The organism is Bacteroides sp. 519 (assembly GCF_010500955.1).
In the GTDB taxonomy this organism is placed as follows: Bacteria; Bacteroidota; Bacteroidia; order Bacteroidales; family Bacteroidaceae; genus Bacteroides.
In genome coordinates, this window is sequence record NZ_QVMJ01000004.1 from 173,015 (window position 1) to 230,685 (window position 57,671).

The 57,671-nt window shown below is 40.0% G+C and carries 41 protein-coding genes, 2 tRNA genes and 1 pseudogene (2 of these 44 running past the window's edge); 18 read left to right on the top strand and 26 right to left on the bottom strand.

Annotated features, from left to right (window positions below; genetic code table 11):
• The 4 genes in view from D0T85_RS05570 to D0T85_RS05585 are tightly spaced (at most 19 nt apart) and all read left to right on the top strand, a layout consistent with a single transcriptional unit that may run on beyond the window.
• Positions 1-855: the 3' portion of a rhomboid family intramembrane serine protease gene (locus D0T85_RS05570; protein WP_163211385.1), read on the top strand. Its footprint begins 45 nt before the window's first position; 855 of the gene's 900 nt are visible here — the last part of the coding sequence; its start codon lies off the left edge, out of view; its stop codon occupies positions 853-855.
• Positions 856-857: 2 nt separating this feature from the next.
• A complete protein-coding gene (locus tag D0T85_RS05575) occupies positions 858-1,952 on the top strand; it encodes an endonuclease/exonuclease/phosphatase family protein (RefSeq protein WP_163211069.1) in 1,095 nt (364 codons plus the stop codon).
• A gap of 19 nt (positions 1,953-1,971) precedes the next feature.
• A complete protein-coding gene (locus D0T85_RS05580) occupies positions 1,972-4,047 on the top strand; it encodes a M3 family metallopeptidase (RefSeq protein WP_239060648.1) in 2,076 nt (691 codons plus the stop codon).
• A 10-nt stretch (positions 4,048-4,057) separates the two neighbouring features.
• On the top strand, positions 4,058-6,118 hold the full coding sequence (locus D0T85_RS05585; RefSeq protein ID WP_163211071.1) for an acetate--CoA ligase family protein: 2,061 nt from the start codon (positions 4,058-4,060) through the stop codon (positions 6,116-6,118).
• A gap of 19 nt (positions 6,119-6,137) precedes the next feature.
• Here D0T85_RS05585 and D0T85_RS05590 read toward each other — a convergent pair.
• The 3 genes and pseudogenes from D0T85_RS05590 to D0T85_RS05600 all read right to left on the bottom strand — a co-directional run.
• Positions 6,138-6,791 (bottom strand): annotated as a pseudogene (locus D0T85_RS05590) (metal ABC transporter ATP-binding protein); the annotation flags it as partial.
• Positions 6,784-7,650, bottom strand: coding sequence for a metal ABC transporter solute-binding protein, Zn/Mn family (locus D0T85_RS05595; protein ID WP_163211075.1), 867 nt, complete (start codon positions 7,648-7,650; stop codon positions 6,784-6,786). The pseudogene D0T85_RS05590 and the gene D0T85_RS05595, both read right to left, overlap by 8 nt.
• Before the next feature lie 146 nt (positions 7,651-7,796).
• The gene (locus D0T85_RS05600; RefSeq protein WP_163211077.1) at positions 7,797-8,432 is read right to left on the bottom strand and encodes a phosphatase PAP2 family protein; all 636 of its coding nucleotides are present in this window, start codon (positions 8,430-8,432) and stop codon (positions 7,797-7,799) included.
• Positions 8,433-8,540: 108 nt separating this feature from the next.
• Between D0T85_RS05600 and D0T85_RS05605 the strand changes: the two genes are divergently transcribed.
• The 8 genes from D0T85_RS05605 to D0T85_RS05640 all read left to right on the top strand — a co-directional run bounded on the left by D0T85_RS05605 (position 8,541) and on the right by D0T85_RS05640 (position 21,256).
• Positions 8,541-9,419 (top strand): helix-turn-helix transcriptional regulator, encoded by an 879-nt coding sequence (locus D0T85_RS05605; RefSeq protein ID WP_163211079.1) that lies wholly within the window; start codon positions 8,541-8,543, stop codon positions 9,417-9,419.
• A gap of 112 nt (positions 9,420-9,531) precedes the next feature.
• On the top strand, positions 9,532-10,479 hold the full coding sequence (gene cysK / locus D0T85_RS05610) for a cysteine synthase A (protein ID WP_163211081.1): 948 nt from the start codon (positions 9,532-9,534) through the stop codon (positions 10,477-10,479).
• A gap of 60 nt (positions 10,480-10,539) precedes the next feature.
• The gene (locus D0T85_RS05615) at positions 10,540-11,142 is read left to right on the top strand and encodes an RNA polymerase sigma factor (RefSeq protein WP_370459931.1); all 603 of its coding nucleotides are present in this window, start codon (positions 10,540-10,542) and stop codon (positions 11,140-11,142) included.
• Positions 11,143-12,078: 936 nt separating this feature from the next.
• Positions 12,079-13,290, top strand: coding sequence for a FecR family protein (locus D0T85_RS05620; protein ID WP_163211083.1), 1,212 nt, complete (start codon positions 12,079-12,081; stop codon positions 13,288-13,290).
• A 102-nt stretch (positions 13,291-13,392) separates the two neighbouring features.
• On the top strand, positions 13,393-16,674 hold the full coding sequence (locus D0T85_RS05625; protein WP_163211085.1) for a TonB-dependent receptor: 3,282 nt from the start codon (positions 13,393-13,395) through the stop codon (positions 16,672-16,674).
• A gap of 18 nt (positions 16,675-16,692) precedes the next feature.
• The gene (locus D0T85_RS05630) at positions 16,693-18,357 is read left to right on the top strand and encodes a RagB/SusD family nutrient uptake outer membrane protein (RefSeq protein WP_163211087.1); all 1,665 of its coding nucleotides are present in this window, start codon (positions 16,693-16,695) and stop codon (positions 18,355-18,357) included.
• A gap of 12 nt (positions 18,358-18,369) precedes the next feature.
• The gene (locus tag D0T85_RS05635) at positions 18,370-19,143 is read left to right on the top strand and encodes a discoidin domain-containing protein (protein WP_163211089.1); all 774 of its coding nucleotides are present in this window, start codon (positions 18,370-18,372) and stop codon (positions 19,141-19,143) included.
• A gap of 112 nt (positions 19,144-19,255) precedes the next feature.
• The gene (locus D0T85_RS05640) at positions 19,256-21,256 is read left to right on the top strand and encodes a DUF3472 domain-containing protein (RefSeq protein ID WP_163211091.1); all 2,001 of its coding nucleotides are present in this window, start codon (positions 19,256-19,258) and stop codon (positions 21,254-21,256) included.
• A gap of 79 nt (positions 21,257-21,335) precedes the next feature.
• On the opposite strand, the gene D0T85_RS05645 is transcribed toward D0T85_RS05640, so the two are convergent.
• The 3 genes from D0T85_RS05645 to D0T85_RS05655 are packed head-to-tail and all read right to left on the bottom strand — an operon-like array spanning position 21,336 to position 23,372.
• Entirely contained in the window at positions 21,336-22,406 is a 1,071-nt protein-coding gene (locus tag D0T85_RS05645) for a TIGR04133 family radical SAM/SPASM protein (RefSeq protein ID WP_163211092.1), read from the bottom strand.
• Positions 22,396-22,869: a radical SAM-associated putative lipoprotein gene (locus tag D0T85_RS05650; RefSeq protein WP_163211094.1), complete on the bottom strand. Its 474-nt coding sequence runs from the start codon at positions 22,867-22,869 to the stop codon at positions 22,396-22,398. Before D0T85_RS05650 ends, D0T85_RS05645 begins: the two co-directional genes overlap by 11 nt.
• A gap of 20 nt (positions 22,870-22,889) precedes the next feature.
• Entirely contained in the window at positions 22,890-23,372 is a 483-nt protein-coding gene (locus tag D0T85_RS05655; RefSeq protein ID WP_163211096.1) for a radical SAM-associated putative lipoprotein, read from the bottom strand.
• Positions 23,373-23,575: 203 nt separating this feature from the next.
• Between D0T85_RS05655 and secDF the strand changes: the two genes are divergently transcribed.
• On the top strand, positions 23,576-26,545 hold the full coding sequence (gene secDF / locus D0T85_RS05660; RefSeq protein WP_163211098.1) for a protein translocase subunit SecDF: 2,970 nt from the start codon (positions 23,576-23,578) through the stop codon (positions 26,543-26,545).
• 245 nt (positions 26,546-26,790) lie between these two features.
• Here secDF and D0T85_RS05665 read toward each other — a convergent pair whose 3' ends face one another.
• The 4 genes from D0T85_RS05665 to D0T85_RS05680 all read right to left on the bottom strand — a co-directional run bounded on the left by D0T85_RS05665 (position 26,791) and on the right by D0T85_RS05680 (position 31,055).
• Positions 26,791-29,274 (bottom strand): YfhO family protein, encoded by a 2,484-nt coding sequence (locus D0T85_RS05665; protein ID WP_163211100.1) that lies wholly within the window; start codon positions 29,272-29,274, stop codon positions 26,791-26,793.
• A gap of 98 nt (positions 29,275-29,372) precedes the next feature.
• On the bottom strand, positions 29,373-30,788 hold the full coding sequence (gene ahcY, locus D0T85_RS05670; protein ID WP_163211102.1) for an adenosylhomocysteinase: 1,416 nt from the start codon (positions 30,786-30,788) through the stop codon (positions 29,373-29,375).
• 99 nt (positions 30,789-30,887) lie between these two features.
• A tRNA-Asn gene (locus D0T85_RS05675) sits at positions 30,888-30,961 on the bottom strand.
• A gap of 20 nt (positions 30,962-30,981) precedes the next feature.
• Positions 30,982-31,055 (bottom strand) — tRNA-Asn (locus D0T85_RS05680).
• A gap of 80 nt (positions 31,056-31,135) precedes the next feature.
• Between D0T85_RS05680 and D0T85_RS05685 the strand changes: the two genes are divergently transcribed.
• The 4 genes from D0T85_RS05685 (at position 31,136) to D0T85_RS05700 (ending at position 37,972) form a co-directional block, all read left to right on the top strand.
• Positions 31,136-32,125 (top strand): adenosine kinase, encoded by a 990-nt coding sequence (locus D0T85_RS05685; RefSeq protein WP_163211104.1) that lies wholly within the window; start codon positions 31,136-31,138, stop codon positions 32,123-32,125.
• A 33-nt stretch (positions 32,126-32,158) separates the two neighbouring features.
• Positions 32,159-33,853, top strand: a complete 1,695-nt coding sequence (locus D0T85_RS05690; protein ID WP_163211106.1) for a S41 family peptidase — start codon at positions 32,159-32,161, stop codon at positions 33,851-33,853.
• Positions 33,854-33,909: 56 nt separating this feature from the next.
• A complete protein-coding gene (locus tag D0T85_RS05695; protein WP_163211108.1) occupies positions 33,910-37,230 on the top strand; it encodes a protein O-mannosyl-transferase family in 3,321 nt (1,106 codons plus the stop codon).
• Positions 37,231-37,363: 133 nt separating this feature from the next.
• Entirely contained in the window at positions 37,364-37,972 is a 609-nt protein-coding gene (locus D0T85_RS05700) for a polysaccharide deacetylase family protein (protein WP_163211110.1), read from the top strand.
• A gap of 112 nt (positions 37,973-38,084) precedes the next feature.
• On the opposite strand, the gene D0T85_RS05705 is transcribed toward D0T85_RS05700, so the two are convergent.
• The 5 genes from D0T85_RS05705 to rbr form a co-directional block, all read right to left on the bottom strand.
• Entirely contained in the window at positions 38,085-39,320 is a 1,236-nt protein-coding gene (locus tag D0T85_RS05705) for a DUF4861 domain-containing protein (protein WP_163211112.1), read from the bottom strand.
• A 107-nt stretch (positions 39,321-39,427) separates the two neighbouring features.
• Positions 39,428-40,222 carry a gluconate 5-dehydrogenase gene (locus tag D0T85_RS05710; RefSeq protein WP_163211114.1) on the bottom strand — a complete coding sequence of 265 codons (795 nt, stop codon included), beginning with the start codon at positions 40,220-40,222 and terminating at the stop codon, positions 39,428-39,430.
• A gap of 160 nt (positions 40,223-40,382) precedes the next feature.
• Positions 40,383-41,225, bottom strand: a complete 843-nt coding sequence (gene kduI / locus D0T85_RS05715) for a 5-dehydro-4-deoxy-D-glucuronate isomerase (RefSeq protein ID WP_163211116.1) — start codon at positions 41,223-41,225, stop codon at positions 40,383-40,385.
• 585 nt (positions 41,226-41,810) lie between these two features.
• Positions 41,811-42,812: a tRNA dihydrouridine synthase DusB gene (gene dusB / locus D0T85_RS05720; protein WP_163211118.1), complete on the bottom strand. Its 1,002-nt coding sequence runs from the start codon at positions 42,810-42,812 to the stop codon at positions 41,811-41,813.
• An 89-nt stretch (positions 42,813-42,901) separates the two neighbouring features.
• Positions 42,902-43,480 carry a rubrerythrin gene (gene rbr / locus D0T85_RS05725; protein WP_163211120.1) on the bottom strand — a complete coding sequence of 193 codons (579 nt, stop codon included), beginning with the start codon at positions 43,478-43,480 and terminating at the stop codon, positions 42,902-42,904.
• 260 nt (positions 43,481-43,740) lie between these two features.
• On the opposite strand from rbr, the gene D0T85_RS05730 reads away from it, so the two are divergent.
• Entirely contained in the window at positions 43,741-45,420 is a 1,680-nt protein-coding gene (locus D0T85_RS05730; RefSeq protein WP_163211122.1) for a SulP family inorganic anion transporter, read from the top strand.
• 100 nt (positions 45,421-45,520) lie between these two features.
• On the opposite strand, the gene D0T85_RS05735 is transcribed toward D0T85_RS05730, so the two are convergent.
• The 11 genes from D0T85_RS05735 to D0T85_RS05785 all read right to left on the bottom strand — a co-directional run.
• Positions 45,521-46,297 carry a radical SAM protein gene (locus D0T85_RS05735; RefSeq protein ID WP_163211124.1) on the bottom strand — a complete coding sequence of 259 codons (777 nt, stop codon included), beginning with the start codon at positions 46,295-46,297 and terminating at the stop codon, positions 45,521-45,523.
• Between the two features lie 12 nt (positions 46,298-46,309).
• Positions 46,310-47,302 carry an ATP/GTP-binding protein gene (locus D0T85_RS05740; protein WP_163211127.1) on the bottom strand — a complete coding sequence of 331 codons (993 nt, stop codon included), beginning with the start codon at positions 47,300-47,302 and terminating at the stop codon, positions 46,310-46,312.
• Between the two features lie 76 nt (positions 47,303-47,378).
• Positions 47,379-49,430 carry a helix-hairpin-helix domain-containing protein gene (locus D0T85_RS05745; RefSeq protein ID WP_163211130.1) on the bottom strand — a complete coding sequence of 684 codons (2,052 nt, stop codon included), beginning with the start codon at positions 49,428-49,430 and terminating at the stop codon, positions 47,379-47,381.
• Entirely contained in the window at positions 49,427-49,864 is a 438-nt protein-coding gene (locus D0T85_RS05750) for a hypothetical protein (RefSeq protein ID WP_163211132.1), read from the bottom strand. Before D0T85_RS05750 ends, D0T85_RS05745 begins: the two co-directional genes overlap by 4 nt.
• Positions 49,848-50,408 carry a LemA family protein gene (locus D0T85_RS05755; RefSeq protein ID WP_163211134.1) on the bottom strand — a complete coding sequence of 187 codons (561 nt, stop codon included), beginning with the start codon at positions 50,406-50,408 and terminating at the stop codon, positions 49,848-49,850. Before D0T85_RS05755 ends, D0T85_RS05750 begins: the two co-directional genes overlap by 17 nt.
• 11 nt (positions 50,409-50,419) lie before the next feature.
• Positions 50,420-51,493, bottom strand: coding sequence for a hypothetical protein (locus D0T85_RS05760; protein WP_163211136.1), 1,074 nt, complete (start codon positions 51,491-51,493; stop codon positions 50,420-50,422).
• Between the two features lie 23 nt (positions 51,494-51,516).
• Complete coding sequence (locus D0T85_RS05765; RefSeq protein WP_163211138.1) at positions 51,517-53,055, bottom strand: YifB family Mg chelatase-like AAA ATPase; 1,539 nt, start codon at positions 53,053-53,055, stop codon at positions 51,517-51,519.
• Positions 53,056-53,194: 139 nt separating this feature from the next.
• Complete coding sequence (locus tag D0T85_RS05770) at positions 53,195-54,244, bottom strand: TlpA disulfide reductase family protein (protein WP_163211140.1); 1,050 nt, start codon at positions 54,242-54,244, stop codon at positions 53,195-53,197.
• A 9-nt stretch (positions 54,245-54,253) separates the two neighbouring features.
• Complete coding sequence (locus D0T85_RS05775) at positions 54,254-55,849, bottom strand: S41 family peptidase (RefSeq protein WP_163211391.1); 1,596 nt, start codon at positions 55,847-55,849, stop codon at positions 54,254-54,256.
• A 20-nt stretch (positions 55,850-55,869) separates the two neighbouring features.
• Entirely contained in the window at positions 55,870-56,325 is a 456-nt protein-coding gene (coaD, locus tag D0T85_RS05780; RefSeq protein WP_163211142.1) for a pantetheine-phosphate adenylyltransferase, read from the bottom strand.
• 117 nt (positions 56,326-56,442) lie between these two features.
• Positions 56,443-57,671, bottom strand: the 3' portion of a protein-coding gene (locus D0T85_RS05785) for a DNA topoisomerase IV subunit B (protein WP_163211144.1). 622 nt of this gene lie beyond the right edge of the window; only the last 1,229 of its 1,851 coding nucleotides appear in the window; its start codon lies off the right edge, out of view; its stop codon occupies positions 56,443-56,445.

A 57,671-nucleotide genomic window follows, 5' to 3' on the forward strand; every position in this document is an offset into this window, starting at 1 on the left:
ACTATATACATACAGCTCATTTATATAAATGTGGCTGTGTTTCTTTTTACATCTTTATTATCAATCTTCTTTCGGCTCTTTAACCGGAGCTTTGACCCAATACTGGGATGGTTTGAGTTACCAGCTTCGGTAGAACGGTTTATACACCAACCCTGGTCACTGATTACGTATATGTTTATGCATGCCAATATATTCCATGTATTGTTCAATATGTTATGGCTATATTGGTTCGGTTCTATTTTTATGAACATTTTCTCGAGTAAGCATTTACGGGGAATATACATTCTGGGAGGAATTTGTGGTGGCTTACTCTACATATTGTCTTATAACATATTTCCCTATTTTGCCAATGTGGTTCATTTGTCGGTTATGGTAGGTGCTTCTGCCTCGATACTGGCCATAGTTGCTGCTGCAGCCTACCGAGAGCCCAACTATCCTATCCGTCTGTTGTTTTTCGGAGCTATCCCACTAAAGTATCTGGCAATTGTTGTTGTTTTATCCGATTTATTGCTGATGACATCTGGTAACGCAGGCGGGCACATTGCTCATATTGGTGGTGCACTTGCCGGGGTAGGATTTGCGGCAGGATTAAATAAAGGCTTGGATATAACAGCTTGGATAAATGGCACTTTAGACTGGTTCTCTTCCCTGTTTAGCAAAAAACAGCGGGCCGACAGGAAGAGGGCTAAAATGAAAGTAAGCAAAACCAGCCGGGATAAAGATTATGACTATAATGCAAACAAAAAGGCTCAATCCGATGAGATTGACCGCATATTAGATAAATTAAAAAGATCGGGCTACAACAGTTTAACTGCCGAAGAAAAAAAGAGCTTGTTCGACGCAAGCAAGAAATAAAAATGAAACGCATAGGAAAACTGGCAGTAGCAACACTGCTTGTTATAAACCTTGTATTTATGGGCTTGATGCTGTTCTCGGCATACAGTCCACATTTCAATCCGGAAGATCATCCCATTCGTGCATGTTTCGGAATGGTGTTTCCTGTATTCCTTTTTATTAATTTTTGCTTTCTTATAGCTTGGTTGGTTATTTCTTACAAACTCGCTATTATTCCTTTTATAGCATTTCTGCTTTGCATACCTCAAATAGGCACATCTTTTCCTATAAACTTTAAAACAAAGAAAAAAAACATTCCGCCCAACCACATTAAATTCCTTTCGTATAACGTAATGGGCATGGCTACCAAAAAGAAGGTAGATGGAAAAAATGCCATCTTACAGTACATTAAAAACAGTGGGGCCGATATTGTTTGTATGCAAGAGTACATTCATACTAACAGCAAATATGTTACTCAAAAAGATATCGATACCGAACTTGCCATGTATCCCCATAAAAACATTCATCAGGTTGGTAACAAATTTAGCGGTAATTACATCGCCTGTTATTCAAAATATCCTATTCTATCGGCACAAAGGCTGAATTACGAAAGCAACCATAACGGCTCGGTTGTTTACAATATTAAGATTGGAAATGATACGGTAACTGTAATCAACAACCATCTGGAATCGAACAAACTCACGCTCGAAGATAAGAAAGTGTACGAAGGTATGCTTAAATCGCCCGAGGTAGATAAGGTGAAAAGCGGAGCCATTCACTTGGTAAGAAAGCTTGGCGAAGCACAGGCTTTAAGGGCTCCACAGGCAAAAGCCGTAGCGCAGGCTGTAAAAAATTCGGGCAACAAACACATCGTTGTATGTGGCGACTTTAACGATACGCCTGTATCATACACCCATCGGATTATATCAAATGGGTTAGTAGATGCTTTTGTTGCATCCGGTTGCGGACTGGGAATATCTTATAACCAAAATAAATTCTATTTCCGGATCGATAATATACTTACCAGCAAAAACATGAAAACCTACAATTGTACGGTAGACAGGTCTATTAAAGATTCCGACCACTATCCGATATGGTGCTATATCAGCAAAAAGTAAAACAATTAATTTATATTATATGAACAAAATTTATTCACTCTTAGTTGTATGTTGCATTATGATATGTGCTTGTACTACCCCTACCGAAAACAATCCTTTTTTAACCGAGTTTCAAACAAAGCATGGTGTTCCGCCTTATGCAGAAATAAAGCTAGAACATTATAAACCTGCTTTCGAAGCCGGGATTAAGGAACAAAACACAAACATTCAGGCTATTATTAACAGTCAGGAAGAGCCGGGATTCGAGAATGTTATTGTAGCCCTCGACAATAGTGCACCTATATTAGATCGTGTTGGTTTGGTTTTCTTCAATATTATTGAGGCAGAAACAACAAAAGAACTAACCGATTTATCTATGGAACTAGCCCCGATGCTGTCCGAACATGAAGACAACATCTATCTTAACCGGGCTTTATTTGATAAAGTGAATGCCGTTTACCAAAAGCTGAACTCACTGAACCTATCGACCGAGCAGAAAAGACTGTTGGATAAAAAGTATAAGAACTTTGTTCGCTCCGGTGCCAACTTACCCGAAGAGAAACAAGCCCGCCTGCGCGAGATAAACAAAGAAATGTCTACACTAGGTCTTACTTTCAGCAACAATGTATTGAAAGAAAATAATGCATATCAGCTTATTGTAGACAAAGAAGAAGACTTGGCCGGTTTACCCGATTGGTTTAAAGCCAGCGCCGCTGCCGAAGCCAAAGCTGCCGAACAAGATGGCAAATGGTTATTTACTTTGCATAACGCAAGCCGTTTACCTTTTCTGCAATATGCCGAAAACCGCAACCTGAGGGAACAGATTTACAAAGCCTACATCAACCGTGGAAACAATAATAACGAAAACGACAACAAGAATATTATCACCTCAATCATAAAACTGCGTCAGGAAAAAGCTACATTGTTAGGATACGATTGTTTTTCGAACTTCGTACTCAATGAGTGTATGGCCCAAAATGCTGAAACAGTAATGAGCTTCCTCAATAACTTGTGGCAATATGCGCTACCCAAAGCCAAAGCCGAAGCTGCCGACCTGCAAAAGCTAATGGGCAACAACGAAAAGTTGGAAGCATGGGACTGGTGGTACTATACCGAACAGCTTCGTAAAACAAAATACAACTTGGATGAAGACGAACTGAAGCCATACTTCAAATTAGAAAACGTACGCGATGGCGCTTTTGATGTAGCTAAGAAACTTTATGGTATCAACTTTACCAAACTAAATGATATCCCTGTTTATCATCCGGATGTAGTAGTATTTGAAGTTACCGATGAAGATGGTAGCCACCTGGGTCTGTTCTATGTCGACTATTTCCCACGCAGTGGTAAAAGTGGTGGTGCCTGGATGAGTAATTTCAGGGAACAAAGAAAAGACATCCGCCCATTGGTATGTAACGTTTCCAGTTATACTAAACCTGTTGGCGACATGCCTTCGCTCCTTACATTGGACGAAGTAGAAACCCTGTTCCATGAGTTTGGTCACGGTTTGCACGGATTATTAACCAAGTGTAACTATACAGGCGTGTCGGGAACAAACGTAGTGCGCGATTTTGTTGAACTGCCTTCTCAGATAATGGAACATTGGGCTACTCAACCCGAGGTGCTGAAAGCTTATGCCAAACATTACCAAACCGGCGAAGTAATTCCGGATGCATTGATTGAAAAGATACTGAATCAAAAAACATTCAACCAGGGATTCATGACTACCGAACTTCTGGCTGCTGCCCTGCTGGATATGGAGTTGCACAACCTTACTTCAACCAACAACTTCGACCCGGTAGCTTTCGAAAAAGAAACCATGGATAAGCTGGGACTTATTCCGGAAATAGCTCCCCGTTACCGCGTTACTTACTTCAACCACATCATTGGTGGCTATGCTGCCGGATACTATAGCTATTTATGGGCAAACGTTTTAGATGCCGATGCATTTGAAGCATTCAAAGAAAATGGTATCTTTGATAAAAATACAGCTAAGAAGTTCCGTAGCAATGTACTTGAAAAAGGCGATAGCGAAGACCCAATGACACTCTACATAAACTTCCGCGGTGCAGAACCACAGCTGGATGCGATGTTAAAAAACAGAGGAATGAAATAAGTCATGAGTTATGATAACACAAGAATTACTTTGTCCTGAAAGCATTGTTGTAGTAGGAGCTTCCAATAATGTTCATAAGCCGGGTGGCGCAATCTTGCGCAATCTTATTGCCGGAGGATATGCAGGCGAACTGTGTGCAGTTAATCCGAAAGAGAAAGAAGTTCAAGGAGTAAAAGCATATACCGATGTAGCCCAAGTGCCCGATACCGACCTGGCTATACTGGCTATACCAGCCCCCATGTGTCCGGAAGTGGTAGAGATACTTGCTTCGAAAAAACATACGCGGGCATTTATAATACTCTCTGCCGGGTTTGGTGAAGAAACAAAGGAAGGAGCAATTCTTGAAGATAAAATACTTAAAACGGCCAATCAGTATGGAGCCTCATTGATAGGCCCCAACTGCATTGGCCTGTTAAACACCTGTCATCATAGCGTATTTACCCAACCCATCCCCAATTTAAATCCGCAGGGAGTAGATTTAATCTCCAGTTCGGGTGCTACTGCTGTATATGTGCTCGAATCGGCTGTGATGAAAGGACTACAATTCAATTCAGTGTGGTCGGTAGGTAATGCCCGCCAAATAGGGGTAGAAGATGTATTACAATACATGGACGAGCACTTTGATCCGGAAAAAGATTCCGATATAAAGTTACTGTACATGGAAAGCATCAAAGACCCGGATAGGTTATTGCTGCATGCTTCGTCGCTAATACGCAAAGGCTGTAAGATAGCCGGAATTAAAGCCGGCAGTTCCGAAAGCGGTATGAGGGCAGCCTCATCGCATACGGGAGCAATAGCCAGTTCCGACTCGGCTGTAGAAGCGTTATTCAGAAAAGCAGGTATTATCCGCTGTTTCTCGCGCGAGGAGTTGGCAACAGTAGGTTGTATTTTTACCTTACCTCAATTAAAAGGAAAGAACTTTGCCATTATCACCCATGCCGGTGGACCCGGAGTTATGCTTACCGATGCACTATCGAAAGGTGGACTAAATGTTCCTAAGTTAGAAGGCCCACTTGCCGAAGAGTTGAAAAGCAAACTGTTTCCGGGTGCTTCTGTAGGTAATCCTATTGATATTCTGGCAACCGGAACCCCCGAACATTTAAGTATCACCATCGACTATTGCGAAAACAAATTCGATAATATTGATGCTATACTTGCCATCTTCGGAACCCCGGGACTGGTAACAATGTTCGAAACATACGAAGTTTTGCATCAAAAGATGCTTACCTCAAAGAAACCCTTATTTCCAGTACTCCCTTCTATTCATACAGCCGGTAAAGAGGTCGACGAGTTCCTGAAGAAAGGACATGTAAACTTTGCCGACGAGGTTACTCTGGGTACTGCGCTTTCGCGTATCATGAATGCTCCACAGCCGGCAGCCAACGAAATCGAACTATTTGGTGTAGATGTTCCTAAAATACGCCGCATTATCGACTCTATTCCGGAAGATGGATATATAGCACCTAATTATGTTCAGGAACTGCTTAGTGCAGCAGGCATACCTATGGTAAGCGAAGTTGTATCCGGTTCGAAGGACGAAATCCTATCTGCTGCCAAACGTTTAGGCTTCCCTCTTGTGGCTAAAGTGGTTGGTCCGGTTCATAAATCGGATGTAGGGGGTGTGGTATTGAACATTAAGTCGAAAGAGCACCTTGCCTTAGAGTTTGACCGGATGATGGCCATTGCCGATGCAAAAGCAGTAATGATTCAACCCATGCTACAAGGTACAGAATTGTTTATTGGTGCTAAATACGAAGAAAAGTTTGGGCATGTTGTATTGTGTGGTCTTGGCGGTATATTTGTAGAAGTGCTAAAAGACATCTCATCGGGCTTGGCTCCGCTTACTTATGCCGAGGCATATTCAATGATACGCTCACTACGGGCTTATAAGATTATTCAGGGAACACGCGGACAAGCTGGTGTGAACGAAACAATATTTGCTGAGATTATTGTGCGCTTGTCTACCCTGCTGCGTTTTGCTACCGAGATAAAAGAAATGGATATAAATCCGTTGTTGGGTACTCCTAAATCGGTAGTGGCGGTTGATGCACGTATAAGGATAGAAAAGTAAATCGAATTATCTAACCTTTATATAAACTCACTGTTTCATTAACACTAACAATAGATTTTGCATGCTGCAATATCGTACCAATGTCGTGGCTAACCAAAATAATGGCACACTCTTTATTAATTTCTTCCAGTAGTTCGTAAAGGCGTGCCTCAAATAACTGATCAATATATGTGCTAGGTTCGTCCAAAATAACCACTTGTGGGCCAGAGATAATAGCTCTGCCCAACAAGGCGCGTTGCAACTGTCCGCCACTAAGCTGACCAATTGAGCGTTTGGCAAGACCTTCCAACCCCATCTGTACTATAACTTCGTCAACCTTTTCCTTATGCTGTTTAGTGAAACGACTGGCCAATGTTTTACGGGCGCTTAAACCCGAAAGGATTACCTCTTCTACCGAAATAGGAAACTTGCGGTCGATACTGTTGTACTGAGGCAAATAACCCATTATAAGACGATCCGTTTGTGTACCATCCTCATAAAAGCGTATCCGGCCCGATGCCTGTTTCATTAATCCCAGAATAATCTTGATAAGCGTAGTTTTGCCACCACCATTAGGACCAATTATCCCCAGAAAATCACGTTCGTAAACCGTAAGGTTCACATCGTATAAAACGGTATTCTTTTCGTAAGCAGCCGATATTCCTTCCAGTTCAATGATGGGTTTCTTACTCATGTTTCAGGCTTTGTGCTATGTGGATCATTTCTTTTTCCCAATCGTAAGAAAGCGGATTAATAGGTATAATCTTAGTGTCCGTTTGCTGTGCAATCATTTCGGCATTACGTTCATCAAACTCCGGCTGAACAAAAATAACCCGTACATGCTCGAATTTGCTTATTTCAATCAGATTTTTTAAATGCGCAGCCGATGGCTCTTTACCATCCTCTTCAATACAAATTTGGTGCAAACTGTATTCGTGTGCAAAATAAGTAAGGGCAGGATGATAAATCATAAAGGCTGTATCGGCATTCTCTTTCAAAATGCACTGAACAGTTTGATCTGTTTCGTCAATCTTCTTGATTAGCTCTTCGTAACGTTGCACATAATACGCCTCATTATTCCTGTCTATTTTAATTAAAGCCGTTAAAATATTCCGGGCAATAATGCGTGCATTTACTGCCGAATTCCAGATATGTGGCTCTACACCACCGGCATGGTAATGGTCGCCGTGGTGATGCCCGGTACCACGTATCAGGTTGACCCCTTTCGACATATCAAATACCAATAAATGAGGATTGTTTTGGAGTAGTCTGTCCATCCAGCTAACCTCAAAACCAATATGTCCGATACGGAAGTACACTTCGCTTTTGCCCAAATCAACCAATTGGCGCGGTGTGGGATCGTATGTTTCAGGGCTAACCCCTTTAGGAACCATGCTGATAACGCTGAATTTATCTCCAACAATAGCTTCGGTAAAATAGCGTAATGGTTCTATGGTAACGGTTATAGTGCGCTCGTCCGATTCTTTTTTTGCTCTGCTGCCACATGCCGTAAATAAAGCAATTAGTGTAACAAAAAGTAATAGTTTCTTCATGCTGCAAAGGTAATAAACATATTCAAGAATGTTAGTAGTTAGTAGCTAGTAGTTAGTAGCTGGTAGTTATAACTCTAAGATACTTCAGAGCATCTAAAGCTTTAACTCCTTTAACTCCTAGCGAAGCGATAACTCCTTCCATTCTGTTAATACATACTTAATACAGTATTGGCTGCTGCTTTCCTGGGTTTCGGAAGCAGCCATTTTTCCAGCCATCGGTTTACATAAATATTGGCCACAGCACATCCCGAGCCAATAATTGCTCCTGCAATAACATCCGAAGGATAATGAACCCCCTCGTTCATTCTGGCAAAACCAACCGAACAAGCCCATACAGCCGAGGGGGCAATAACATACCACTTTGGATATTTAATACTTAACGAGGTGGCCAAAGCAAAGGCACTGGCCGTATGAGCTGAGGGAAACGAAGAGCTAGACTCTCTGCTCGAAGGATGTATTTTTTCCGGATATTTGTCATAAGGACGTTTGCGGTCGGCGGCGAATTTTATACCATAAGTTAACACTGCAGCCTCGGCAACACTAGAGCCAATGTAGACGGCATCTTTTAACAAAGGTATATTCTTGCTAATTCCCGCATATACAGCCAATGCAATAGGACCACCAACTGCTATATATGGCGTTGTTTTAGAAATGATTTTGCTATAGCTTCTAACAAAACCCCGGTCCCAACTATTAATTTTTTCAAGGGTATTTATGTCCCAATTCTGGGAATAAAGGCAGGAAAAAGGTAATAGAAAAAACAAAACAAAGTATTTTTTCATTGCATATTGGAAATTAAATTAAGTACAAATATATATAAAAAATGGGGCCTTTTTTGGAAAAAAACTTATCTTTGTTGCTATAAACACAAAATTCGCATAAAATAACTAATGGCAAGTGGAAAAGAAAAAAAATGTAGTAGGCTCATAGATTGCTCACAATGCCCTCATGCGTCCGAAGATTCGCTCTTTCACATAAAGAGGCGAAGAAGTGCGCATGTACCTTCCGAAAAATGCACCCAGAACTGTATTATATTTATGCTTAAAGGCGAATTGCTGATTAACAGCAACGAATATCCGGGTACTATTTTACGGGATGGACAATTTATTTTGCAGGCAATAGGTTCTAAATTAGAGCTACTGGCATTAACAGATGTAGAATATGTTATTTATTGGTTTTCGGATCTGCCGCAGATTTGTGAAGCCCGTTATCGCAAAATACTTGAAGTTGCCGAAGCACCATTAACATATACCCCTTTGGTTACAATACCTAAGCTATCCGAACTTCTTTATAATATATGTGAGTATCTGGACGAAGATGCTTCACCTTGTAGTAAGTTTGTAGAAATTAAATGCCAGGAATTAGTATATGTTTTAACGTGCTATTACCCATTACCGCAATTAAGTATATTCTTCTACCCAATAAGTCAATACCGGCAAACGTTTCATTACTTTATTATGCAGAATTATGATAAAGTAAAAAACGTAGAAGAATTTGCTGCTTTGGGCGGATATGCAACCACTACTTTCCGTCGGCTTTTTAAAAATGTATATGGCGAACCTGTATACGAGTGGATACTAAACAAGAAGCGCGAAGGAATATTAAACGATCTGCAATTTACAACATTGAAGATTACCGAAATAAGTCAGAAATACGGATTCGATTCACTTTCTCACTTTGCACATTTCTGCCGATCATCTTTTGGAGACTCTCCCCGGTCGCTCCGTACCCGTGCAACAAAGGGAGAAGTGATTTATAATAAAAAGTAGTTATAAACACAGAGGGCACAGTGATCAACATATAATCTGTGTAATTTGTTATAAGGGTGTCAAAAGTCAAATCGATCTTTTTGACACCCTCATAATATTAATATAATTAAGTATGGAAACAATCGCTAAAAACCTTCCCAGCCTGATTGGGAACACTCCCCTTCTTGAATTAAGCAACTACAATAAAAATAAAGCGTTAAATGCCCGGGTGGTAGCAAAATTAGAATACTTCAACCCGCTAGGGAGTGTTAAAGACCGTGTTGCATTATCAATGATCGAAGCTGCCGAGGCGAAAGGCTTATTAACCACCGAAAGCGTTATTATTGAACCCACAAGTGGCAATACAGGTGTTGGACTTGCCTTTGTTTCTTCATCAAAAGGATACCGTTTGATACTAACCATGCCCGAAACCATGAGTCTGGAACGACGCAACTTGTTAAAAGCCCTTGGAGCAGAGCTGGTTCTTACTCCGGGAGCCGAAGGTATGAAAGGCGCCATAGCCAAAGCACAGCAACTAAATAACGAGATTCCGAATTCAATAATACTTCAGCAATTTGAAAATCCGGCTAACCCTGCCATTCATGTACAAACCACAGGACAGGAAATATGGAACGATACCGAAGGGAAAGTAGATATATTTGTAGCCGGAGTAGGTACAGGAGGCACCATCAGCGGAGTTGGTGCTGCATTAAAAGCGCATAATCCCAACGTTAAAATAGTAGCCGTTGAACCTACCGAATCGCCTGTTCTATCCGGAGGCACGCCCGGACCGCATAAAATACAAGGAATTGGTGCCGGTTTTATTCCCCAAAACTATAATCCGGAAGTGGTAGATCAAGTAATTCAGGTAAGTGGCGACGATGCCATCCGCACCAGTCGCGAACTGGCAAAACAAGAAGGCTTACTTGTTGGCATATCATCGGGTGCTGCAGTATATGCTGCTACACAATTGGCCCTTAAACCCGAAAACAAAGGAAAGTTAATTGTGACCCTCTTACCCGATAGTGGAGAAAGATATCTTTCTACCCTTCTTTATGCATTTGAAGAGTATCCGCTATAAGTATGGATTTGCACAGGAACAAAAAATAATTTAGCTTTGTAAAAACCTAGCTAAAGCAAAGTGAATAAAGAGACAGCCATTGATAACACAGACTATACTAAGGTATGGGAAGATTTTAAAAAAGGAGATAGAAAAGCTTTTTCTGTTCTATATGAAACGTACTTTGATGTTTTATACCGTTATGGAATGAAATTTATATCAAACGAAGAAGTAGTAAAAGATTGCATTCAAGACCTCTTTGTGAAACTCTATAATAGCAAAGAAAACATAGCCCTTACAACAACTCCTAAATTCTATTTATTATTTTCTCTAAAGAATCTTATTATTGATTATTCATCGCGCTATAACCGCATTACTTACATCTCGCCCGAAGAGCTACCATTTATTGCCACTTACCAATTTGAAACCCAAGACGATTCGCTTGAAATAGACGACGAAACAAAAAAGAAATTCGAAAAAGTGATGAGCTTGCTAAACCCGCGACAAAAAGAAGCTTTGTACCTTCGTTTTCAACTGGAATTATCTTACGAAGAGGTTTCGCAATTATTAAACGTTAACTATCAATCTGCCCGTAACCTTATCCATCGCGCCATAATGAAGGTTAGAGAAAATATGGAATTCTCCATGTTTATAGTTTTATTCCTGGAAGTTTGCAGGGGTTGATTAACTGATTATTCATACTCGTTTGGGGCTTTTTTGAAACGCGGAGTTACGCTAAGTTACGCGGAGTTTTAGTTTTCCTGCGGCATCGAAATAAAAACTCCGCGTAACTTAGCGTTTCAATTCCCATCTGATTTGAACCAAAATGAAATACCTAAAAACTACAGCGAATGAACCATGGTTGTACAACACATCATCAATCTATTTACAACGAATGTACAATTGAATCGCAATGATTCACCAGTTAATAGTAGATAGAATGGAAAATGACAACCTGTTGACTTCATCTGAATATGTTACACAGCCTATATGCAATTATGCCATAACACGCTGCATTGCCATAAACTCAGAAAGAAAAGTTCCGACAAGCAAAAGGTGCAAAAAAGCAACGGTCGTTGAATTTCGTTGCAACAAAAGAAAAGAAGAGAAAAGAAAAGAAAACATCAGTAGAAAAAGATAAAAAAGAAACTGCTGCTGATGCTCTAGTTGAGAGTTGAGAGTTGAAAGTTGAGAGTTGAGAGTTCCATGCGGCATCGTAACTCTCAACTCTCAATTCTCAACTCTCAACTCAAATGAACTGCATTTGCACCCTGAATGAACTGCATTTGCATGCTAAATGAACTGCATTTCAGGTATAAATGAACTGCATTTGAGGTGCAAATGAACTGCATTTTTTGATTATCCGCGTTCGTCCACGTATCCATCCCATGGCAATTAGAAGCGATATTTGAGGGATTTGGAGCCCCTAATGAATAATTAAATGACAATTTTTACCATTTTCGACCAAAACAAACCAAAATTGACCCAAACCTGCATACCTCAATTGGCGGCTTTGTATCTTTGTTGTGTCCAAAAAAAGATTAAAAATATTTTTTTTCGATTAGTGAGTACAAGCATTAACTCATAATCGTTTCTTAATTAACGAACATGCAAAACGAAATGGAAGATTTCTCAAAACAACAAATAAAAAGTTTACTGGATGATGAATTATTCATTCAATGGGTATTGCATCCCACAGCAGAAACAAATGAGTTGTGGGAAGAACGGATGAGAGCGAACGAAGAACAGCGAAATAACATAGAAGGATTGAAAAAGATAATAGAAAGCTTACGGGTAAAAGAGCCCGAAATCTCTGAAAAGGAAAAACGTATAATTTGGAGTAAAATAGAGAAAGAAATAGATATTAAACAGCAAAAGAAATATCGCCCAGCCATCTTATGGGCTGCTTCTGTTGCTGCATCGATAATTATTATATTGGGAATATATGTGTTTCTTTTGGCAGGGCAGGGCAATACAATGGAAATTGACTATAGCTTATACAGTGAGAATACCGAAGATGAGATGAAAACCGGTGTTATCAATCTGGTACTCTCGGATAACAAGCGTATAGATATTGATAAAGACAGTACTGTTATTGCTTACGATGCCGAAGGGGCAGTAAATATCGGTTCGCAAAAGGTAGAAGAAAAAGCTTCGGCCGAGAAAGCAACCACCCCCGAACTGAATCAGCTAATAGTGCCCTATGGCAAAACCACTTCGTTAATATTGAGCGATGGTACCAAAATATGGGTTAACTCGGGCAGTAAATTAATTTACCCGGCTGTGTTCGATAAAAACAAACGGGAAATATTTCTGTCGGGCGAAGTGTTTCTGGATGTGGCCAGAAACGAAAAAGCCCCTTTTATAGTGAAAACAAACAGTGTAGAGTTAAATGTACTGGGAACTTCGTTCAATGTATCGGCTTATAATGATGATGATACTCAATCGGTAGTATTGGTATCGGGCTCGGTCGAAGTAAAGAGCAAAGATTTGCAAGGGACATATAAAATAGAACCGAACCAGATGTTCTCGTACAATAAAGATTCTAATAAGATACATATAGAAAAGGTAGATGTAGATCAGTACGTTTCATGGATCTATGGATATCTCATCACACAGAATGAAAACCTGGATAGTGTGTTTCAAAAACTTTCAAGGCATTTTAACATAGCCTTTGTTTACGACAGAACTAATTTCAGGAAAACAACCTTCAGTGGTAAACTCGATTTAAAACTGCCCATTAGCAATATTTTGGAAAACATATCCATAGCCAATGGCAACAAATTAAAATATGATATAAAAGATGATTCAATACAACTATTACTAATTTAATAAAAAGCCTATGAATGGAAATTCGCCTCCCCAAAGCCAATGATTAAGAAGAAATTATTACGAAAACCAAAATTTTATCAACCTTAAAACATTGTGGTATTTATGGAACAATACATTAAAAACGGCAACACATGCCGTATGTTAAAGAAATGCTCCCGAATTATGAAGATTAGTGTTTTTTTAATGTGCATCAGCATCGGGGTACTTTCTGCACATACCTCGTATAGTCAAAGCACAGTACTCTCCTTGAAAGTACAAAACCAGACCCTAAAAGATGTTATCAGCAAAATTGAACAGCAAAGCGAATACATCTTTTTCTATAACGATGAAGCTGTAGATGTAAATAGAAATGTAGATATATCGGTAAACAATGCTACTATCTATGAAATTCTGGATAAACTTCTGGACAAAAAAACAGCCAACTATAAAGTGCTCGACCGCCAGATTATTCTTTATAAAAAAGAGGTTATAGAAGAAATAGCCACACCCAAAATAGAAATCATTGAACAAACCAAATTCAATGTTACCGGTAAAGTAACTACCGAACAAGGTGAAGAACTGATTGGGGTTAGTGTGGTTGAAAAAGGCACATCAAACGGCGTTATTACCAACATCGACGGACAATTTACAATAGATGTTAACAACAGCAATGCCATATTGATACTTAGCTACATTGGCTACGAAACACAAGAGGTAGCTGTTGCCGGAAAAAACCGGGTTAATGTTGTGTTGAAGGAAGAACTGGCTTCGCTTGATGAGGTAATTGTGGTTGCTTATGGTACACAAAAAAAGAGTTCGGTTACAGGTGCAATTGCAACTGTTAACGCAGACAAATTGAAAACTGTTACAACTCCGAATGTAAATGCCATGTTACAGGGTAAAGTTGCTGGGGTACAAGTTTTAAACACTTCGGGAAGACCAGGCGAAGCAGCAACAATTCGTATTCGTGGAAAGGGCACATTAACCTCAGGAGTTGATCCTTTATGGGTTATTGATGGTGTTGTTTCGGGTACAGGGGCACAACTCAACCCTAACGAAATCGCATCAATCAGTGTGCTAAAAGATGCGGCTGCTACTGCTTTATATGGATCGCGTGCAACAAACGGAGTTATTTTGGTAACAACCAAAACAGGCCGATTGGGTGAAAATAAAGTTGATGTATCTGCTAAATTTGGTGTGTCAAAACTTAATATGGGTAAATTTAAACTCATGAATTCACAAGAATTATACGATTACACCGAAAGCATGGCAAACAAAGAAAATGCTGGTTTAGGATGGTTTGGAACTCAATTGTTGAATCATGATACCGACTGGTTTGATTTGGCAACCCAAACAGCTTTAACTCAAAACTATACAGTTTCGTACACATTAGGAAATGAGAAAATCAGAACATTCCTTTCTGGCGATTACTATACAGCCGAGTCGGCTATTATAGGTGCCGATTATAATCGTTACAACATCAGAAGCAACACTGATTATAAAGTAAACAATAAGTTAACTATAAAAACAAAGTTCTCAGGTAGTTACTGGCACGATTTCAACAACATGCATTCCATATATAGTGCATTAACTTATTTGCCATGGGATTATCCTTATAATGAAGATGGAAGTGTGCGAAACGGTAAGGAAGAAGACTGGCATGGTCGTGATGCTTCGAACTATTTGTATAATCGGCAATGGAATTATGCTAAAGGAAAACAATTGGGGTTAACAGCTAGTGCAGGTTTCGATTATAAAATTACTGATTACTTAATTTTTGAATCAAACAACAATATTGGTTATCGTTATCATTTAACAGAAGGATATACAGACCCACGTTCTACATCTGGTTCTGCTGATAAAGGACATTTAACAGCATCCAATGCCTTTACAACTACTCGTTATACAAACCAGATGCTTCGTTTCAATAAAGCGTTTAAAGACGTACACGATATAAGTGCTTTCTTGGGATATGAATACAGCGATTATAAATATGAGGCTAATAATGCCGAAGGTAGAGGTATTCCTCAGGGATCCGAAGTACTAGGGGTGGCAGCTAATGCATATAAAGTTGGTGGTAGCAAGAATGAATGGGCAATGCAGTCTGTTTATTTCAATGCCAATTATACCTATAATGATAAGTATATGGCACAGTTCTCTTATCGTGTTGATGGTTCTTCTCGTTTTGGGAAAGACAATCGTTATGGTGGTTTCTTTACATTTGGCGCAGGATGGGCTATCGACAAGGAAGACTTTATGCAAAATTTCGAGTTTGTAGACCAACTAAAACTCCGGGCTAGTTATGGGTCTATTGGTAATACTCCAGGTTCGGGTAATTATGGATATATGACTGTATATTCATTGAAAACAAACTATAATGGTGTCCCTTCGGCTTTCCCTTCTCGTTTAGGTAATGCTAATTTAAGTTGGGAAAAATGTTACGAAACAAATATAGCTTTGGATATGCGTTTGTTTGATAGAGTTGGTTTGAACATTGATTTTTATAATAAGAACACTTCCGATCTTTTATATTTAGTAACATTGCCATCGGTAACAGGTTATGATAGTCAATATCAAAATATCGGTGCAGTTCGTAACCGGGGGCTGGAAGTTACTGTAAGTCCTGATATTATTAGCACAAAAGATTTTAAATGGACAATGGATTTTAATATTGCTCTTAATAAGAGTAAAATTAAAGAATTGTATGAAGGAAAATCGCAAATATCAGGTAATAAAATATTTGAAGAAGGAGCAGAAATCGATACTTGGTATATGGAAGAGTGGGCAGGCGTTGATATATACACTGGCGACCCAATGTGGTATATCTATAATGAAGATGGAACACGTACATTAACCAACCAATTGTCTAAAGCAACCCGTGTTAAACAAGGAAGCTCAAATCCTGACTTCACCGGAGGTATTATGACAACCTTATCCTATAAAGGCCTCTCATTATCGGGCGCATTTACTTTTGTTTCCGGAAATAAAATCTATCACTCGGCTCGTCAGTTCTATGATAATGATGGAGCATATCCTACATACAACTCTATGAAACTGAAAGATGGTTGGAGCAGATGGGAAAAACCTGGTGATATTGCTACACACCCTAAACCAATTGCTGGTGGTAACAGAGACTCACAAAAAAGATCTGGAAGATATTTGGAAGATGGAAGTTTCTTCCGCATGAATACACTTACACTTTCTTACATGCTTCCTGCTACTTTCCTTAAGAAATTAGGACTTAAAAGCGGAAATGTTTCTTTAACAGGTGAGAATCTGTTTACAATAACTAATTTCTCGGGTGTTGACCCTGAAGTTGGAGCCGGAAAAGACAATGGAGACCCGGGAACAGATTTCTACCCAATGACACGCCAATTCTCATTGGGACTTAACCTCAGTTTCTAATTCTAAAACATTGATTATATGAAAACACCTATAAAAACATTGATATGCTTTCTGGCAATCTTGGTAATGACTGGTTGCGATTTGGATCGTTTTCCTTATGATGAGATTACCAGTGATAATATGGATCCCAATAGTGTAGAAACAATAACATTGGGAACCTATGCAAAATTAAAAGAAGAATATTACTATAAATCACTTCATTTTGTGAACGAGTTTGGAGGTGATAATATTTCTTTGAGTGGATCTACATCCGATTTATTGTACAATTTGCTAACGTTTAGACGTACACGAGATAACTATTATCCTGGACGTGTGTGGAAGTTTACCTATCAAATGATAGTTAGTGTAAATACAATCATTCAACAAATGGAAGAAGGCGAAAGTAGTGAAAAGGATCAGCTTTTGGGAGAAAATTACTTCCTCCGTGGTTTCTTATATTTCCAGTTGAACAATATTTTTGGCCGTCCTTATGTGCAAAGTCCAGAAACAAATTTAGGAATACCATTGAAACTCACAGCTGATTTAAGTGATTTCCCTCCTCGTTCCACTGTAAAAGAAGTGTATGAACAGATAATCAAGGATCTTACCAAAGCTGCCGACTTAATGACAGTAGATAAAGTTAATTTTTATGCTTCTAAAGAAGTAGCTTACGCTTTCTTGTCCAGAGTTTATCTTTATATGCAGAATTGGGAAAAAGCAAAAGAATATGCCGATTTGGTTATCAATTCAGGAAGATATTCACTTCTAACAGGTAGCGATTACCAAAAGTATCCACGATTTGTGCCCGAAGAAAACAAAGAAACAATCTTTGCAATCAGAATGGTTAAGGATAAAGATTTCGAAGATTATCACATGGGATACTACTCTGTAGGATCAATGTATGCCGAAATAGAAGAACAAGGTTGGGGAGAAATGTATCCTTCTTCTACCATAATGGATTTGTATGATGAAAATGAAAGTGACCTTCGTCATGCGTTTATTGTAAACCAGATAAAGGATCCTGCCGAAAGCTGGATGTTGTATGTACACGATGTTAACGACGTTACTTACAATTATGTATATGCAAAAGTAGAACTGGAAAATGGAGAGTATGTGATTAAAGAAAAAGCGGATGATTATACAGATAATAAAGTTCAAACAGAAACTGTGAATGGTAAATTACGTTACTTCGTTACTCGCAAAGACAATGGCAAAAAATACTATGTTAAAGTAGAACCGGCATTGGAAAACCGTAACGGATATCCTAAACGATTCATTTATAAATGTTCTTTGCAGGAAGACCAGTCGCAACTTTATTCGCCTGTATTAATTCGTTTGGCCGAATTATATCTGAACAGAAGTGAAGCCAATTATCATTTAGGTAATGAGCAAGCAGCTTTAGATGACCTAAATGTAATACGTGAACGTGCTCAAATACCAGAAAGAGTAATAAAAGACATGCCAACAGATAAAACTTTGTTGGATTGGATTTTACAGGAAAGACGTCTTGAACTGGCTTGGGAAGGACATAGAAAATTAGATATATTTAGAAACGGACAAACTCTGGATAGAAGATATCCTGGTGGACATTTGAGTGGAGCACCTGTATATACAACAGTGAAACCTGATGCAGATTATATTTTAGAGTTTATTCCTCAAACAGAAATGGATGCTTATCCTATTGAATTAGTACAAAACCCATAATTTTAGCTACGTATGAAAAAAATAATATACCTGATATTATTAGCTGTAATAGCTGTTTCTTGTAAAGATGAGGATGTTTTGGTACCAACAGCATTATTCATTGAAGACAATCCTGTTGAATTACAAGCTAATGGCGAAACTAAAACACTGGAAGTAAAAACAACTGCATCAAGTCTTGTTCTAGAGAATACAGATGCTACATGGTGCACAGTTACATTAAGTGGAAATACGTTGACTGTTGAGGTTGCAAAGAACAATTCTCTTGCTGGCAGAGAAACAAGTATCAACTTGGTTGCACCAGACAGATCGTTAACTTTACCTATTAAACAAGCTGGACAACCAACAAAAGCTGTTGAGGTTTTAAGTGGATGGGCGTCAAGTTTCCAACCCAATAATGCTTCAGAGGGGGATATTAAATATTCATTTGATGGCAATGCGGGTACAATGTATCACTCTAAATGGGGAGAAACACAAGAAACTTATGAACTGATTTATTATCTTAAAGGTGCTCCTAAATTGGCAATGATCTCTTATTATCCACGTTCTAATATGGGAAATGGTACTTTTGGTAAAATAGAGATATTAGCTAGTACAACAAGCGATCCTGATAATTTTACAAAAATAATGGATGCTACATGTATTCAAACAACACCTTATACTCCAACACATATAGAACTAACAACATTTGTGGAAAACACACATGCTGTTAAGATAATAGTAGATGGTAGTACAAGTAAAGGCGGTTTTGCATCTTGTACAGAAATGGAATTCTATGCAGTAGATTAGTACTTGATTTTTTTCTCATACCTGATTTTTGAAAGAGAATAATTTCTTATTGTTTAAATAATGATTTGAAGTTATTCTCTTTCTTTTTTTATTAACCTTAAACAATATTAATATGAACAGATTATTCTATGTTTTTTGTCTGATTCTTTTTATTTCTTGTAAAAAAGATGATTCGGCGAAAATAGATATTACATTAAAAATAGAAAAAAACAGTATTGAATTATCGGCCAATGGAGAATCCAAATCACTAAAAGTAACTACTAATGCAGAAACCTTTGAAACAAAGGTTCCGAATGAAGCAGGTGAGTGGTGTACAGCAAAAAAACAGGGGTCGAATATTATTATATCTGTTACCAAAAATAACGAATTAACAACCAGGCAAACAACTGTAACAGTTACCGCTGGCGATAAACAAGAAACAATTTCTGTTTCGCAGGCATATACACTTCCTACCCCCGATGCCGAAACAAAAATTAAAATCACCGGTGGCGAAGCATCCAGTGAGGAAACCACATCAACAGATAATAAATTTGCCAACTCGTTCGACGAAGACTATAACACAATATGGCACACCAATTGGAACGAAGGTAACAAGTATCCATACACCATAACCTATCATCTGGAAGAAACCGATCAGTTGAATTATGTAATTTACTATCCCCGGACCGATGGATCGAATGGTAAGTTTGGACAAATAGAGATTCAGGCTCAAAGCAGAACATCAACTGATTTTGTAAAAGTGATGGATTACGATTGTGGGAAGAAAAGCACTGAAAGCAAAATTATGCTGACCAATGCTGTAATAAATCCCAAGTCGGTTCGATTTATCATTAAATCGGGCGAGGGCGGACATGCCAGTTGTGCCGAAATGGAGTTTTATCGCGGAACAGGCAAGGAAACTAAAATTGGTACCGAAATACCTTTGGGTGGAAATACTTACTTCGCCACAGCGGCAGGCAGCAGCAGTGTTACCGAGAATGGTTTAATTAATTGGTCGGACCCTGAAACCATTTTCAGTACTTACTTCAAAGTAAAGCAAGCAGGTGACCTGGAACTTTACCTTAAATACCGCGGAAACACATCCGAAAGTGAAATAGAAGTAACATGTAACGATAAGGTATTCCCAGTACTATTACCCAAACCGCAAAGCAGAGATGCGTATGCCTACATTGGCAAAGTAAGCAATGTTACTCCCGGCTACATAAAAGTAGATATAAAGGGCAAAAAGCGTAACGATAATATATTTGCTATTCCCACAGCACTGGCAGTAGATGGAACCGCTTCGCAGAACATGACTTTTGTGAGCAGTGCTTTCTCTTCGTATTGGGGCCGGCGAGGACCATCTGTACACATGGCATACACATTGCCTACAGACGATTGTGAATGGTTCTATAACGAAGTAACTGTACCCGAAGAGATGGATCCTGTAGGCAGCTATTTCATGTCGAACGGATTTGATGGTGGATATTTTGGCATGCAAGTAAACTCGGCTACCGAAAGGCGGGTTTTATTCTCGGTATGGAGTCCTTACGAAACAGACGATCCTTCAACTATACCCGACGAGTATAAAGTAAAGGTTGTAAAGAAGGGCGAAGGAGTGAAAGATAACGATTTTGGTGGCGAAGGTTCGGGCGGGCAAACCTATTTGCTCTATAACTGGAAAACTAATCAAACATACAAGTTCTTAACCCGCATTCGTCCGGTTGAGAATAACTATTCGGAATTTACTTCTTATTTCTTCATACCCGAAAAAGGGAAGTGGCAGTTAATATCACAGATGTTGCGTCCTAAAACCCAGACTTATTACAAAAGTGCCCATTCGTTCCTGGAGAATTTCAATAACGAAACCGGCCACTTAACCCGTAAAGCTTATTACAACAATCAATGGGTGTATACAACATCCGGAAACTGGATTGAGCTGAATAAAGGAACTTTCACAGTTGATGCTACTGGTAGTGGCGGTTGGCGATTAGACTACAAAGGCGGTGCAGATGCCTCAGGATTCTTTTTGCAAAACTGCGGATTCTTTAACGAAACCACGAGTAAAGGCACCTCGTTCGAGCGGACAAAGAATAACACTGCACCAAATGTAGAGTGGGGGGAGTTGGAGTAAATTGTAGTTAAGATTGCTCATTGGTACAGGCCGAGCTTGGAAAAGTTCGGCCTTTTGCGCATAAAAGACAGAGGGGTATTCACTTAATTCTTTTGTAGTGGCAAAGCAATAGTTTCCCTTCATCATCTCTGAGGTGCATTCCGTTTCCTTCGCAATAACGGAACATGTTACAATTAGCACACTCATCTTTGCGCATCCACTCCCGGTTGCGGAACACCTGAAACCGGTTGTTCCAAACATCCATAAAATTGTCTTTGTATATATTGCCTTGAGCAAAGTTGCTGCGTATGCTCGGGCAGGCCGATATAGAGCCATCGGCCAGGATAGAAGCTACACTGATACCAGCGTTGCAGATGAAGAAATTGTCGCGTACATCAGCTTCGTATCTGCCAAGAAAACCTTCGCAGCCATAACTAAGTTTTACTTTTCCTTCTTTACGAGTTGCTTTTATAAACTCCATCAGGTTAGTAAACTCCTCATCTGTTAGCTGAAATTCGGGATATTGGGCAGCACGGCCTACAGGAAATATGGTAAAAACACGCCAATTGCGAACACCAATATTGTATAACTTTGCTTTTAATTCGGGCAGATATGTCAGGTTTTTGCGGTTTACACAGGTTACCACATCCCATTTTAATTCAGGTTCGTGAACAATCATCCGGATTGCTTCCCATGCTTGGTCAAAGCTTTTAGCATGACCACGCATCCAGTTATGATCATCTTTAAAACCATCCAGACTGATGGTTATGGAGTGGAGTCCGGCAGCCATCAGTGCATCAAGCTTTTTGCGGGTTAAGAAGAGGCCGTTCGACACCATTCCCCACGGATAACCGCGGTTGTAAAGTTCGAGCCCTACATATTCCAGGTCTTTCCGCATTAACGGCTCGCCGCCGGATATAATAATATTGGTTTCATTGGGGTTTATGTGTGGAGTTATGGAGTCAATAACCTTCAGGAAGTCTTTGGCAGGCATATCTTTGCGAAGCGAATCGGATTTGCAGTCGCTACCACAATGTTTGCATTGAATATTGCAACGTAAAGTACATTCCCAAAACAGTTGCCGCAAAGGATGTAGTTTCTTTTTATTCTCGCGGAACTTTCTGAAAACTTCGAGGGCTAAACGTTTGCGCAGAGAGATGTTATTCGGCATTTTCCTTTTCTTTTACGATTATCGTAATTTCCTTAGAAGCTTTCCCTGCATACCAGCCTTTACCACCTTTGGGTTCGCCCATGTCTATATCAACAGAGTCGGCCTTATATATACTGATATTTCCATTTTTCTGTAAAGCCGTAAATTTGGCTCTCCATAACTTCCTGGGCCAGACATAATCGTTTTTGTAGATAAATTCGCCATTGCTATTGGTATATAATGTATCTCTGTTGTAATCCCATTGCAGAAATTGGTTGTTTTCGATCTGTCCAACAACAATCTGAACATCAGCAAGCGGCTGCTGGTTGGTATTGATAACTTTTCCTTTCAATTCGTAAGCAGCATGAGGGGTTCCATATTCGTCCGGGCTTTCGGAAGTGCAACCGTAGAAACCTAAAATTGTTAATATTCCTGCCAGTAGGCAATTATACAAGCGTAGCCAATGTTTAGTAAATGCGTCCATAAGTTTCGTTTTATAGTTTGTTATTCTTTAGTTTCTTTTTCTTCCAGTATTATTGTAATTTTTTTAGATGCCTCGCCTTCGTACCACGAATCTGTACCGCCCTCTAACCTACCCATATCTACATCAACAGAATCGGTTTTGTAGATTCCGATGTTTCCATTTCGATCTACTGCCCGGTATTTAACCCTTAACTTGCTGTTGGGCCAGGCATAATTATTCAAATAAGAAAATTCTCCGTTTGCATCCGAAAACAAAGTATCTGGTTTATAAGTCCATTCGGTATACGAGCTTTTATATACTTCGCCAATAATTAATTGTATGTTGGGTACTTTTTCTTGTTTGCTATTAATAACTTTACCTTTTAATGCGTATTTGGCATGAGGTTGCCCATACTCTACTAGGCCGTCAACACTATCTGTTGCACACGAAAAACCAAGCAATGCCAACACCCCAATCAATAGATAGTTATAACATTTTAACCAAACTTCCCTATTTGTTTTCATCTTGTTAACCAATTTAAAATATAGCTTCTATAATCGGAAATGCGAATTTATACAAAATACTGCATGCAACAATCTAAAAAACCTGCTAGGCATCAAATATTTAACCCCCAATTATTATAGAATGTGAAAAAAAAGCTATATTTGCACCCCCGTATGCGAATGAATTAAATTAATAAAGTAACAATAATAAAATTTAAAGTAAAATGCAAAACAAAGGAATTGTGAAAGTTTTTGCGGTATTACTCACACTGGTTTGTGCGTTTTATCTCTCTTTCACCTTCGTAACCTCTCATTGGACTTCGAAAGCTAAGGAGTATGCGAATGGTGATCCGACGATGGAACAGCACTTTCTTGATTCAATGGCGAACAAGAAAGTATACCTGGGAGTATATACGCTGAAACAGACGCGCGAGATGGAGATTGGTCTGGGATTGGACCTTAAGGGAGGTATGAATGTTATTCTTGAAGTATCGGTTGCCGACGTAGTTAAAGCATTGGCTGATAATAAGCCCGATGCAGCTTTTAATCAAGCTGTGGCTGCTGCTACTGCACTTCAAACAACCAGTCAGGACGACTTTGTAACCCTTTTCGTTAGAGAATATCACAAAGTAGCTCCGGGAGCGAAACTTTCCGAATTGTTTGCAACTCAGAAACTGAAAGACAAAGTTTCGCAACGTTCAAGCGATGCTGAGGTTGAAAAAGTACTGAGAGAAGAAATTCAATCGGCCATTGATAACTCATACAATGTGCTTCGTACACGTATCGACCGTTTTGGTGTTGTTCAGCCGAACATCCAGAAACTGGAAGACAAGATGGGACGTATCATGGTTGAACTTCCTGGTATTAAAGAACCCGAACGTGTTAGAAAACTCCTTCAGGGATCGGCTAACCTTGAGTTCTGGGAAACGTATCCTGCACAAGAAATTGTACCGGTATTGAATACGGCAGATGCTAAACTGCGCGCTGTCCTTTCTCACGATGATGATACTACCGAAGGCGCAGCAACAGATACTACTGCAACAAGTTCTTCAATTAAAGATGATATTCAATCGGCTTTGCAGGGCGATAACCCAACAAGCAGTTCAACTACCAGTGCTGATGCCAGAAAATATAATCCGCTGACTTCTATTTTGCAAGTAGTAAACAATGGCCCGATTGTAGGTTATGCTACTGCAAGAGATACAGCCGAGGTTAACAGACTTCTTGCTATGAAAGAGGTTGCTGCCGGTTTTCCAAAAGACCTCAGATTGAAATGGGGAGTTGCTCCGGCTAATGCTGCTGCCGAAATTCCTCTATACGAACTTTATGCAATCAAATCAACAGAACGCAGTGGCAAAGCTCCACTGGAAGGTGATGTTGTTGATGATGCCAAGAACGATTACGACCAATATGGTAAACCATCTGTAAGCATGGCTATGAATACCGAAGGTTCCAGAAAATGGGCTTTACTTACCAGACAAAATGTAGGTAAATCTGTTGCTATTGTACTGGATGGTTATGTATATTCTGCTCCAAATGTAAACAACGAAATTACAGGTGGCCGTTCGCAGATTACCGGTAACTTTACTCCCGAACAAGCAAAAGACTTAGCAAACGTTCTTAAGTCGGGTAAAATGCCTGCACCTGCACACATTGTTCAGGAAGATATTATCGGGCCTTCGTTAGGAGCCGAATCTATTCAGGCTGGTTTCATTTCGTTTGTAGTAGCTCTGGTTCTGTTAATGATTTATATGTGTGTTATCTATGGTTTGGTTCCCGGACTTATTGCTAACGCTGCATTGATTATTAACCTGTTCTTTACATTAGGTGTTCTTGCCTCGTTCCAGGCTGCACTTACTATGTCGGGTATTGCCGGTATGGTGCTTACTCTGGGTATGGCGGTTGATGCTAACGTACTTATTTACGAACGTATTAAAGAAGAGTTAAGAGCCGGTAAAGGTATTAAGAAAGCTGTTGCCGATGGATATTCAAATGCATTCTCGGCTATCTTCGACTCTAACTTCACATCGCTTATAACCGGGGTTATCCTGTTCTCGTTTGGTACTGGTCCTATCCGCGGATTTGCTACAACTTTGATGATTGGTATAATCATGTCATTCTTCACTGCTGTATTCTTAACCCGTGTAGTATACGAATACTTCCTGAACAAGGATAAACTGCTGAATCTGTCATTTACTTCTGCAATATCTAAGAATATTCTGATTAATCCTAAGTTTGACTTTATGGGCAAGAACAAAATGTCTCTTACCATTACAGGAGTTATTATTGCTGTTTGTGTTGTTCTATTGGTATTTAAAGGTTTGAACCAAGGTATCGACTTTACCGGTGGACGCAACTACAAAGTACAATTCGTTGATCAGGTAGAGCCCGAAGCAGTACGTAGTCTTCTTGAAAGCAGTTTCGATGGAGCAAACGTAAGTGTTATTGCTATTGGTGCCGACAAGCGCACTGTACGTATCAGCACTAACTATAGAATTGAAGAAAACAGTTCGGAAGTTGATTCGGAAATCGAAGCATATATTTATCAATCGTTGAAACCATTGTTAACCGAAAATATTTCTCTTGAAACATTTATCGACCGCGATAATCATACAGGAGGTAGTATCATCAGTTCGCAGAAGGTAGGACCAAGTATTGCCGATGATATCAAAACTTCTGCATTCTGGTCGGTGTTGTTATCGCTGGTTGCTATTGGTCTTTATATCTTGCTGCGTTTCCGCAATGTATCGTACAGTATTGGTTCGGTTGTTGCACTAACAAGCGATACACTGATGATTTTGGGTGCTTACTCGCTGTTGTGGGGTATATTACCAATCTCATTGGAGGTAGACCAAACCTTTATCGGTGCAATTCTTACCGCTATTGGTTACTCAATCAACGACAAGGTGGTTATCTTCGACCGTGTTCGTGAGTACTTTGGTTTGTATCCAAAACGCGCTACAAGACAGTTATTCAACGATTCGTTGAACTCAACTCTTAACCGTACTATCAACACATCATTAAGTACATTGATTGTATTGTTGTGTATCTTCATCCTCGGTGGTGACTCAATCCGTAGCTTCTCATTCGCTATGATTCTTGGGGTTATCTTCGGTACTATCTCATCACTGTTCATTGCTTCTCCGGTTGCATACCTGTTGATGGGAAAGAAAAAGCAAGCTACAGAAGAGTAATCTTCTCATAATATTTTGAAAGAGGGTGTGCCTATACGGGTACACCCTCTTTTTATGTGTTGCCTAAGGGTATGGCAAAGAGCGCAAAGTCGATTAGCTATGTACAGACGAAAATGTATCTTTAGGAAAGAACAAAGGCTAAGCTTGGCCTCTGCGAATAAAAAAAGAGTGCCTATTTTGACACCCTCTTTTATGGATTAGTAGATTAGAACTGTATAGTTCTACTGACTGCTAGCTACTAACTACTAACGACGTATTTTTCGTGCCTTCGCGCCTAACATAACAACTGCTCCTATTAAAAGCAATGCAAGCCCAATATATGCAATGGTTTCTGTTGTATGTACGCTTTGCGGATCGAAACGCATTTCTATGGTATGCTCTCCGGCAGGTATAGGTAATGTGCGTAGAATATAGTTAGCACGGGCTAACTCTACTGGTTTGCCATCGATAGTAACTTGCCAGTCGGGATAATATATTTCGGAAAATACAGCTACACCATCCGATGCACTATTGCTCTTAAACACAAGGTGATTGGGTTCATAGCTTTGTTGTATAATACTTGCAAGCGAATCTGTGCGTAGTTGAGTTACCCCACCAAGAATCTCGGAGAAGCGTTTATCTACAATTGCGGTTTTGTACAGATCAACCTCGGCCAATGCATCTATTTCTTCATTTGCATTATCTACATAACGTACTTCGTTCACAAACCATGCATTGCCTAGTGCATAGGGGTTCTGTATGGGCCATGTCTCGTTTTTCCCTACAGGCATAATGAAATACTTTGTATTCAGCATATTCAGTACCGGGAAGAGGCTGGGGTCAACTTTTTCCATATCTCCGTTGTTCTCGACAATAGCTTTCTGGGTAAGTTGCATTTCGAGTGCAATGTAGTGCTCAATCATTTCCTGATACCTGCGAAGCTTTGCTGCATGATATCCACCCACACTTTTATGCCAGTAAGCGGCTGTGTTATCGTTAAATGTACTTACCGACATATCGAGTACCCGGTAATTGATGTCAGGGTCCTGCAATATCATTTCGTCTGTCTTGGTTTTACGGAATGTATTGGTTTTCACTGTTGGCGGTTCAAATAGGTCGTCGTGCAGATAACGTTTATCAACCTGCCATAAATCAACCAGCGAAATGATAGCTATCCCCAATGCTAACCATAATGGTTTGAAAGATTTCTTTGCATACAACAAAATCAATACAGAACCAAGCAGTATGATAAAGAAGCTACGCCATGCATCGGATGTAAAGATGGCAACACGCACTGTTTCAAGATCGTTCAGTATCCCAGCTAATTGCTGTGAATCAAAAGCATTGCGAAGTGCTCCCATCTCCATTGCCGAAATGTAGTTAAAGAATGCTTTTGGAAATAGAGCAAACAGTAACGAGATACCTCCTGTTAGTGCAAAACTTGCAATAAAAGATTTGCGCCATTTACCTAATATCTCTTTCGGGTTCTGAATAAGTTCTTTCAATGCAAGTACAGCCAGCAATGGTATAGTAAATTCGGCAATAACCAGAATGGAAGATACAGCACGGAAACTGCTGTACATCGGAATCCAGTCGATAAAGAAATCGGTAAGTGGCATAAAATTCTTTCCCCACGATAATAGTATGGAAAAAATGGTTAGGCCCAGTAAAGCCCATTTCATAGGACCTTTCACAATGAAGCAGCCAAGTACAAAGAGCATCATAATCAAAGCACCTACATATACAGGTCCTCTGGTCATGGGTTGATCGCCCCAATATTGAGTTAGTTGTGCATACAAATTCTGATATATGGGGTTGGCTTTTTCCATTGCCTTTGAGCTGTAAATTAGCGGATCGCTAACTCCTCCTTTAGCGTTGGGTATAAGGAGGGTGAATGTTTCGCTAATTCCGTAACTCCATTGGGTAATGTAATCGCGGTCGAGCCCACTACTGGTTTGGTTGGCTTTATCGCCCTTGTAAACCAGTTCGCTTTTGCCACGCATAGTATCTTTACCATACGTATATGTATGATACAGATTCGATGCATTAATAGCTACCCCCACCAATGCTGCTACCACAAGTACTGCACTTGCTTTCCAAAATTGAGGCAGATTGCCTTCTTTTTTCAACTGGAAGAAGAAAGCAATAGCAAAACCAATGATTACGAAAAGGAAATAATAGCTCATTTGCACATGGTTAGACAAGATTTGCAGTGCCACAAATAATGCCGCCACAAGTCCGCCAACCAAGTATTTGCCACGGTAGGCCAGTACAATTCCGGCTATTGTTGGTGGGATGTAGGCCAGCGCAACAAACTTCCAGATGTGTCCGTTAGCAATGAGTATAAAGAAGTAGGAAGATAAGCCCCACGCTACTGCCCCAAAAGCAGAGAGTACCGGATTCACCTTGAGTGTTCGTAAAAGGATGTAGAATCCCAACAACATCACAAAAGATAACCATACATAGTTGGGCAGAAAGAGGTGGTACACTTTCTCGGCTGTGCGCAATGAATCGGTAGAGTTGTAGCTGGGCGACATCTGGTAAGTGGGCATTCCTCCGAATATGGAGTTTGTCCACCGGGTACGCTCACCCGTGCGCTCATAATATTCTTTGCTCTCTTGTCCGGCTCCCACACCTGCCGAAGCGTCGTGTTGAAACAGTATACGGCCCTCTATGGCTGGTAAGAAATAGACTAGCGATATAATCACAAATGCCAGAATGGCTATCAAATCGGGGATATACTTTTTCATGAGTTTGAGTTTTGAGTTTTGAGTAATGAGTTTTGAGTAATGAATTTTGAGCACACCGCATGGATACTCAAAACTCATCACTCATTACTCAAAACTTATTAGTATCTATAATGCTCCGGCTTATACGGTCCATCTACCTGAACTCCGATATAAGCAGCTTGTTTAGAAGTTAGTTTGGTAAGTTTTACTCCAATCTTTTCGAGGTGCAGGCGTGCAACTTCTTCGTCCAGATGTTTAGGTAAGCGGTAAACGCCAATAGCATGTTCGCGATTGTAAAGTTCAACCTGTGCCAATGTTTGGTTTGTAAAACTGTTACTCATTACAAAAGAAGGATGTCCGGTAGCACAACCCAGGTTAACCAAACGACCGTCGGCCAACAGAAGAATGCTGTGTCCATCGGGGAATTTGTACAAATCTACCTGTGGTTTAATGTTAACTCTTTCAATGCCCGGATAGTTCTTCAAGGCTTCTACCTGAATTTCGTTATCAAAGTGACCGATGTTGCATACTATTGCCTGATCCTTCATTTGTTCAATGTGGTCGATGCGGATAATATCAATGTTTCCGGTTGTGGTTACAAATATGTTACCTTCGGCGCAGGCCTCTTCCATTGTGGTTACTTCAAAGCCTTCCATGGCTGCTTGTAGTGCACAAATCGGGTCTATTTCGGTTACAAGTACACGGGCTCCGTAACTGCGCATAGAATGGGCACATCCTTTACCAACATCGCCATATCCGCAAACAACAACTACTTTACCGGCTATCATAACATCGGTGGCTCTTTTAATACCATCGGCTAATGATTCGCGACAGCCATACAGGTTATCGAATTTAGATTTGGTAACCGAATCGTTTACATTGTATGCTGGGAAAAGAAGTTTACCTTCTTCCTGCATCTGGTAAAGGCGATGTACTCCTGTGGTTGTTTCTTCGGATACACCACGTACTTCGGGTGCTACCCTGTGCCATCTGTCGGGATCTTCTTTTAAAATACCTTTCAGGATTTTATAGAGTTCTATTTCGTCTTCAGCTTCGGCTGGATTATCAAGTACGGCAGCGTTGGTTTCTGCTTCGTAGCCTATGTGAATCATCATTGTGGCATCGCCTCCATCGTCAACAATAACAGTTGGACCATTACCGTCGAAGTTCAGTGCTTGCAGTGTACACCACCAATAATCTTCGAGTGTTTCGCCTTTCCATGCAAATACAGGTACTCCGGCTTTAGCAATGGCTGCTGCTGCATGGTCTTGTGTTGAATAGATGTTGCATGAGCACCAACGTACCTGTGCACCTAGTGCAACCAGTGTTTCAATTAATACAGCTGTTTGAATGGTCATGTGCAGTGAACCCATAATGCGAGCTCCTTGCAGGGGTTTCTTTTCTCCGTATTTTTCGCGAAGAGCCATTAGGCCAGGCATTTCCTGTTCTGCCAGTTCGATCTCTTTACGGCCAAAGTCCGCAAGAGAAATATCTGCTACCTTATAAGGTAGAGAAGAGAATAATTCTGTTGACATAGAGTGTAAGTTATATATGAATAAAACGTTGCAAAGATAAAGTATTTCGGGGAACACGCAAAAAAGCCACTTACAAGTTGTTGTAAGTGGCTCTTTTCGCTCTTCCTCTTGGACTTGAACCAAGGACCCTCTGATTAACAGTCAGATGCTCTAACCAACTGAGCTAAGGAAGAATGTTGCATTTCAAGTTTTGCTCTTCCTCTTGGACTTGAACCAAGGACCCTCTGATTAACAGTCAGATGCTCTAACCAACTGAGCTAAGGAAGAATGATTATTTCCTTGAAATGCGATGCAAAAGTAATAGGATATTTTGGAATATGCAATATCTTTGCAGAAAAAAAATAAAAATGGATAAAATCCTTGGTATGGGTAATGCACTGGTTGATGTATTAGCCAAGATAAAAGATGATTCCTTACTCAACAAAATGCAGCTTCCTAAAGGCAGCATGCAGTTAATAGATGAAGTAAAGCTGACGCAAATACAAGAGCACTTCAGCGAGATGAAAACTCACAAAGCTACCGGAGGATCGGCAGGAAATACAATTCTTGGACTTTCGGTTATGGGGGCAGCCACCGGATTCATTGGTAAAGTGGGCAACGATGAGTATGGCAATTTCTACCGCAAAAACCTTTCAAAGAATAATATAGAAGATAAACTTCTCACAAACCCAGCTCTCCCTTCGGGTATAGCCTCTACTTTTATATCTCCGGATGGGGAACGTACTTTTGGCACTTACCTTGGAGCAGCTGCTACTTTAAAAGCCGAAGATCTATCGCTGGAAATGTTTAAAGGGTATACCTATTTCTATATCGAAGGATATTTGGTACAAGACCATGATCTTATTCTGCGGGCTATTGAACTGGCCAAAGAAGCTGGTTTGCAAATATGTCTGGATATGGCAAGCTACAATATTGTGGCCGAAGAATTTGATTTTTTCAAGCTTCTTATAAACAAATACGTAGATATTCTGTTTGCTAATGAAGAAGAAGCTAAAGCATTTACCGGCAAAGAACCCGAAGAGGCTGTAGAGATTCTGGCCGGAATGAGCAGCATTGCTATTGTAAAAACCGGAGCAAAGGGATCGCTTATCCGCAAAGGGACCGAAAGTATTCAAATATCTGCCATTCCGGTAAAAAAGGTAGTCGACACTACTGGCGCAGGCGACTATTTTGCTGCCGGATTTCTTTATGGACTAACCTCGGGATACTCGCTCGAGAAATGCGCTAAAATAGGTTCTATATTATCAGGGAATATTATTCAGGTGGTAGGCGCACAAATGACAAAGCCCCGCTGGAATGAAATTAAGCTGAATGTTAATGCTATGCTAGCCGAATAAGATGATTCAATTCTCACTACTAATTTAAGAAGGATGAAAAAATATATCAATAAACAAACCGTTATAGTTTTTGCTATTGTGTTGGCCGGAGTATCATTTTTCGGTTTCCGGAAGATGGATAACCGCAACTTCCAGTTAGCTAAAAACATAAGTATCTTCAGTTCTATTGTAAAAGAGCTGGATATGTTTTATGTAGATACGCTGGATGCCAATAAAACATTAAGAACAGGTATTGATGCGATGTTAATGTCGCTCGACCCATACACCAATTACTTCCCCGAAGAAGATCAGAGCGAATTGGAGCAGATGATAAAGGGTACCTATGGCGGAATCGGTTCATTAATTACCTACGACCCCAAACGTAAACGTTCTGTTATTGCCGAACCTTACGAAAACATGCCGGCAGCCGAAGTAGGTTTAAAGGCAGGCGATGTGCTTCTTGAAATTGATGGCAAGGACCTGACCGGAAAAAACAACAGCGAAGTTAGCGAAATGCTCCGCGGGCAGGTTAACACTTCACTGAAAGTGAAAGTAGAACGTCCCGGAACCAAAAAACCAATTGATTTTGATATTGTTCGTAAGTCTATTCAGCTGCCAATAGTTCCTTATAACGGAATGATAGATGATGGCATTGGCTACATCAACCTCAATAGTTTTTCGGGGAAACCGGCAAAAGAATTTAAAGAAGCTTTCCTTGAACTGAAAAAAACTCAGAACCTTTCTTCACTGGTAATTGATTTACGCAACAACTCCGGAGGTTTACTGGACGAAGCTGTTGAAATAGCCAACTATTTTGTGCCGCGTGGTGAAGTTATTGTAACTACCAAAGGAAGGATTAAGCAAACAGAAAGCACCTACAAAACCCGTCGTGAACCATTGGATACCGACCTCCCTATTGTAGTGCTTGTTAACAATGGTACTGCCTCTTCTTCCGAAATTCTGGCAGGTGCATTGCAAGACATGGATCGCGCCGTAGTTATTGGAACCCGCACATTTGGAAAAGGACTGGTACAAACCACACGTGCACTGCCTTACGGGGGAGCTTTGAAGATAACAGTTTCTAAATACTATACACCTAGCGGACGTTGTGTGCAGGCTATTGATTACAACCATCGCAACGCCGATGGCAGCATAGGCCGCATACCCGACAGTTTAACAACTGCATATCGTACCCTGGCTGGTCGCGAGGTGCGCGATGGAGGAGGTATTAATCCGGATATTGTTATCAAACCCGAAAAAATTCCTAATATCTTGTTTTATCTGTTGAACGATAATCTGATTTTCAATTATGCTACCGATTATGCATTGAAACATCAAACAATTGCCCCGGCAGAATCTTTTGCTATAACCGATGCCGACTATCAGGAGTTCAAAGAACTGGTGCAGAAATCTGATTTTAAATACGACCAACAAAGCGGAAAGCTACTTAAAACACTGAAAGAAACAGCAGAGTTTGAAGGCTATCTGGATAATGCTTCCGAAGAGTTTGCTGCACTCGAAAACAAACTCAGCCATAACCTGAATCAGGATCTGGATCATTTTGCTGATGAGATAAAAGACCTTATCAATAACGAGATAGTAAAACGATACTATTTCCAGAAAGGAGGAATCATTCAACAACTGAAAAGCGATCCGGATTTAAAGGAAGCTGTAAAAGTATTAAAGGACTCTGGCAGATATAGTGGTATCCTGAGTCCGAATAATAGCGAAAGTTCGGAAGCTGTATAAAAATTTATTGTATCTTTGCCACCCGTAATATGTTCACTAATAAATAGCTATAGTTGATGAATCAATACAAAACGGTAAATAACATCATCGGATGGTTTACATTTCTTATTGCTGCCATTGTTTATTGCATGACTGTTGAGCCCACTGCCAGTTTCTGGGACTGTGGAGAGTTTATTCTTTCTTCTTATAAACTAGAAGTTGGTCATCCCCCCGGGGCACCTTTCTTTATGCTTACCGCTAACTTCTTCACCCTTTTTACCAGCGATGCAACTTTGGTTGCCAAAATGGTTAACTATATGAGTGCACTGATGAGTGCCGCTTGTATCCTTTTCCTTTTCTGGTCTATCACTCATTTGGTTAGAAAGCTGATTGTTAAAACAGAAGAAGAAATAAGTCTGGGCAAACTAATCACCATCATGGGATCGGGATTGGTTGGTGCACTAGCCTATACCTTTAGCGATACATTTTGGTTCAGTGCAGTCGAAGGCGAAGTATATGCCTACTCATCTATGTTCACAGCTTTGGTTTTCTGGCTGATACTAAAATGGGAAGATGCTGCCAACGAACCACACTCCGACCGTTGGCTTGTTCTGATAGCCTACTTCACCGGCTTGAGTATCGGTGTTCACCTGCTCAACCTGCTTTGTTTACCTGCCATTGTTTTGGTTTATTATTATAAAAAGAATCCCGATGCCAACCTCAAAGGCAGTATTCTTGCCCTTATTGGATCGGGCGTGCTTGTTGCCGTAGTATTGTACGGTATTGTTCCCGGAGCCGTTAAAGTTGGCGGCTGGTTCGAACTTTTGTTTGTAAACACATTCGGGATGGCATTTAACACCGGCGTTATTGTTTATATCATTGTATTGGCTGTTGTTATCATTTGGGGCGTTTACGAAAGCTATCAAAACAAAAGCCGTATAAAAATGAATATCTCGTTCCTGCTTACCATTGCCTTGCTGGGTATTCCTTTCTACGGCAAAGGATTCAACAGTATTCTTATTGGTATGGTGGTACTAGTTATTCTTGCTATTTATCTTTTCACCACATCAATCGATAAGAAATACCAGATCAGTGCCCGTACCATGAATACGGCGCTGCTTTGCATCATGACAATCATGATCGGATACTCATCGTATGCACTGATTGTAATCCGCTCTATTGCCAACACCCCGATGGACCAGAACTCTCCCGAAGACATCTTTACGCTGGGCGATTATCTGGGACGTGAGCAATACGGTAGCCGTCCGCTATTCTACGGACAAACCTATTCTTCACAAATTGATTTGAAAGTAGAAGGTAACTACTGTGTACCTTGCGAAGAATCGAAATCGACCAAATGGGTGCGCAAAGAAAAAACTTCGCCCAACGAAAAAGACTCTTATATCCAGATTCCCGGACGTGTAGAATATAAATATGCACAGAACATGCTATTTCCACGTATGTATAGCAGTTTGCATGCCGAGCAGTATAAAGGATGGCTCGACATTAAAGGAAGAGACATTACCTACGAGCGTTGCGGCGAACTGACTACAGTGAATGTTCCTACCCAGTGGGAAAACATCAAGTTCTTCTTCTCCTACCAGATTAACTTTATGTACTGGAGATACTTTATGTGGAACTTCGTAGGCCGACAGAACGATATTCAGGGACATGGTGAGATAGAAAACGGTAACTGGATTACAGGTATCAAGTTTATTGATAATATGCTGGTAGGTAATCAAGACCTGTTGCCACAGGAACTGAAAGAAAATAAAGGCCGCAATGTGTTCTTTGGCTTACCACTGTTGTTGGGAATCATAGGACTGTTTTGGCAGGCATACCGCGGTAAAAGAGGGGTGCAGCAATTCTGGGTAGTATTCTTCCTCTTCTTTATGACCGGACTTGCAATTGTACTTTACCTGAATCAAACACCCAGTCAGCCACGCGAACGCGACTATGCTTATGCCGGTTCGTTCTATGCCTTTGCTATCTGGATAGGTATGGGAGTTGCAGGTATCATACACTTATTACGGAAACGTTTTAATGTAAAATATGTACCGGCAGCTATCATTACTTCGGTTATTTGTTTGCTGGTTCCTATTCAGATGGCAAGCCAAACATGGGACGATCACGACCGTAGCGGACGTTATGTATGTCGCGACTTCGGTCAGAACTACCTCATGACGTTGCCCGAAGAAGGTAAACCAATCATCTTTACCAATGGCGATAACGATACCTTCCCATTGTGGTACAATCAGGAAACAGAAGGCTTCCGCACCGATGCACGTACTTGTAACCTGAGCTACCTGCAAACCGATTGGTACATCGACCAGATGAAACGTCCGGCATACCTGTCTCCTTCACTGCCTATTACCTGGAACCGTGTAGAATATGTAGAAGGAACCAACGAATACGTTGCTGTCCATGCCGACTTCCTGAAGAAGAAGATTGAACCGCTTTATAACGACAGTATGCCTAACTCGAAAATGGATGATGTGCGCAAAGAGTTTGGCGACAATCCTTACGAGCTGAAAAACATCCTTGAGAAATGGATTCGCAGCGAATTGAATGTTATCCCAACCGATAGTATCGTTATGAAAATAGATAAAGATGCTGTACGCCGTTCGGGTATGAAGATTCCTGCTGCTTTGGGCGATTCAATTCCTGATTATATGCACATCTCGTTAAAAGGCAAACGTGCTTTGTATAAGAGTGAACTGATGATGCTCGAAATGCTGGCTAATGCCAACTGGGAACGTCCGATGTTTATGGCCATCACTGTAGGGGCCGAAAATCAGCTTAATATGGCTAATCACTTTATTCAGGAAGGGCTGGCTTACCGTTTCACACCGTTTGACACCAAAGCTTTGGGCGAAACAATAGACAGTGAACGGATGTACAATAACCTGATGACTAAGTTTAAATTTGGCGGTATTGATAAACCGGGCATCTATATCGATGAGAATGTTTTGCGTATGTGTTATACACATCGCCGTCTTTTTGCACAATTGGTTGACCAGTTATTGAAAGAGGGTAAGAACGATAAGGCCCTTGCTGCTTTAAACTATTGCGAGCAAATGATTCCGGGATTCAATGTTCCTTACGATTACCAGAATGGCGCAATTAATATAGGTACTGCTTACTACAAGCTTGGCGAAAAGGAAAAGGCTGATAAGATACTGGATTATATGGCCAATAAAGCCTCGGAGTACATCATCTGGTACCTGAGCCTGAACGACCGACAAGTATTGGTTAGTTACAGAGACATTGGCTATAATATATCTCTACTTGATGAGTGCATACGAATTATGGAAGAGAACGGATCGGATTTAGCCACTGGATATTCAGCTACTTTGAATAGCCTATACGAAGAATTCTCCACCCGCTTTGGGAAATGAGTTATGAGTAATGAGTAGTGAGTAATGAGTTTTGAGTTTGCCATGCGGTATCACTCAGAACTCATTACTCACAACTCATTACTCAAAACTCAAAACCCATTACTCAAAACTCATCACTCATCACTCAAAACTAATGTTTATAGAACAACCTCCCTGGCTACTACGGGTGCTATACCCAGATGCTGTATGGCGGATGAATACAGAGGAAAGGGCCGTTTATCTCACTTTCGACGACGGCCCTATTCCTGATATAACTCCTTGGGTGCTCGATCTGCTTGATCAGTACAATATTAAGGCTACTTTCTTTATGGTGGGCGACAATGTTCGCAAACATCCCCGGGAATATCAAATGGTAGTAGATCGTGGTCACCGTATTGGTAACCATACCTTTAATCACATCCGTGGATTTGAGTACCTTTCCGAAAACTATCTTCAGAATACCGATAAAGCCAACGAAGTATTAAAGACAGAACTGTTTCGCCCTCCACACGGACACATGCGGTGGGGACAGTATTTCACTTTAAAGAAATATTATAAGATTATTATGTGGGATGTGGTGAGCCGCGACTACAGTAATAAACTGAATGGTAGGCAGGTATTTAATATTGTGAAGAAGTACACCCGCAATGGGTCGATCATCACTTTCCACGACTCACTTAAATCAGAAAAGAATATGAAGTATGCTCTGCCCCGCTCTATTGAGTGGTTAAAGGAGCAAGGGTATGAGTTTAAACTGCTATAAGCACAAAATTCGTCATCCCGAATGTAATGAGGGATCTCCTGGGCAACCGTAGCCTTAGAGATCCCTCATTACATTCGGGATGACGAGAATCGTTGAATGATGATGTCTAATATCAATATTTTATCACTAACGGATTCCTTACTTTCTGTGCATAATCACTCATATACTGATCCCATTGAGCAGCATCTTTGATGTTTGCTTTGCTCCATCCGGCACCCCAGTAGTAAGTGTATTCCGATCCGGGAATATAATCACTGATAGCAAGTACATGACCATCGGCACCGCCTCTGTTTGCTTTTTCTTCTTCGCCAAACAGTACCGGTTTAGCTTCTGTTACCGCTTTGGGGAATGCAGCACCAACAAAAATCTTTCCGTTATCCGCTTTAGGATTATCGGTAGGATCTACATAAGTAATGAAACCTTTTGCAGCATCAGCAGTAACTTCACCATCGGGCTCGTGCAATACAATACCTGTAGCAACAGGAGTTGCACCACTTAAACCGGTGTACGAAATAACTGTTTTGTTTAGATGAGAACCAGCATCCAGTGAGATAACACGGGTTTCGATAACATTGGTATCATCTTTAACAGTGAGCGGATTGTATGTCAGTTTCACGGTAAAACGCAAAGGACCGTTATCTAATATCTCGAATGTTTTGTAGCAATACGGATACACAATCTCTCCATCGGCCAACAAAGCAGCAGTACCACCACCCAGTGTAGGACCTACTTTGTAGCAGTCTCCTCCGTTTCCGTGGTCAACATGATAAGATGTTTCTGCGCGTAACTTTGCAGCAGCAGCAGGATCAACCTTACGCAAACTATCAATCTGAGCCAATGTTTCAGGATTTAACTCAATAGCATAACGTTCTTCTACAACAGGCTCGGTTGTAGCGCGTTTGTTCCATACATCGTAACCAAAAGCACGTTCGCCGGTTCTTTGAAGCGCAGGACCGTATGTGCGGAATGCAACCCGGTCGTTTTCCCATGCAATATCATCTACCCGTTCCGGATACTGTTTTCCGCAAGCAATAACCGATACTTCTTTAGGAGTACCTTGCTGAATGGTGTATGTTGCATTTGTATTAGCACCTACACTTACTGGGAAAATAATTTTTTCGTCGTGAGTAACCTGATAAGCAATTTCATTACCTTGGGCATCCTTCACCACTACCAGCCCATCGGCAGGAAGATTCAAAGATTTGGCTACATCGGCCATGGATACCTCTATCATTTCGTTTGTCCGTTCCAGATCAATAGGATTGGTAACTGTTACCGTTACACCTGCATTTTCCTGACAAGACAGAAATGCAATACATGTTATGAGTAAGAAGAATAAATTTTTCATTAGTTTTTAAGTATTTGAGGAGGTAGAGTCAGGTAAAAGGAGGTAAAGTAGTTACATTATATTTTTACTACTATACCTCCTTTACCTAACATTACCTCCTTCTATTCTTATTTCGGTTGTTTCCCAATATATGCAAGGATACCTCCATCAACATACAACACATGTCCGTTTACGAAGTTAGAAGCTTCCGATGCCAGGAATACTGCCGGACCAACTAAATCGGCAGGAGTTCCCCAACGTGCAGCTGGAGTTTTGGCAATGATAAACTGATCGAACGGATGACGTGAACCATCAGCCTGTAGTTCTCTTAATGGAGCAGTTTGAGGTGTAGCAATATAACCCGGGCCAAGGCCGTTACATTGAATGTTGTATTCGCCATACTCGGATGCAATGTTGCGGGTAAGCATTTTCAAACCACCTTTAGCAGCAGCATAAGCCGACACAGTTTCGCGTCCAAGTTCGCTCATCATAGAACAGATATTAATAATCTTTCCATGACCTTTCTTCATCATGCTTGGGATAACCGCTTTCGATACAATGAACGGACCATTCAGGTCGATATCAATTACCTGACGGAATTCGGCTGCACTCATTTCGTGCATAGGGATACGTTTAATGATACCTGCATTGTTTACCAGAATATCAATAACACCTACTTCTTTTTCGATCTGAGCAACCAAAGCGTTTACTTGCTCTTCGTTGGTTACATCACAAACATAACCATTTGCTTTAATACCTGCTTCTTTATATGCAGCTAAACCTTTATCAACAAGATCCTGGTTGATGTCGTTAAACACAATTGTGGCTCCAGCTTCGGCCAATCCGGTTGCAATTGCAAAACCAATTCCGTAAGATGCACCTGTTACAAGTGCTATTTTTCCTTCTAAAGAAAAGTTATTCATGATTTTATTAATGTGAATAATGTGCCAATATGCCAATATGCAAATTGGCTATGCAGCACATTATTGGTTTATTATTTAATTATTCATTCTATAAAATTAGCCCATTGCCATATTAGCATATTAACCTATTGGCACATTGGCACATTAGCCTATTGGCACATTATTTAATATCTGTTATTGCCGAGAAGTCTTGATCACCATAGTCAAGGTTTTCGCCACCCATACCCCAGATAAAGGTATAGTTATGAGTTGCAGCAGCCGAGTGGATTGACCATTCGGGCGACAGTACTGCCTGATCGTTTTTCATCCAAAGGTGACGGGTTTCGTCTATTTCGCCCATGAAGTGGCATACAGCATGTTCTTCGGGAACTTCGAAATAGAAGTAAGCTTCCATACGACGCGAGTGTACATGAGGAGGCATGGTGTTCCATACACTACCCGGTGCAAGTTCGGTCATACCCATTTGCAGTTGGCAGGTAGGAAGCACTTGGTTTACAATCATCTTATTGATGTTGCGGTGGTTAGAACCTTCCAACGAACCCATTTCGGCAACTACAGCATCGGCTTTAGTTATTTTTTTATCTGGGTAGTTTCTGTGGGCAGGTAGTGAGTTGAAGTAAAACTTAGCAGGTTTACTGGCATCTGCACTTTCAAAAGTAACTTCTCTTTCGCCCGAGCCAAGGTATAATGCTTCTTTATAGTTCAATTGGAATGTTGCATCGCCTGCTTTTACTACACCAGGACCACCTACATTGTATATACCCAACTCGCGACGGGTAAGAAAATAAGGGGCTTTCAAAGGATCGATAGCTTCCAGCTTCAAAACTTCACCTACAGGCATAGCCCCACCCACAACCATACGGTCGTACATGGAATAAACCATATTCACTTCATTGGCCGAGAAAACTTTCTCGATAAGGAAATCCCTGCGAATTCGCGCAGTGTCGTAGCTTTTTGCATCTTCCGGATGCGCAGCATAACGAATTTCATAATTTGTTTTCATAATCGTAATCTATTTAATAATTGCTTCGTTTGCGTACACGGAGACAAAAATAGTGAAAGTTAATTGGATTTCGACTATAAAATCATTCAAAAATAAAAAAGCTGCTTCAATGCATTATTACTTGGATGTTAGCAGATGTTAATACATGGTTGCATATATCACAGTAATTTTGTATCTTTAATTAAGATTATACGGGAATGACAGTAAGTACAAACTACAGTTATTCCCGTATTTTTGTTTACTTTTATCTATCCACAAATAATTACTGTTTTTTATGCTGCAAAACGCGATTTCAAAATGCTGCATTTCACACTTTCGAAATGCAGCATTTTGATCGAACGAAATGCAGCATTTCATCAATGCAAAATGCAGCATTTTGAATTTACGCACTAAAATAGGCTCTACAAAGCGTGTGGCGCGGGTTAGTCGGACAAACTTTCGTGTTTGTTGCTTTTTAGAGGTGACGAAATAACTAAACAGACGGCTGTTTGTTGGAAAGATTTTTTAATTGCATGATTATGTGATTCACCACAGAACCCTGTAGGGATACCCCTTGTGGTGAAATACTGTGACGTATATCCAGAGTTAATTTTCTGATTGACTTTGAGCAACCAATATCCGGTCGAATATTTGAAACAGTTCCTCTACCGATTCGGTTCGTAACATAGCTATTCGTGTTGGCCTGAAATCGGGTATTCCTTTAAATAACGGAGTAGCTGCCAGATGTCGGCGGATATGGATGATGCCTCTACGCTCGTCTAACCGCTCAACGCTGTTTAAAACTTCTTCGCGCAACACATTTAGTTTCCACTCAAAGGGTAGCGGGGGGAGTTCCTCGCCTGTTTCCAGAAAATGTTTTATTTCTTTGAATATCCAGGGGCGACCAATGCTTCCACGACCCACCATAATAGCATCAACACCGTAACGGTCGAAGCATTCTTTGGCGCGCTGCGGACTGGTTACATCGCCATTGCCAATAATAGGGATGTGCATACGTGGGTTGTTTTTAACCTCGCCAATCAGTGTCCAGTCGGCTTCGCCGGTGTACATCTGCGAGCGGGTGCGACCGTGAATGGCAAGCGCTGCAATTCCACAATCCTGCAATTGTTCGGCAAGTTCTACAATTATTTTATTGTCGCAATCCCATCCCAGACGGGTTTTTACTGTTACCGGAAGCTTTACGGCATCAACAACGGCACGGGTTATTTCGAGCATCTTGGGTATATTCCGTAACATGCCTGCACCCGCTCCTTTACCAGCAACCTTCTTTACCGGGCACCCGAAGTTAATATCAAGGATATCCGGGTTTGCCTCTTCTTCTACAATACGGGCGGCCTCGACCATGGCATCGGTTTCTTTACCGTATATCTGAATGGCAACAGGCCGTTCTTCTTCGCTGATAGTTAACTTTGCCCTGGTTTTGTTTACTGCGCGGATAAGTGCATCGCTCGATACAAATTCGGTATAAACCATATCTGCCCCGAACTTTTTACACATCAAACGGAAAGCCGGATCGGTGACATCCTCCATCGGCGCCAGCACTACCGGGTATTTGGATTTATTGAGTTTCTGTATGTATGGATTCATAAGTGGGTGCAAAGATAAAAGAAATCCCGGTAGCATTCAAAACAGAAGCTACCGGGATTCAAGATAAAAGCTATAAAGAAATAATCTGATTAATAATTTGTCTTCTTCACTTCGAAGTGAGCCTGTGGATGAACACAAGCCGGGCATACCTTCGGTGCCTCGGTACCTGCATGAATATATCCGCAGTTGCGGCATTGCCACAATACTTCTTCTGTTTTCTTAAATACGCTTTCGTTCTCAATGTTGTTTACAAAAGCAAGGTATCTTTCCTCGTGTGCTTTTTCGGCAACACTGATATTGCGGTACATGGCAGCAATTTCGGGGAAACCTTCTTCGTCGGCAATATCTGCACATTTAGGATAGTCGGTAGCCCATTCTTCGTGCTCGCCGGCGGCAGCAGCTTTCAGGTTTTCGAGTGTTGTACCTATAACACCAGCAGGGAAAGTACCAGTAAATTCAACCATACCACCCTCTAGAAATTTGAACATACGTTTAGCGTGTTCCTTTTCCTGATCGGCAGTTTCGGTAAAAATTGCAGCAATCTGTTCAAAACCTTCTTTTTTTGCAACGCTAGCAAAATAAGTGTAACGCATTCTTGCTTGTGATTCGCCTGCGAAAGTCATAAGCAGGTTCTTTTCTGTTTTTGTTCCTTTGATACTTTTAGCCATAATTTAATTCGTTTAATCAGGATACTATCCTTCTATATTACATTTATATTTAGTAGTTAGTGCAAAGATAAAAAAATGATCTTTCATACGCCCGAAATGGGGTATAGATAAATTCTTTGGTATTATTGATTAAATCTATAAACAGGAAATAAAAAGCTTTTACCATATTAATTAGTTTTATTTTATCTAATTTTGCATCTGCTTTATTATTATTAGGGATAACATATAAAATAAACAAAAAACATCAGAAAAAGGTTCAAATGAAACAGTTTCCTTTTAAGCCCAAATTGTTTTCCACACTTAAAAACTATTCAAAGGAAAACTTTATGGCCGATTTAATGGCGGGTATTATTGTAGGAATAGTTGCATTACCACTTGCCATAGCTTTTGGTATTGCCTCGGGGGTATCGCCCGAAAAGGGTATTATTACGGCAATTATCGCCGGATTTATTATTTCATTTCTAGGTGGAAGCAAGGTACAGATAGGTGGCCCCACGGGTGCGTTTATCGTAATTGTTTATGGTATTATTCAGCAATACGGCGAATCCGGATTAATTATTGCCACTATAATGGCAGGTGTATTGCTTATTCTGCTGGGAGTTTTCAGGCTGGGAGCCATCATTAAATTTATTCCGTATCCTATTATCGTAGGGTTTACAAGCGGTATTGCAGTAACCATCTTTACAACTCAAATAGCCGATATATTTGGGCTTGACTTTGGTGGTGAAAAAATCCCCGGCGATTTTCTGGGTAAGTGGATGCTTTACTTCCAGCACTTCGATACTATTAACTGGTGGAATACCATTATTAGTATTGTGAGTATTCTTATCATTGTATTCTCTTCTAAAATAACAAAGAAAGTTCCAGGTTCGTTAATTGCTATTATTGTAATAACGCTGGTTGTTTATGCATTGAAAACGTTTCTGGATATTGATTCGATAGATACTATTGGCGACAGGTTTGATATTCAATCGAAACTACCCGATGCCGATATTCCGGTAATTAATTGGGAGGCTATTAATGGTTTATTGCCGGCAGCCATTACAATTGCCGTTCTGGGTGCCATTGAGTCGCTGTTATCGGCCACCGTTGCCGATGGTATAATTGGCGACAAGCACGATTCGAACACCGAGCTGATTGCACAGGGTGCTGCAAACATCATCACTCCTTTATTTGGTGGTATTCCGGCTACAGGTGCCATAGCGCGTACCATGACTAATATAAACAATGGTGGGCGCACCCCAGTAGCAGGGATTATTCATGCTATAGTGTTGCTGCTTATTCTTTTGTTATTAATGCCACTTGCCAAATACATTCCAATGGCTTGCCTGGCCGGGGTGTTGGTTATTGTATCTTATAATATGAGCGAATGGAGAACGTTTAAGGCATTACTGAAAAACCCCAAGTCGGATATTGCTGTTTTGCTAATAACCTTCTTCCTTACTGTAATCTTCGACCTTACCATTGCTATCGAAGTTGGTTTGGTTATTGCCTGTTTGTTATTTATGAAACGTGTTGCCGAAACCACCGAGATATCTGTACTTACAGACGAGATTAACCTGGGAGCAGATACCGATGCTGCTATTACAGAAGAAAAGCTTCTGATTCCTAAAGGAGTAGAGGTTTACGAAATTAATGGTCCTTACTTTTTTGGTATTGCCAATAAGTTCGAAGAACAAATGATTATGTTGAAAGACTGCCCAACAGTGAGGATTATACGTATGCGTAAGGTTCCTTTCATTGATTCAACAGGTATTCACAACCTGAGCAATCTCTGTAAGTTATCAAAAAAAGAAAAGATAACCATTGTGCTATCCGGAGTTAATAACAAAGTTCATGTAACGTTGGAAGAAGCCGGCTTTTACGACTTAATTGGTAAGGAGAATATTTGTCCTAATATCAATGTGGCGCTGGAAAGAGCAAAAGAGTTATTAAATTGAGATTTGAACCGCAGAGTTACGCGAGTTACGCGGAGTATTATGATGCCGCAAGGAAACTTAAAACTCCGCGTAACTCCGCGTAACTCTGCGGTTCAATTAATTAATAGGATACACTTACATTTAAGCCTTCTTTTACAAGTAAATCGCGTATGTGGTTAAGTTCTTCCGGGGTGGCTTTCTCTAAGCCTTGCCCCGGCGTTTCGCGATCGATGGTATATATCATAACTTGTTTGGGGGCAATATCTTTCAGCACTTTAATCCATGGCAGAACATAGCTATTGGTAGTGTTATTTACATCCTTACCCATAAACTCACCCTTCATAAACATGGTTTGGATAATGCAATTACCTTTAAAGGCCTTTAGTAACTCTATTGTTTGGGGCAAAGAATAGCGGGCTACCGGGCGGTCAACCCATCTGATATAATCTTCATCAACCGTATCTAACTTTAGGATGTTATTATCCACCTTTTGAAGTGCTTCAAACACATTGGGTTTACCAATATGTACAGCATTACTAAGCACACTAACTTTAGCATACGGAAAGTATGTATCTCTTAGTTTCAGTGTGTCGTCAATGATGTCGGCAAAGTGCGGATGAATGGTAGGTTCGCCATTGCCTGCAAAGGTTATAACATCAAGTGCAGAACTTTCGTTCTTCATTTTCTGCAAAGTCGATTCTAATGCAGTTTTTACTTCTTCGCGTGTAGGTAGCGAACTTTTGGTTTTATGATCTTTATTAAAGCCGCACTCGCAGTAAATGCAGTCGAAAGAGCAGTACTTACCATCGCCAGGTAAAAGGTTTACTCCTAAAGATACTCCCAATCGGCGCGATTGTATTGGACCGAAGATGGGGGAAGAGAATATTATTGTTGACATATCATTTGTTATTTAAACAACTCCATCTACATTATCTAACCGTATGTATTTGCCCAAATCTTTGTTTTGTTCCTTGTTAAGTATCCGGGTGAAACTTGCAATACAATCATTGCTATGAGTTGTTGCAAATACTTGTATGTTTAGAACTGTAGCAAGTTTAAATACTATTTCCCATAGCTGGTCTTGCACAGTATAATGCAATCCATTTTCAAACTCATCAATTAATAAATAGCCATCACTACTATTTACCAGAGCTAATATGATTGTAAGTATTCTATTAATACCATCTCCCATACTACCAATAGGAACAACAGAATTTTCACCCGACAATTTTACTACTGCGGTTCGTGTTTTAGTATAACTTTCAATAAATGTAATTCGTTCTGTACGTGGTTCTATTATACGTAAAGCATCAATTACAAATTGTTCTTTTTCTGTTAAAGCAATATTATCAAACAATACTCCATTAATATTTCTACTGATGTTGTTAGTGTGTATAAAATGAGTATTTAATGTTGATGAACGTATTAACTTAGGCACCTTATAGTTTTCTAACTTCTGGTTTAAAAAGTAAGATCGAGATTCCTCTCCTATCTCTAGCATAAGAACCAATGGTAAATTATCAATGCCTTTTTTTTCATTTCCATCTAAATATTTAGCAAAATAAAGAGAGTAATCGTCTTTTTTCTCAGTCGTACCAATTAATATCCTGTCTTCGTCTTCATTAGAATATTTACGGTCGGTAAACAATGAGGCAAGTGCGCTTAGGTTAATATCTTGTGCATTTTCGGATTCGAGCAAAATATATGGGGTATATTCTCCTCTATTTTCTAATATTTGAAACAAGCTATTAATATTTTCTCCATTAGCATATAAAGATATTGCCTCCAAAACAGACGATTTCCCTGTATTATTCTTTCCGGCAATCAGGTTTATTCTACTTAAAGAATTTATAGTCAATTCTTTTAAGTTCCTATAATTTTTTATATAAAGTGATGGAAACATAGTTGTTGAGAATTCTATTTAGAATACAAACTTAAAGAAAAATGTTCGATTTATATGCTAAGGACACAGAATTCATTTAAAACTTTGCACGGAATTGTAACTGCAGGTCGGTCTTTTTGCTGTTGTTAATTTCATCCCAATCAGAGCCAATGGTCTGCCGGTCGTAGTATTTGGTTAATCCCAGTTTGGCTATTAATGTCATATTCTTATTTATATTGTATCTTATGTTTGCAGTAAACCTGTTTCCTTCTCCATAAAACGAAGGAGAATAAAAGGAGTATAACAAACCTTTCTCGTACGAATATACACGAGAGTCATAATCGTCTGTATGAAAGTATCCGGCATGCAATTCCATAACAACCGGAAGAGCAGGTAACTTACAGGCAAAAGTTTGCACCACCTGAAATCCCTGACTGGCCGATACCTCAGACGGATTAACACGAGTATAATCCAGCGTGGTACGAAAAGAAATATCCGGAGAAGCCGTATACCTTAGCTGGTATCTTATTTTATGTTGATACAAAGGGCGTACAGTCTTTTCTTTGTTGGCATCGGTATAATTACGGTCTTTCTTTTTGAAACGATAACGGAAATACATATTCAACCTTTTATTTGCAGTATATGTTGCCTGAAACATGGCATCTGTTCCCCACGAAGAAGCATCTACCCGGTATCTCAACCAAGGAAAGGAAAAGAAATCGACCGAGGCAAATAGTTTCCATCGACTGAATGGAGTTATTTCGGCAGCCAAATACCATCCATTTTCGTTCTGAACAGAACTTCCTTCGGCAAAAGAACGGGCAAAGAATGCCCAGTAATCATAAGCATAATAACGATGAATCAACATGAATTTGTAGTTGCCCGATAGGTTATAATTCAATATGTTCAATGTGGCCATGGAGTTGTTTTTATCTATGGCAGCTTCGCCCGAAAGCACAAAACGGTTCCAGCGTAAACGATAATCAAACCCAACATTGTAGAAATTATTGCCGCGAAGGTTATATTTGGCATACTCTCTTGTTAGGGTACTGGCATAATAAGGGCGATCAAAGAAATAGTAAATACCGGTTATACCTACTTTCAGGTTATTCTTTTGAAAGGTTATATTGCTGCCTGCCACCTGCATGGCAAATGCATTTCGTCTTTCGGCCTCGCGCGAGGTTCGGTGTAATCCGGTTTTCTGTATCGAAGTAATTACATTGTTATTGATAATGCCATCTAACAAACGATGTGAATAAAAGGCGGATAGGGTAAAATCGCCCATCTGATAGCTGCCTGCCATCCCTCGTAAGTAATTATACTCATCGGTAGAAGAGTGTTTCCGGATGGTATTGTTTCGGAAAGATAATGTTGCCAATGAAGTTGTTTTCCCGATAAAGAAATCCTGGCTAATAACCAATCCTTGTCCGAAGCTTATCCGGTAATTTCCCAGAGCCAAGGATTTTAGTTTACCAATATTCTTCAGGTAGAAATAAAACGAGTAATAATCATAACCTTGCTTATTGTGCATCGCAAAGAAAGGTTCGCCTGCATCTTTTTCGGCAGTTACCCCAGCATATAAGTTATCACGATAATGAAAGCTGTACCGAAGAGAATGATATTGAGCAGGTCCCCAATACCTGTTTTGCAACTTATCAGTTTCGTTATAGGCTTTCCGATTATAAAAGGGAATATCTAAGCGGGTGAGTACTTCATGTTTTCCATACCTGAGTATGTTTTTTATCTTTGGATAGGATGGAGTTTCTTTTACTGGCTCTGCATACACAAAGGGTTGTAAATACTGAATGGTTTGTTTGTCCATCTCTTCAACCATTTGTAACTCATAAACGGTTTGCATTTGCCCGTTGATATAAATATAAGCAAGGATGTTTTCTATTTGTTGGTCGGTTAAAAAGGGAAAAGACTCTAGTTGTTCTTTGGTGATGGTATTTAAATTGAGCGGCTCTTGTATGCGTTCGGTAAGCTCTTCTATCTGATTGGTCCAATCTATATCTTCGTCGCTGGCTGATAATTGTTCTAAAACATCTTCAATTACAGGGGATTGCTGGGGTGTTTGCGCAAATATTTCGGATACAACACCCCAAAATAGGATAAAGAAGAAAATGACTAATTGTGTTGTGCCTTTCATTTTTTCTTTTTCTTCATTCTCTGACTTTTCTTTTTAGTCTTAATCTCAGGTTTTTGAATAACCAACACCTCGTCCGACCACTTTTTCAAAACTACTTTGTTGGTCATATAGAATGTGAACACACAAGCAAACAGAGTCAGCCATATTAGTATTAAGCGAAGACCTCCCATGCCATCATCTTCAGATAAAACCAGGGGTGTAAGCAACATAATTAAAAAGCCGCCAAAGAATCCGGTAACTCCAAAACAAATCATAAAGTCGTCCAGGAGCTTCCAATCGGCAATAAATCTTAAACCAATCTTTTTAAGGAGATACCTCAATAATCCGAATATCAGCAAAAAGAAGAAAGAGCCAAATATGGAGATGAAGATCAGCACAAAAGGCTCTGCATTGAGACTTCTCAGCCAGCTATAGTATTCAAAACTTAACTCCATCGTACTTCTTTTCTTCTTCGGAGATATGTAACATACTCTTTTCTTTGTAACCCATCATCCGTGCAAAGATCACAGCAGGGAACTCTGCAATGCCTATATTGTACATGTTAACGCTTTCGTTATAGAACTCACGGCGATCGGCAATCTGATCTTCCAAGTCGGATACACGCTTCTGCAATTGAATGAAAGCAGCATTTGTTTTAAGGTCGGGGTAGTTTTCGGATACGGCAATAACCGACTTTAATGCTTTTTCAATATCATTGCTTAACTGCACCTTCTTTTCAATGTCGACAGTGTTCAGGTAATCGGTTCTTAACTGGGTTAGCTTAGATAGTAGTTCGCTTTCGTACCTTTCCGACTCTTTTACCACTGCAATAAGGTTAGGGATCTCATCGGTACGTTGTTTCAGTAATACATCAATGTTTGCAAATGATTTAACTATGTTGTTCTTAAGCATAATCAAACGATTATACAAACCTACTAAATAGCTTATTATGCCTAGAACAATAAGCCCGAAAATGATTAATGCAACTATTTTTTCCATTCTATTTTATTTTAAAAAGTCCACGAAAATATATTCTGAGGCAAACTTACTACAATCATTCCATCTACTTCTTTTATTGACAATATTAATATCATTCCTACTAAAAAGCCAAAAGCCATTAAATACAAAATAAGTGATGAACGGAGTGGTTTGAATCTGTTCCACCTGTTTACCGATGTTACCGGAGCTATTCCAAAAACATTCTTAATCTCTTCGTGTGTAATAATCGGGGTGTTGTTTTCTAAATTGGCTTTTCCTATCAGTAGCATTTCATCGCCTTCGTAAAGAGCATATTGTGTGTACCGACGCGACGATGTAGAGTATCTTTCATCAATGCCAAACATAATGAAATCAAGTTTATCTGTATCTACTTCAACCATTCCGGTTTCGTCTTCGATAAAGAAGCGATTGCACTTTTTCTCATCATGAATGGTTGAATAACGCTTATCACCATCTTTATCTCTACTTATCGACTCAATTGTATAATGATAGCCAATGCATTGTTTCGATTCAATGGGGGCAACAAGCTTTTGGTCTTTAATTCTAACTTTTCCTTCTACCTCAACAAGCCCCATAGCCATTGAGCGTATTTTAGATGTGGGCAGAATTGCCTGCAACTTATTAAAGCGGTTTGAACCTCCCCAAATTGCACTGTAAATAATAGTGCCTATAATAGCTATAATAAAGAAGAAGGGGCCTGTGGTAAAAAAGAGGCAGATGCAAAGTGCACTGACTATCAAGGTTAGAATTCGCTTGTAAAGAGATTGGCTTTTATTGGTTAAAATCTTCCTTACACCTTGATAGAAATTCATTCCTACTCCTAATATTGTAGCAAGTATAGCTACTACAAAGGTAGCGCCAAACAGCAAGATTAACCAACCAACAGTTAACCCCGGATGAATAAAAAACAGCAATGTAGCAACCAGATTATAAATAGCAAATAATAGCCAGCTGGGTTTTAGCTTTTTACCTGCACGATGCACAAAGGCAGTATGAAAGAGCGAAATTCCTGATATGAAGATTAGCAGAAAAAACAGAACAAATATGCTGCCACCAAAATCTATTTCTTTTAAAGAATCAAGCATAGTATTACTGTATGTTTATTTTTTTATCCTGCCCAATTCTCCCTATCCAAATTGCGGTAACTAATCGCCTCACCCAAGTGGTCGGGACGAATTGATTCACTGCCTTCCAAATCGGCAATAGTGCGGGCTACTTTTAGTATTCTGTCGTAAGCCCGGGCCGACAGGTTTAGTCTTTCCATTGCTGTTTTCAGGCGTTCCAGTCCTACCTCGTCTGGTTGAGCATATATTGCCAGATGTTTGCTACCCATTTGGGCATTGCAATGAATACCCGGATAATCTTTATATCGTTCTTCCTGTATTTGTCGGGCAGCAATAACCCTGTTACGTATCAGTTCGCTGGCTTCGCTTTGGCGTTTATCCGAAATTTTCTCGAAGGGAACCGGAACAATTTCTACTTGAATATCAATGCGATCGAGCAAAGGTCCTGAAACCTTATTGAGATACTTTTGCACCTGACCGGGGTTACATACACAATCCTTGGTTGGGTGATTATAATATCCACAGGGACAGGGATTCATAGAAGCTACCAGCATAAAGCTAGCCGGATAATCTACTGTCCACTTTACACGGGATACGGTAATATTACGATCTTCCAGCGGTTGACGAAGCACTTCGAGTACAGACCTGTTAAACTCGGGAAGTTCATCCATAAACAGAACACCGTTATGTGCAAGACTTATTTCGCCGGGTTGTGGATATGTTCCGCCTCCTACAAGCGCCACCTGCGATATGGTATGATGAGGATCACGGAACGGTCTTTTGGATATCAGTGATGAGTTGCGGCTTAATTTCCCGGCAACGGAGTGTATTTTTGTTGTTTCCAGACTTTCGCGCAAGGATAGGGGTGGAAGTATAGAAGGTAATCTTTTTGCCATCATAGACTTACCGCTTCCCGGAGCACCAACCATAATTATATTATGGCCGCCTGCGGCAGCAACTTCCAATGCACGTTTTACATTTTCTTGCCCTTTAACTTCAGCAAAGTCAAAGTCGTAAATGTTTTGCGAAGTAAAGAATTCCTCGCGGGTATTTACAATGGTGGGTTCCAACTCTCTTTCGTTATTGAAAAACTCAATAACCTCTTTTATGTTAGTAACTCCATACACCTGAAGGTTGTTTACAACAGCTGCTTCACGGGCATTTTGTTGTGGAATAATAAGTCCGGTAAAGCCGTCTTCACGGGCTTTTATGGCCATAGGTAAAACGCCTTTAATGGGTTGTATTGTTCCGTCGAGGCTCAACTCTCCCATAACAAGGTATTTGGATAATTTATCCGATGCAATAGTTTCGCTTGCAGCCAATATTCCAATGGCTAATGGTAAGTCGTAAGCTGCTCCTTCTTTCCGTATATCGGCAGGAGCCATATTTATAGTAAGGCTGGTGCTAGGCATTTTATAGCCGTTTTCTTTGAGGGCCGAAATAATTCTACGATGGCTTTCCTTTACTGCAGAGTCGGGTAAACCTACCAGATAAAACATACATCCACGACTGCTGTTAACTTCAATCGTGATAATAGTTGCGTCAACACCTTGCATGGCTGCGCCAAATACTTTTACCAGCATAATGATTGGGGTTAATTGGTGATAAAGTTGATAAAGGTTATAAAGTTGATAGAGGTAATAAAGTTGATAAAGTTAATAGAGTAGTTTATAGTCTTTATTAACTTTATAGCCTTTATAATCTTTATCAACTTTATAACCTTTATTTCCTTTTTCTTTTATTTCCTTTTTCCTCTTTCAAGAGTTCTTTTAGTTTGTTTGTCAATGCTTCGCCTTTAATGTCTCTCTCTAATACCCGTCCGTCGGTACCAAGAAGTATATTATAAGGAATGTTATAAACTCCATATTGCTTTACAATATCGCTGTCCCATCCCATAAAGTTACATACCTGTTCCCATTGAAGCGTATCGGTCTTTATTGCATTTTTCAAACTGTCTCTATCCATATCCAAAGAAACTCCCAACATAGAAAACTGAGAATGATCTTTGTATTTGTTGTAAATACTGCGTAGTTCGGCATTGGTGGTTTTGCATGAGTCGCACCACGAAGCCCAGAAGTTAATTAGCAGATAAGTGTTTCTGAATTTGGTTCTGTTAATGTTTTCCTTTTTCAGATTAGGTAACGAAAAAGAGATGGCAGATTTACCCGGTTCGCCTTTCTCGGCCTGTTCAATCAGCTTGGTTAGTTTGTCTATGTATGGTTTGTCTTGAAGAACACCATCCATATACGAAATTAACTCTTTGATCTTTGCCAAATCGGGTTCGGTTTTCTGAACGAAGAACTTATCGAGCAAATAGATAGAAACAGGTGAGGTTTGATATGTTCGGATAAATGTTGCTGCCCTGTTTATTACTGCTGTATCCGGAGGATTTACTGAGAATTCCCGGATGCTGTTATTGAAAGCTGTTAACTCTTCATTAGGAGTAACGCCTTTTATATCCAGGTATTCACTTTGAGTAAGATCACCTTTGATTGTTATCGGTTGCCCCTTATCAAGATAGAGTGGATACTCTTGATTGTTATTCAAAATAAGCATTACATGGAATAATGTATCAACAGGTATGGTATGGGCCACTTTGCCATTAACAACATACATGGTATCTACCAAATCCGATAACTCATCGTTTCCGTAAATGTAAACAGTGTCATTGCTCAGCCCTTTAAGTTCGCCTTTAATTTCAACCAGGTTAGATGCGTCCTTACAAGCCGCAAAACAAATAACCGAAAGGATTATATAGCAAAGTTTCTTCATCTGATGGTGTTAATTAAGTATCTTTTCGTAACCTCCGTCTTCTAATAATTGAAGCGCATTCATAACACTTTCGTTCGATTCGTTCATAATCTGAAAGTATTCGCTCATATCCCATAAATCGCGTGCAATCAATGCCTTTAACTGGGCTTTGATTAATGATTGCGAAATAGTATATTGTTCTTCATTAAACTCTATCTTGGCTTCTTCGGCCTGTGCTTTCAGTAAGTTTACTACATCATCGTTTATCTGAAAACCTTTTTTGAAAGCGTCAATGTTTTTATATTCGTTCAACATCTGAATTCTTTGGTTCTCGACATACTTCATTGAAGTATTTAAAATAACTCCTTTTGCAGCAAGCTGACGGTGATAGTTTGTGTACCGGGTAGTGTCAATCGGAACAAAGTAATCGGGCATAATTCCTCCACCGCCGTATACGGTTCTTTCTAACCGCTCTGTTTTATACATAACCGAATCCGGGAAATGGATGCTATCTGCACTATTCATTTCTCCACGGTTGTAACGGTCTATCAGGTCATGGTGATACATTTCCCGGTTTGTTTCACCGTTTTCCATCTGATAAGGTTTTTGTATGCTACGGCCTGCCGGTGTATAGTATCTTGCAACTGTTAACCGAATCATTGACCCATCGGGTAAGTCGATAGGGCGTTGAACAAGCCCTTTACCAAATGTGCGCCGGCCCACAATTACTCCACGATCCCAATCCTGTATTGCTCCACTTACAATTTCGCTGGCCGAGGCCGAGAACTCATCAACCAATACAATTAATCTTCCTTTTTTGAAGTTTCCTGTACCGTGTGCAAAGAACTCACTGCGTTGTTCTTTAAGGCGTCCTTGTGTATAGACAATCAGTTCTTTTTGGTTAAGGAACTCGTTAGCCATATCAATGGCAGCATTCAGATAGCCTCCTCCATTTCCTTGAAGATCAAGTATCAGATCTGCCATTCCTTGTTTCTTCAAATCTTTCAATGCATTGGTAAACTCTTCGGCTGTTGTGGCACTGAAACGATTGATCCGGATATATCCTACTTTGGGGCGTATCATATAAGAGGCATCCATACTGTAAATAGGAATCTTATCGCGCACAACAGTAAAAAACAACGGCTCATTAACGCCTCGCCGGATAATGGTGAGTTGTACTTTGGTATTTTTAGGACCTCTTAAGCGACTCATTATATCTTCGGTATTCATCTTTACACCGGCAATAGCAGTGTCGTTTACGGCAATAATGCGGTCGCCTGCAAGTATCCCTACTTTTTCGGATGGGCCGTTACTAACCGGCTGAATAACCAAAAGGGTATCTTCGACCATATTAAACTGCACGCCAATCCCTTCGAAGTTTCCTTGCAATGGTTCGTTCATCTTCCTTACCTCTTCAGCATCACTATAAGTTGAGTGAGGGTCAAGTTTTTCCAGCATACCAACAATGGCATCTTCAACCAACTTGTCTTCATCAACAGCATCTACATATAAGTTAGAAATTGCATACTCTGCTACCTGAAGTTTCCGGAAAGCTGTATTTTGAGATGTGGCTGTAAAAGAGCACAATACGCCTACCGATACTAACAGTATCCGTAGTTTGTGCATGTTCGTTTTTTCTATATTCATTACTCTATATTTAATCCTTCAGGTATAAACTGACTGATATCTTTTTTATAGGTTAATAGTTCGCGTACAATTGTAGAACTTACACAACTAAGTTCGGGTTCGGTGAAAAGCAATATGGTTTCTATTCCTGCCAGTTTACGGTTAATGTCGGCTATGGTTTCTTCGTACTCAAAGTCTTTAACCGTGCGGATTCCACGAACAATAAATCCGGCATTTACTTCACTGGCAAAGTCGATTGTTAAACAATCGTAGGAGATTACCTTTATCCGTGGTTCATTTTTATAAAGAGACTGAATCATGGACAGTCGTTTATCTACTGGGAAATAGGTGTTTTTATTTTCGTTGATACCTATTCCTATAATAACTTCGTCCATAAAAGTCAGTGTTCTTTCCACTATCGAATAATGACCGATAGTGAAGGGGTCAAATGTCCCCGGAAATATAGCTCTTCTCATTATATTAATATGCCAATGTGTTAATATGCCAATGTGCCAATTAACTACATTTATTTAATTATATAATTGCCACATTACTAATTAGCACATTGGCACATTAGCATATTGGCACATTAGTTATGCAATATCTTCTTCTACAACCAGATTCTCAATAATAAAGTTCTGACGATCCATTGTGTTTTTACCCATATAGAATTCGAGTAACTCCTTTACAAGGTCGTTTTTGCGGAGCGTAACCTGCTCTAACCGCATATCTTCACCAATAAAGTTTTTAAACTCATCCGGCGAGATTTCACCTAAACCTTTAAAGCGGGTTATTTCAGGATTCGGATTTAACTCTTTTATGGCATTTATTCTTTCTTCGTCCGAGTAGCAATACAATGTTTTCTTTTTATTACGCACACGGAATAAAGGCGTTTGTAATATATAAACATGGCCTTTCTTTATCAGGTCGGGGAAGAATTGCAGAAAAAATGTTATCATCAGTAAGCGGATGTGCATTCCGTCTACATCGGCATCTGTGGCAATAATTACTTTGTTATAGCGTAAACCTTCAATACCATCTTCTATATTTAATGCAGCTTGCAGCAGATTGAATTCTTCGTTTTCGTATACCACCTTCTTTGTTAATCCGAAAGTATTCAGTGGTTTTCCGCGAAGGCTGAACACAGCTTGAGTGTTTACACTACGGCTTTTTGTAATAGAACCACTTGCCGAATCTCCCTCGGTAATGAAAATACATGATTCTTCTTGCTGAGTGCCTTTTGTGTCATTCAGATGCACCCGGCAATCGCGCAGTTTACGGTTGTGCAGGTTGGCTTTCTTTGCGCGTTCGCGTGCAAGTTTGGTTACCCCGGCAATGGCTTTGCGTTCTTTTTCGGATTCCTGAATCTTCTGCAACATAATCTCGGATGTTTCTTGATTTTTGTGCAGATAGTTATCCAATTCCTTTTTAACGAAATCGCCAATAAATTTGCCGATTGAGGGTCCGTCCGGGCCAACATCTTTTGAACCGAGTTTTGTTTTTGTTTGCGACTCAAAAACCGGTTCTTCTACTTTAATGCTGATTGCTCCTACCATACCGCTACGAATATCGGCATAGTCGAAGTTTTTGGCATAGTACTCTTTTACCGTTTTACCAAGTGCTTCGCGGAAGGCACTTAAATGTGTCCCTCCCTGAGTAGTATGTTGTCCGTTTACAAACGAATAATATTCTTCGCCATACTGATGGCTGTGGGTGAGAACCATTTCAATATCTTCTCCTTTCAGATGAATAATTGGATAAAGCGGTTCTGTGGTCATGTTTTCATTCAACAGGTCGACCAACCCGTTGCGCGAGTGGAATC

Coding starts and splice junctions, on each gene's coding strand:
- D0T85_RS05730 (WP_163211122.1), top strand. CDS start 43,741: ATGAAACAGTTTCCTTTTAAGCCCAAATTGTTTTCCACACTTAAAAAC.
- D0T85_RS05655 (WP_163211096.1), bottom strand. CDS start 23,372: ATGAAAACAAATAGGGAAGTTTGGTTAAAATGTTATAACTATCTATTG.
- D0T85_RS05685 (WP_163211104.1), top strand. CDS start 31,136: ATGGATAAAATCCTTGGTATGGGTAATGCACTGGTTGATGTATTAGCC.
- cysK (WP_163211081.1), top strand. CDS start 9,532: ATGGAAACAATCGCTAAAAACCTTCCCAGCCTGATTGGGAACACTCCC.
- D0T85_RS05765 (WP_163211138.1), bottom strand. CDS start 53,055: ATGCTGGTAAAAGTATTTGGCGCAGCCATGCAAGGTGTTGACGCAACT.
- D0T85_RS05705 (WP_163211112.1), bottom strand. CDS start 39,320: ATGAAAAATTTATTCTTCTTACTCATAACATGTATTGCATTTCTGTCT.
- secDF (WP_163211098.1), top strand. CDS start 23,576: ATGCAAAACAAAGGAATTGTGAAAGTTTTTGCGGTATTACTCACACTG.
- D0T85_RS05755 (WP_163211134.1), bottom strand. CDS start 50,408: ATGGAAAAAATAGTTGCATTAATCATTTTCGGGCTTATTGTTCTAGGC.
- D0T85_RS05580 (WP_239060648.1), top strand. CDS start 1,972: ATGAACAAAATTTATTCACTCTTAGTTGTATGTTGCATTATGATATGT.
- D0T85_RS05740 (WP_163211127.1), bottom strand. CDS start 47,302: ATGTTTCCATCACTTTATATAAAAAATTATAGGAACTTAAAAGAATTG.
- D0T85_RS05635 (WP_163211089.1), top strand. CDS start 18,370: ATGAAAAAAATAATATACCTGATATTATTAGCTGTAATAGCTGTTTCT.
- D0T85_RS05630 (WP_163211087.1), top strand. CDS start 16,693: ATGAAAACACCTATAAAAACATTGATATGCTTTCTGGCAATCTTGGTA.
- coaD (WP_163211142.1), bottom strand. CDS start 56,325: ATGAGAAGAGCTATATTTCCGGGGACATTTGACCCCTTCACTATCGGT.
- D0T85_RS05750 (WP_163211132.1), bottom strand. CDS start 49,864: ATGGAGTTAAGTTTTGAATACTATAGCTGGCTGAGAAGTCTCAATGCA.
- D0T85_RS05735 (WP_163211124.1), bottom strand. CDS start 46,297: ATGTCAACAATAATATTCTCTTCCCCCATCTTCGGTCCAATACAATCG.
- D0T85_RS05645 (WP_163211092.1), bottom strand. CDS start 22,406: ATGCCGAATAACATCTCTCTGCGCAAACGTTTAGCCCTCGAAGTTTTC.
- D0T85_RS05605 (WP_163211079.1), top strand. CDS start 8,541: ATGGCAAGTGGAAAAGAAAAAAAATGTAGTAGGCTCATAGATTGCTCA.
- ahcY (WP_163211102.1), bottom strand. CDS start 30,788: ATGTCAACAGAATTATTCTCTTCTCTACCTTATAAGGTAGCAGATATT.
- D0T85_RS05710 (WP_163211114.1), bottom strand. CDS start 40,222: ATGAATAACTTTTCTTTAGAAGGAAAAATAGCACTTGTAACAGGTGCA.
- D0T85_RS05640 (WP_163211091.1), top strand. CDS start 19,256: ATGAACAGATTATTCTATGTTTTTTGTCTGATTCTTTTTATTTCTTGT.
- D0T85_RS05700 (WP_163211110.1), top strand. CDS start 37,364: ATGTTTATAGAACAACCTCCCTGGCTACTACGGGTGCTATACCCAGAT.
- D0T85_RS05690 (WP_163211106.1), top strand. CDS start 32,159: ATGAAAAAATATATCAATAAACAAACCGTTATAGTTTTTGCTATTGTG.
- D0T85_RS05745 (WP_163211130.1), bottom strand. CDS start 49,430: ATGAAAGGCACAACACAATTAGTCATTTTCTTCTTTATCCTATTTTGG.
- D0T85_RS05585 (WP_163211071.1), top strand. CDS start 4,058: ATGATAACACAAGAATTACTTTGTCCTGAAAGCATTGTTGTAGTAGGA.
- D0T85_RS05625 (WP_163211085.1), top strand. CDS start 13,393: ATGGAACAATACATTAAAAACGGCAACACATGCCGTATGTTAAAGAAA.
- D0T85_RS05760 (WP_163211136.1), bottom strand. CDS start 51,493: ATGCTTGATTCTTTAAAAGAAATAGATTTTGGTGGCAGCATATTTGTT.
- dusB (WP_163211118.1), bottom strand. CDS start 42,812: ATGAATCCATACATACAGAAACTCAATAAATCCAAATACCCGGTAGTG.
- rbr (WP_163211120.1), bottom strand. CDS start 43,480: ATGGCTAAAAGTATCAAAGGAACAAAAACAGAAAAGAACCTGCTTATG.
- kduI (WP_163211116.1), bottom strand. CDS start 41,225: ATGAAAACAAATTATGAAATTCGTTATGCTGCGCATCCGGAAGATGCA.
- D0T85_RS05695 (WP_163211108.1), top strand. CDS start 33,910: ATGAATCAATACAAAACGGTAAATAACATCATCGGATGGTTTACATTT.
- D0T85_RS05650 (WP_163211094.1), bottom strand. CDS start 22,869: ATGGACGCATTTACTAAACATTGGCTACGCTTGTATAATTGCCTACTG.
- D0T85_RS05665 (WP_163211100.1), bottom strand. CDS start 29,274: ATGAAAAAGTATATCCCCGATTTGATAGCCATTCTGGCATTTGTGATT.
- D0T85_RS05600 (WP_163211077.1), bottom strand. CDS start 8,432: ATGAAAAAATACTTTGTTTTGTTTTTTCTATTACCTTTTTCCTGCCTT.
- D0T85_RS05595 (WP_163211075.1), bottom strand. CDS start 7,650: ATGAAGAAACTATTACTTTTTGTTACACTAATTGCTTTATTTACGGCA.
- D0T85_RS05770 (WP_163211140.1), bottom strand. CDS start 54,244: ATGAAGAAACTTTGCTATATAATCCTTTCGGTTATTTGTTTTGCGGCT.
- D0T85_RS05620 (WP_163211083.1), top strand. CDS start 12,079: ATGGAAGATTTCTCAAAACAACAAATAAAAAGTTTACTGGATGATGAA.
- D0T85_RS05575 (WP_163211069.1), top strand. CDS start 858: ATGAAACGCATAGGAAAACTGGCAGTAGCAACACTGCTTGTTATAAAC.
- D0T85_RS05775 (WP_163211391.1), bottom strand. CDS start 55,849: ATGCACAAACTACGGATACTGTTAGTATCGGTAGGCGTATTGTGCTCT.